Annotated in this window: 38 protein-coding genes, 1 rRNA gene, 1 pseudogene and 1 riboswitch; of the genes and pseudogenes, 12 read left to right on the top strand and 28 right to left on the bottom strand. The window is 70.2% G+C overall.

Going from position 1 to position 40,447, the window contains the following annotated elements:
- Positions 1-616: 616 nt before the first annotated feature.
- Positions 617-991 (bottom strand): MerR family transcriptional regulator, encoded by a 375-nt coding sequence (locus ACIRPU_RS04730; protein ID WP_214964288.1) that lies wholly within the window; start codon positions 989-991, stop codon positions 617-619.
- Positions 992-1,146: 155 nt separating this feature from the next.
- Between ACIRPU_RS04730 and ACIRPU_RS04725 the strand changes: the two genes are divergently transcribed.
- Complete coding sequence (locus tag ACIRPU_RS04725; RefSeq protein ID WP_403861709.1) at positions 1,147-1,497, top strand: putative quinol monooxygenase; 351 nt, start codon at positions 1,147-1,149, stop codon at positions 1,495-1,497.
- Positions 1,498-1,526: 29 nt separating this feature from the next.
- On the opposite strand, the pseudogene ACIRPU_RS04720 reads toward ACIRPU_RS04725, so the two are convergent.
- Positions 1,527-1,715: pseudogene (locus ACIRPU_RS04720) on the bottom strand (AMP-binding protein); the annotation flags it as partial.
- Positions 1,716-2,079: 364 nt separating this feature from the next.
- Here ACIRPU_RS04720 and ACIRPU_RS04715 point away from each other — a divergent pair.
- Complete coding sequence (locus tag ACIRPU_RS04715) at positions 2,080-2,652, top strand: TetR/AcrR family transcriptional regulator (protein ID WP_403861706.1); 573 nt, start codon at positions 2,080-2,082, stop codon at positions 2,650-2,652.
- 403 nt (positions 2,653-3,055) lie between these two features.
- Here ACIRPU_RS04715 and ACIRPU_RS04710 read toward each other — a convergent pair whose 3' ends face one another.
- Positions 3,056-3,925 carry an alpha/beta fold hydrolase gene (locus ACIRPU_RS04710; RefSeq protein ID WP_403861703.1) on the bottom strand — a complete coding sequence of 290 codons (870 nt, stop codon included), beginning with the start codon at positions 3,923-3,925 and terminating at the stop codon, positions 3,056-3,058.
- Positions 3,926-4,338: 413 nt separating this feature from the next.
- On the opposite strand from ACIRPU_RS04710, the gene ACIRPU_RS04705 reads away from it, so the two are divergent.
- Positions 4,339-5,142 (top strand): SDR family NAD(P)-dependent oxidoreductase, encoded by an 804-nt coding sequence (locus ACIRPU_RS04705; RefSeq protein ID WP_403861700.1) that lies wholly within the window; start codon positions 4,339-4,341, stop codon positions 5,140-5,142.
- A gap of 70 nt (positions 5,143-5,212) precedes the next feature.
- Here ACIRPU_RS04705 and ACIRPU_RS04700 read toward each other — a convergent pair whose 3' ends face one another.
- The 6 genes from ACIRPU_RS04700 to ACIRPU_RS04675 form a co-directional block, all read right to left on the bottom strand.
- Complete coding sequence (locus ACIRPU_RS04700) at positions 5,213-6,052, bottom strand: class II glutamine amidotransferase (RefSeq protein WP_355704720.1); 840 nt, start codon at positions 6,050-6,052, stop codon at positions 5,213-5,215.
- Between the two features lie 46 nt (positions 6,053-6,098).
- On the bottom strand, positions 6,099-6,533 hold the full coding sequence (locus ACIRPU_RS04695) for a hypothetical protein (protein ID WP_403861696.1): 435 nt from the start codon (positions 6,531-6,533) through the stop codon (positions 6,099-6,101).
- Between the two features lie 35 nt (positions 6,534-6,568).
- The gene (locus tag ACIRPU_RS04690; protein ID WP_403861693.1) at positions 6,569-7,000 is read right to left on the bottom strand and encodes an SHOCT domain-containing protein; all 432 of its coding nucleotides are present in this window, start codon (positions 6,998-7,000) and stop codon (positions 6,569-6,571) included.
- A gap of 110 nt (positions 7,001-7,110) precedes the next feature.
- On the bottom strand, positions 7,111-7,797 hold the full coding sequence (locus ACIRPU_RS04685; protein WP_403861690.1) for an HdeD family acid-resistance protein: 687 nt from the start codon (positions 7,795-7,797) through the stop codon (positions 7,111-7,113).
- Between the two features lie 42 nt (positions 7,798-7,839).
- The gene (locus tag ACIRPU_RS04680) at positions 7,840-8,037 is read right to left on the bottom strand and encodes a hypothetical protein (RefSeq protein WP_355704724.1); all 198 of its coding nucleotides are present in this window, start codon (positions 8,035-8,037) and stop codon (positions 7,840-7,842) included.
- A 124-nt stretch (positions 8,038-8,161) separates the two neighbouring features.
- Complete coding sequence (locus ACIRPU_RS04675) at positions 8,162-10,882, bottom strand: LuxR C-terminal-related transcriptional regulator (RefSeq protein WP_403861687.1); 2,721 nt, start codon at positions 10,880-10,882, stop codon at positions 8,162-8,164.
- 438 nt (positions 10,883-11,320) lie between these two features.
- On the opposite strand from ACIRPU_RS04675, the gene ACIRPU_RS04670 reads away from it, so the two are divergent.
- Positions 11,321-12,130 carry a PhzF family phenazine biosynthesis protein gene (locus tag ACIRPU_RS04670; RefSeq protein ID WP_403861684.1) on the top strand — a complete coding sequence of 270 codons (810 nt, stop codon included), beginning with the start codon at positions 11,321-11,323 and terminating at the stop codon, positions 12,128-12,130.
- A gap of 61 nt (positions 12,131-12,191) precedes the next feature.
- Here ACIRPU_RS04670 and ACIRPU_RS04665 read toward each other — a convergent pair whose 3' ends face one another.
- Positions 12,192-12,971: a CPBP family intramembrane glutamic endopeptidase gene (locus ACIRPU_RS04665; protein WP_403861681.1), complete on the bottom strand. Its 780-nt coding sequence runs from the start codon at positions 12,969-12,971 to the stop codon at positions 12,192-12,194.
- Positions 12,972-13,178: 207 nt separating this feature from the next.
- Between ACIRPU_RS04665 and ACIRPU_RS04660 the strand changes: the two genes are divergently transcribed.
- Positions 13,179-13,706 (top strand): hypothetical protein, encoded by a 528-nt coding sequence (locus ACIRPU_RS04660; protein WP_403861678.1) that lies wholly within the window; start codon positions 13,179-13,181, stop codon positions 13,704-13,706.
- Positions 13,703-13,876: a hypothetical protein gene (locus ACIRPU_RS04655; protein WP_403861675.1), complete on the top strand. Its 174-nt coding sequence runs from the start codon at positions 13,703-13,705 to the stop codon at positions 13,874-13,876. The genes ACIRPU_RS04660 and ACIRPU_RS04655 overlap by 4 nt, the downstream gene beginning before the upstream one ends.
- 138 nt (positions 13,877-14,014) lie before the next feature.
- On the opposite strand, the gene ACIRPU_RS04650 is transcribed toward ACIRPU_RS04655, so the two are convergent.
- Positions 14,015-15,532, bottom strand: a complete 1,518-nt coding sequence (locus tag ACIRPU_RS04650; RefSeq protein ID WP_403861672.1) for a glutamate--cysteine ligase — start codon at positions 15,530-15,532, stop codon at positions 14,015-14,017.
- Positions 15,533-16,104: 572 nt separating this feature from the next.
- Here ACIRPU_RS04650 and ACIRPU_RS04645 point away from each other — a divergent pair.
- From ACIRPU_RS04645 to ACIRPU_RS04635, 3 genes are all read left to right on the top strand, one after another.
- Positions 16,105-16,695, top strand: coding sequence for a hypothetical protein (locus ACIRPU_RS04645; RefSeq protein ID WP_384118211.1), 591 nt, complete (start codon positions 16,105-16,107; stop codon positions 16,693-16,695).
- A 397-nt stretch (positions 16,696-17,092) separates the two neighbouring features.
- Positions 17,093-17,281, top strand: coding sequence for a DUF5999 family protein (locus ACIRPU_RS04640; protein WP_171396006.1), 189 nt, complete (start codon positions 17,093-17,095; stop codon positions 17,279-17,281).
- A gap of 222 nt (positions 17,282-17,503) precedes the next feature.
- Positions 17,504-18,544 (top strand): LacI family DNA-binding transcriptional regulator, encoded by a 1,041-nt coding sequence (locus ACIRPU_RS04635; protein ID WP_384118212.1) that lies wholly within the window; start codon positions 17,504-17,506, stop codon positions 18,542-18,544.
- Here the strand turns inward: ACIRPU_RS04635 and ACIRPU_RS04630 are convergent.
- The 4 genes from ACIRPU_RS04630 to ACIRPU_RS04615 all read right to left on the bottom strand — a co-directional run bounded on the left by ACIRPU_RS04630 (position 18,537) and on the right by ACIRPU_RS04615 (position 22,806).
- Entirely contained in the window at positions 18,537-19,610 is a 1,074-nt protein-coding gene (locus tag ACIRPU_RS04630; RefSeq protein ID WP_403861668.1) for an endo-1,4-beta-xylanase, read from the bottom strand. The two genes, ACIRPU_RS04635 and ACIRPU_RS04630, sit on opposite strands and share 8 nt — an antisense overlap.
- A 50-nt stretch (positions 19,611-19,660) precedes the next feature.
- On the bottom strand, positions 19,661-20,425 hold the full coding sequence (locus tag ACIRPU_RS04625) for a carbohydrate ABC transporter permease (RefSeq protein WP_355704755.1): 765 nt from the start codon (positions 20,423-20,425) through the stop codon (positions 19,661-19,663).
- Between the two features lie 83 nt (positions 20,426-20,508).
- Complete coding sequence (locus ACIRPU_RS04620) at positions 20,509-21,507, bottom strand: carbohydrate ABC transporter permease (protein ID WP_403861665.1); 999 nt, start codon at positions 21,505-21,507, stop codon at positions 20,509-20,511.
- A 6-nt stretch (positions 21,508-21,513) separates the two neighbouring features.
- On the bottom strand, positions 21,514-22,806 hold the full coding sequence (locus ACIRPU_RS04615) for an extracellular solute-binding protein (RefSeq protein ID WP_403861662.1): 1,293 nt from the start codon (positions 22,804-22,806) through the stop codon (positions 21,514-21,516).
- A gap of 397 nt (positions 22,807-23,203) precedes the next feature.
- Here ACIRPU_RS04615 and ACIRPU_RS04610 point away from each other — a divergent pair, with 397 nt between their 5' ends.
- Positions 23,204-25,159, top strand: coding sequence for an amino acid transporter (locus ACIRPU_RS04610; protein ID WP_403861659.1), 1,956 nt, complete (start codon positions 23,204-23,206; stop codon positions 25,157-25,159).
- A 98-nt stretch (positions 25,160-25,257) separates the two neighbouring features.
- Positions 25,258-25,677, top strand: coding sequence for a molybdopterin-binding protein (locus ACIRPU_RS04605; protein WP_385555450.1), 420 nt, complete (start codon positions 25,258-25,260; stop codon positions 25,675-25,677).
- A gap of 50 nt (positions 25,678-25,727) precedes the next feature.
- Here the strand turns inward: ACIRPU_RS04605 and gcvP are convergent, their stop codons facing one another.
- Complete coding sequence (gcvP, locus tag ACIRPU_RS04600; RefSeq protein WP_403861655.1) at positions 25,728-28,613, bottom strand: aminomethyl-transferring glycine dehydrogenase; 2,886 nt, start codon at positions 28,611-28,613, stop codon at positions 25,728-25,730.
- A 183-nt stretch (positions 28,614-28,796) separates the two neighbouring features.
- Positions 28,797-28,892, bottom strand: a riboswitch (glycine riboswitch).
- Positions 28,893-29,004: 112 nt separating this feature from the next.
- On the opposite strand from gcvP, the gene ACIRPU_RS04595 reads away from it, so the two are divergent.
- The gene (locus ACIRPU_RS04595; RefSeq protein ID WP_403861652.1) at positions 29,005-29,376 is read left to right on the top strand and encodes a PRC-barrel domain-containing protein; all 372 of its coding nucleotides are present in this window, start codon (positions 29,005-29,007) and stop codon (positions 29,374-29,376) included.
- A 6-nt stretch (positions 29,377-29,382) separates the two neighbouring features.
- Here the strand turns inward: ACIRPU_RS04595 and ACIRPU_RS04590 are convergent, their stop codons facing one another.
- The 12 genes from ACIRPU_RS04590 to rrf form a co-directional block, all read right to left on the bottom strand.
- Positions 29,383-29,844, bottom strand: coding sequence for a nucleotidyltransferase domain-containing protein (locus ACIRPU_RS04590; RefSeq protein ID WP_403861649.1), 462 nt, complete (start codon positions 29,842-29,844; stop codon positions 29,383-29,385).
- 100 nt (positions 29,845-29,944) lie between these two features.
- Complete coding sequence (locus ACIRPU_RS04585) at positions 29,945-31,360, bottom strand: DNA polymerase IV (protein WP_403861646.1); 1,416 nt, start codon at positions 31,358-31,360, stop codon at positions 29,945-29,947.
- Between the two features lie 68 nt (positions 31,361-31,428).
- Entirely contained in the window at positions 31,429-32,112 is a 684-nt protein-coding gene (locus ACIRPU_RS04580; protein WP_403861643.1) for a MerR family transcriptional regulator, read from the bottom strand.
- Positions 32,113-32,357: 245 nt separating this feature from the next.
- The gene (locus ACIRPU_RS04575) at positions 32,358-32,831 is read right to left on the bottom strand and encodes a bifunctional nuclease family protein (RefSeq protein WP_004934251.1); all 474 of its coding nucleotides are present in this window, start codon (positions 32,829-32,831) and stop codon (positions 32,358-32,360) included.
- An 84-nt stretch (positions 32,832-32,915) separates the two neighbouring features.
- Entirely contained in the window at positions 32,916-33,656 is a 741-nt protein-coding gene (locus ACIRPU_RS04570) for a MerR family transcriptional regulator (protein ID WP_403861640.1), read from the bottom strand.
- Positions 33,657-33,700: 44 nt separating this feature from the next.
- On the bottom strand, positions 33,701-34,585 hold the full coding sequence (locus ACIRPU_RS04565) for an FHA domain-containing protein (protein WP_355704756.1): 885 nt from the start codon (positions 34,583-34,585) through the stop codon (positions 33,701-33,703).
- 82 nt (positions 34,586-34,667) lie between these two features.
- The gene (locus ACIRPU_RS04560; protein ID WP_355704742.1) at positions 34,668-35,501 is read right to left on the bottom strand and encodes a DUF881 domain-containing protein; all 834 of its coding nucleotides are present in this window, start codon (positions 35,499-35,501) and stop codon (positions 34,668-34,670) included.
- 5 nt (positions 35,502-35,506) lie between these two features.
- Positions 35,507-35,839, bottom strand: a complete 333-nt coding sequence (locus tag ACIRPU_RS04555; RefSeq protein ID WP_020133151.1) for a small basic family protein — start codon at positions 35,837-35,839, stop codon at positions 35,507-35,509.
- Complete coding sequence (locus ACIRPU_RS04550; RefSeq protein WP_403863497.1) at positions 35,836-36,672, bottom strand: DUF881 domain-containing protein; 837 nt, start codon at positions 36,670-36,672, stop codon at positions 35,836-35,838. The genes ACIRPU_RS04555 and ACIRPU_RS04550 overlap by 4 nt, the downstream gene beginning before the upstream one ends.
- Positions 36,673-36,838: 166 nt before the next feature.
- Entirely contained in the window at positions 36,839-39,334 is a 2,496-nt protein-coding gene (locus ACIRPU_RS04545; RefSeq protein WP_355704744.1) for a mannose-1-phosphate guanyltransferase, read from the bottom strand.
- A 114-nt stretch (positions 39,335-39,448) separates the two neighbouring features.
- Complete coding sequence (locus ACIRPU_RS04540; protein ID WP_355704745.1) at positions 39,449-40,057, bottom strand: CDP-alcohol phosphatidyltransferase family protein; 609 nt, start codon at positions 40,055-40,057, stop codon at positions 39,449-39,451.
- Between the two features lie 109 nt (positions 40,058-40,166).
- A 5S ribosomal RNA gene (rrf, locus tag ACIRPU_RS04535) occupies positions 40,167-40,283 on the bottom strand.
- Positions 40,284-40,447: the final 164 nt, after the last annotated feature.

Genomic DNA, 40,447 nt, shown 5'->3' with positions numbered 1-40,447 from the left:
GTGGTAAACACCCCCGGGGGCTTGCCCCCCGCCCCCGCCCCCACTGCCGGGGGCCCCCAACGGGGCCGCTTGTTCGACCTGCTCTTGGCCGCGGTCCCCCCCCCCCCCCCCCCCCCGACCCGAACGCCCCCCGCCCGGCGCGCCCATGACTCCCTCCGGGTCGGAAGCCCCCTGACACGCTTCCCCCCCGGCCGACCACTCCGGGGCAGTGACTGCCCACCCCCGGCCGTCCGCCACCAATGACCTGAGAAATCGCGCATGTCGAGGCCCTGGACCTGTTCCAGGTCCTCTGCTCGACGATCCAGGGCAGCACCGCGCAGGAGAGCAGGGCCCAGTCGCTGTAGCGGCACAGGTCCCAGTCGCGGACCGGGAAGTGGAACTCGGAGACCGTGAACTGCTCCAAGGGGCCGGTCTGCGTCAACGCCGCCCTCGAACCGGCCAGCGTGCGCATCAGATGCACCTCGGTGTCGAACTCCGCCCAGCTGAAGTTCGAGAACAGCCACTCCTCGGCGTCCTCGGCACGGATGTGGGCGTCGGCTACCGCGAGGGCAAGGAGGACCAGCTCGGCGTCCTCGGCCTGGGCGCCGGGCCAAGGCGTGCGCGTGCTGGTCGAGCCTCAGACCCCCGCGGCCTCGCCGGCCGGCCGTGTCGCGCCGAACTCGGCGGCGGCGAGGACGGAGTCCAGTCGGGCTCGCGTGGCGGCAAGGTCCCGCATGTGATCGTCGAGGCGGTCCCGCTCCGCGCGAAGCCGGGCGATCATCTCCGGGCCGGCGATACCAGTGTGCACGCACGGCAGGAACTCCACGATCGTCCGGCTGCTCAGCCCGGCAGCGTAAAGGAGCTGGATCCACCGCACTCGCTCGACCGTGTCCGGGGTGTAGAGGCGCTGCCCGCCTGTGCTGCGGCTCGATGCGATGAGCTGCTGCTGCTCGTAGTAGCGCAGCGCCCGCGTGCTCACTCCCGCGGCCGATGCCACCTCGCCGATACGCATCCCGTCGCTCCCTCTGCTCCACATGCCGCTGGGTCCCGGTCGCTGCCGGGCCGTCCCGGGGTCACCCGACTTGCCTTTGACGTCAACGTCAACTTTTACGCTCCGGTAGCCGGCCATCAGCACCGGCGGAACCGACCATGACGGAGTAGGACCTCATGAGCACTGACGACACGACACCCGACGGCCTCATCCCCGCCGCCATCCTCGCCTCGGACACGCCAGTCGCGGTATACGGATACGCCCGGGCCAAGGCGGGCGGGGAGAGCCGGATGCTGGGCGAGATCCAGGCGATCATCGGCCTCACCCGCAAGGAGGACGGATGCGAGCAGTACGTGGTGCACACCACGCCGGACCAGCCGGGCGCCTTCGCCTTCTACGAGCGCTGGTCCTCCGGCGCCCACCTGCTGGCGCACGTTTCGCAGCCGTTCATGCAGACGTACTTCGCCGCCATCGCGGGCCTGGTCGAGGGAGAACTGGAGGCCCACTGGCTGCACCCCCTCTCCTGACCCACTACACACGGCTGGCCCCGGTTGGGACAGGACAGTGCGCCCTTGTCGCCCGGCTGGATCCCGCGCGAGACGAGCAGTTTCGCGACCCGGTCGGCGGCGGCGTCGAGGGCGGCGTACGTGAAGTGGTCGTCACCGAAGACGATCGCGGTGCGCTCCGGGTGTCGGGACGCAGTGTCCGTCACCAGTCGTGACACGTTGCGGCACGGGCTGAGCATCATCGCTCTCCTGGTTCTCCGGGTGCGGGCGGTCGACCGGGCGAAGAGCTGAGGCGGTGCGAAGCCCTCCGCTTCCCGGGCCGGCGGGCGGTGGACTCGGCGGTGGTGAGATCGTCTCCGCTCGGCCCCATGACGTGCCGTCCGGTGGGCGGTCCACTCCCCTGCGTTGCGCCGAACGCCGCGTGGTGTCCGCGGTGGCGACGGTGCCGCTGCGGCGCACCCGCCCGGGGTCGAGGTGCGGTGGTGTCCCGGGCGCGGCGGATCTGCCGCAAAGTCGTCTGTCGGTCGTAATATTACATGCGTCAGACCATGGATTAGGATGAGATGCGAGGCAATGGCCCGGCGGAACTGATGGAGGAACCCTGTGGCGCGCTACACCAAGGAGCACAAGCAGGTGACGCGGCAACGGATCATCGAACGGGCCGGTCATCGGTTCAAGCAGGACGGCATAGACGGCTCCGGCATCTCCACGCTGATGTCGGACGCCGGGCTCACCAACGGAGCCTTCTACGCCCACTTCGAGTCCAAGGACGACCTCGTCGCCAACGTCGTCGCCGAGCAGCTGCGCACGCAGGTGGAGCAGTACGGCACGCTGCGGGCCGGCCGCGAGGGACTTGAGGATTTCATTCGCGAGTATCTGTCACCTGAGCACCGGGACAACCCCGGCGACGGATGCCCGTCCGCCGCCCTGCTCGACGAGATCGGCCGCTGCGGGGACGGGGCCAAGGGGGCCTACACCGACGGTGCCAGGGGCATCGTGGAAGAGCTCGCCGCCCGCCTGGCACCCGAGGATCCGCAGGCCGCCCGCGGTAAGGCCATCGGGCTCTTCACCATGGCGGTGGGAACGTTGCAGCTGTCCCGCGCCCTCTCCGACCATGAGTTCTCCGACGAGGTCCTTGAGCAGGGAATCGAGAACGCCCTCACCTTCATCCGCTGAGGGGAACGGTCATTCCCCCGGGCGGGTGACCGCCTGTTCCTGCCGCGCCCTGCGTGATGAGGTTGCCTCCGCACGCGAAAGCGATTCCATGCACGCCGACAATGCGGCCGGCGGGACGGCTCCAGGCCGCCTCACCACTCAGCGGGAGCCCGCCCGACCCCACCTCGCACCGAGCAGCCGGCTCCGGCTCAGCCCCCTGGGAGGCTCCCGCCGCGTCACTGACGGGGCGTCCACCGCGCCGTTCTCCGCATCGCCGTCCCGCACGACGACCACCTCGCCGGCGCCGCACGGCCGGGAAACGGCCAGGTCGGTGATGCCGGACAGACGCCTCGAGTCGCCCGCCCACCGGGCGTCACGACTCTGAGGCAACGTCCTCGGTTCGAGCGCCGACCGGACCGCGGACCTACGGCCGTTCGAGGAACTCGAGAGCGGTCGGCACGAACTGCTCATGGAACTGGAAGATGCCGCCGTGGCCGGCGTCGGGGTAGATCACCAGCTCGGCGTTCGGCAGTCGCCGGGCCAGGTCGACCGAGTTCGGCGTCGGAACCATCCTGTCGTCGTCACCGTTGGCGACGAGCACGGGCTGCTGGATCACGGAGAGATCCTGCGGACGTGCCAGCCCCCAGCGGTGGATGGCCTTGAGCTGAGAGAGGTAGGAGACGGGGGAGATCGCCTTGTCCCGGTCCTTCGTGCGCTCCTTCAGACGAGCCAGGAACTCCTTGCCGGCCCGACGCCCGTTCGCGGTGCGGGTGAAGAAGAGGAACTGCTTCGGATCCTGAAGGGTGAGCAGCGCTCGGAGCGTGTCGAAGTGGGAGATCCGGGTCACGTTCTTGATGCCCTCACCGCCGGCAGGACCGGTGCCCGCAAGGATCAGTCTGCGGATGAGTCGAGGGTCGGTCTGTGCGATCACCTGGGCGATCATGGCGCCCATCGAGAAACCGAGGATGTCCACCTGCTCGAGTCCGAGCGCCCGGATGAAGGTGACGGCGTCCTTGGCCATCTCCTCGATGGTCTTCGGCGTCGAACCGGTGGAGGCGCCGACGCCCCTGCTGTCGAACGTGATCACCCGGTGCCTGGCGGCGATGCCGTCGACGACCCGGGGGTCCCAGTTGTCGAGCACCGCGGCGAGGTGCGTGAGGAAGACCACCGGGACACCGGACCGGGGACCGAGCTCACGGTAGGCGAAGGTCACTCCGCCGGCGGTGACGGTGCGGGTCGGTGCGTTCTTGTACGACGTCACCACGTCGCCTCGTACTTCATGTGCGTCGTTCATGGTCGCGTCCTTCGATGTGAGGGTTGGCGCCAGTGTGCGCCGCCCCCTTCTTCCTTGCAGGGTGGGCGCAGGGCGGTAACCCGGTCTCCCGACTGCGGCTGCAGTCGGCGGCCAGAGGCCTCGGGCGCGGGGCCGCTCCGGATCAGGTTCCTGAGGTTCCCGCGACCTTTAAAGTATGACCGTAATTTCATGAGGGGGCAAGAGGGGAAGCGGCAAGAGGGGAAGCGGAACGAGATGAGACAGCGACAGGGTCGCGGGTTCCACCGAAGGTCGGGATGCAGGCCATGCCCTGCCGATCGGTGCCAGCTACTACTGAAAAATCCCGACAGGTTCCCAGCTCACAGGCGTTCTGAGTGACAACTTCCGCTGAAAGTCTCAGGATGCGTACGGCGGACGCCGTCTAGGGTGCGGACATGACATCCCGCAGCCCCTCGCACGGCACCCCGGACACCTACCTCTCCGAACTGTTCTCGCTGGAGGGACGGGTCGCCGTGGTGACCGGCGGCAGTTCCGGCATCGGCCGGGCCATCGCCGGCGCTCTCGCCCGGGCGGGGGCGGGCGTGGTGATCGTGGCGCGCAAGGAGGCGGAGCTGGCCGCCACGGTCGACGAGCTGACGGCGGACGGCTGTCGGGCGGCCTGGGTGAGCGCCGACCTGAGCACCCGGGACGGGGTGCGCGCCGCCGCGGAGCAGGCGGCCGCGGTGTACGGCGAGCCCGACATCCTCGTCAACTGCGCCGGGATCAACCTGCGACCGCCGATGGGCGAGCTGGGCGAGGAGGTGTGGGACGCCACGATGGCGGTGAACCTGGAGGCGCCCTATCTGCTGGGCCTGCGGTTCGGGCCCGGCATGGCCGAGCGCGGCTTCGGACGGATCATCCACATCAGCTCGCAGCAGGCACACCGCGCGTTCGTGCAGAGCGGCGCCTACGGCGTCTCCAAGGGGGCCCTGGAGTCGCTGGCCCGCTCACAGGCCGAGGCGTGGTCGCCGTACGGCGTCACCTGCAACACGCTGGTGCCCGGCTTCGTCCTGACCCCGCTCAACGCCCGGTTGCAGTCCGACCCGGAGAAGGTGGCGGCGCTGGCCGCGCGCACGATGGTCGGGCGCAACGGCCTGGCCGAGGACTTCGCCGGCGCCGCCGTGTTCCTGGCCGGCCGCTCCTCCGGTTATGTGACCGGGCAGGCACTCTTCGTCGACGGCGGCTTCTCCGTGCACTGATGTCCGCGGCTGTCCGTCGGCGCCCATGGACACCCGTGGATGCCCAGGGACGCCGAGGGAGCCGTGCGCGCTAAGCCGCCTGCGGGGCGAAGTGGATGATCTCGTCGCCTCCGGGCTGCACCACGCCGTAGGTGCTCTCGGGGACCTTGTTCCAGGCGCCGGGCATGTCACCCAGGGGCTCGGAGACGATGAGACGGGTCTCGTCGGACACCTCGCGCAGGAATCCCAGGTCCGGGTGGAGCGACCGGAGCGTCTCCACCCGGGTGCTGTAGAACAGCGAGCGTGAGTCTCCCTGGCTGGAGTAGCGGAAGGCCCACAGCCGTTCTCCGTCGGTCACGGCGACCGTCATCTGGACCGGGTACTCCACCCCGTGCGCGCGGCCGGTGCGTTCCACCAGGCCGACCATCCGGGCGACGGCGCCCGGCGGATCCTCTTCCAGGCCGAGGGTGAGGGCCAGGAAGAACATCATCTCGGAGTCCGTCGACCCCTCGATGTCGAGGAAGAGCTGCGGGTCCACGGAGAGGGCGAGATCCCGGCGCATCCGGTGGAAGTCGGCGATCGCGCCGTTGTGCATCCACATCCAGCGCCCGTGCCGGAACGGGTGGGAGTTGGTCTGCTGCACCGGCGAGCCGGTCGAGGCCCGGATGTGCGCGAAGAACAGCGGTGAGCGGACGTGACCGGCGATCTCCCGCAGATTGCGGTTGCTCCACGCCGGGCCGATCTCCCGGACCACCGCGGGGGTCCCGTCGCCCGCGTCGGGCCCGTACCAGCCGACGCCGAAGCCGTCACCGTTGGTCGTCTCCACACCCATCTTGGAGTGCAGGCTCTGGTCGATCAGCGAGTGCTCCGGCCGATAGAGAATCGTTTCGAGCAGGACAGGGGTTCCCGAGTAGGCGAGCCAACGGCACATCGTCCAGCGCCTTCCTGATGATGCGGACGGGGGAGTTCCCGCCCGGTCAGTCCGCGGACCTGTCCGGCTTCACCACGCACAGCGCCCAGATGACGAACCCGGAGAAGGCGATCATCACGACGGACCAGACCGGGTAGTACGGCAGGGAGAGGAAGTTGGCGATGATGATCAGCCCGGCGATGGCCACGCCGGCGACCCGTGCCCACGTCGCCGTCTGGAACAGTCCCAGGCTGACGATCACCGCGACCGCGCCCAGGGCGAGATGGATCCAGCCCCAGCCGGTGAGGTCGAACGCGAAGACGTAGTTGCGGGTGGTGAGGAAGACGTCGTCCTCGGCGATCCCCATGATGCCCCGGAAGATGTCGAGCAGTCCGGCGAGCATGAGGGTGACGGCGGCGAAGACCATCAGACCCTCGGCCCATTGCTGTCCGGCCGTGTGCCGCCCGCCCGACGGCGCGTGGGTGGGGTGCGTGGCTGTCATCACGAAGCCTCGATTCGTTCGCGTGCGGGGGGGGCTCAGCGGCCGGAGCCGCTCAGGACCAGCTTCTTCGCCTTGTCGAACTCCTCGTCCGTGATGTCCCCGCGGGCCCGGATCTCGGAGAGCCGGGCGAGTTCGTCGACGCTGCTGGAGGGACCGCCGGTGCCCTTGGCGGTCTCGCGGACGTAGCTGTCGAACGCCTGCTGCTGATCCCGCGCCTGCTTGATCTCCCGGCGTCCCATGTTCTTGCCCCGCGCGATCACGTAGACGAAGACGCCCAGGAAGGGCAGCACGATGCAGAACACCAGCCAGCCGGTCTTGGCCCAGCCGCTGAGCTCGTCGTCGCGGAAGATGTCCATGACGATCCGGAACAGCAGGACGAACCACATGATCCACAGGAAGAACACCAGCATGGTCCAGAAGGCGCTCAGCAGCGGATAGTCGTAGGCGAGGTATGTGTCCCCACTCATCTCTTCCTCCGTTCCGGGCCGGAGCCCGACCTGGCGTTGTGTGCCGTTCTCACCTTGCGCGAGCCGGCTCCCGGCCACCTCACCCGAGACGGGTGAGCGTGCCGGCCGTCTCAGACCCTCCCCCCGTGAACCCCCGGCTCCACCGGCCGCGCCCGGCGCACCGCGGCCCGCCAGGCGAAGGCCACCGCCGCCTCGACCAGGCCGAGCAGGACGAGCCACAGGCCGAGCAGCCGGGTCAGCGCCCGGGCCGACTCGGTGGGCAGGGCGAGCACCACGATGCCCGCGACGATGGCGAACACGGCGGCGCCGAGCACGACCCCCCGGTGGGGCAGGTCCTTGGTGGCGAGCGCCGTGTAGAGGGTGAGGAGGCCGGACACCAGCCAGAGGACCCCGACGATCAGTGAGAGCGTCGCGATGGTCTGCAACGGGTTCCTCAGGCACAGCACCCCGGCGACGACGTAGAGCACCGCCAGGAGCAGTCCGGTGAGGCGTTCGCCGTGGTCCTCCCTGGCGAAGGCCGCGACGAACCGGAAGCCGCCGGTCACCAGCAGGTACAGGCCGATGAGGACCGCCAGAACGTGCAGGGTCTCGTCGGGCCAGACCAGGATCAGGATGCCCGGCACGAGGGTGGCGACCGCCGAGCCGAGGATCCACGTCCAGGACCGCCCGAGGACGGCCAGCGCCTCGGCGGGATCGACGCCCACCGGCCCGGAAGCCGGTCCGCCGGGCGGTCGGTCCGGTCCCCCGAGCGGGGAGTCCGGTCCGGTGTGCGGTGCGGGACCAGGCGAAACGCTCATGACTCCTCCTCGCGCCGGGCCGGTGACGACGGCCCCGGCTCATCACTCCGGCAGTTGGCGCATCTCCAGGACCCGCAGCCCCAGGGACTGGCAGCGGGCCAGCAGCCCGTACAGGTGCGCCTCGTCGACGACGTACCCGAACAGGACGGTCTGACCGGACATGACCACATGGTCCAGTTCCGGGAACGCCCTGGTCAGCGCCTCCGACAGGTGCCCTTCGACGCGGATCTCGTAGCGCATGAGCTGCTCTCCCCGGGATGGCCTGGGATTGGCGGGCTGCGCACTCACCCCTGCGATCGTCCGTCCTCGCGGAGCGTCCGGCCTCACCCACCACGGGCGATCCGGGACTTCCCGGCCTCCTCGGTCACAACAGCTTGAGCTCACGGGCGCGGCGCACCGCGTCGTTGCGGCGGTTGACCGCCAGCTTCCGGTAGGCGCTCTTGAGGTGGGTCTTGACCGTGTTCACGGAGACGAACAGATCGGCGGCGATCTCCTCCGTCGACATCGTCAGGGCGAGCCGGCGCAGTACGTCGAGCTCGCGTCCGCTCAGCGCCTCCAGGACCGGGATCGGCGGCCCGTCGGACGCCGTCCCGCCGGGGGTGCGCCGGTCCCCGGCCGGCACCCGGGGGGACGCCGTGTCCAGGAACGGGCGGATCCATGGCCCGGCCTCCAGGAAGGGCCGTCGCAGCCCGTCCCGCCGCGCCTCGCTCAGGGCCTGGGCGACCAGTCTGCGCGAGGTGGCCGCGTCGCCCGCCTCGTCCGCCACCTGCGCCCGCACCAGGATGGCCCGGACCGTCACCGCGGGGCCCGCGCCGCCTTCGGACCGCACGCCGTCGAGGAGGTCGATCGCCACCTCCGGCCTGCCCGCCGCCAGTTGGGCCCGCGCAGCCCCGACCGCGTACGCCGACCGGTCGTCGGACACCGCCCGCCACACCTCGACAGCCGTCTCCGGGCGGCCTGCGGCCAGATGCGCGGCGGAGACGACGAGCGCCGTCTGGCCCTCCGCCCAGGGGGAGATCACGGCGGCCGGCACAGCGCGTTCCGCCGCCTCGAGGGCGGCCCGGGTGTCGCCGCGGGCCAGGTGCAGACGGGCGGTGGCGATGGCCCGGCCCGCCTCCATGACGGGATCCCGCAGCGCCGGGTCCGACTCGGCCGCCTCGTCGAGGAGCGTCCGCGCCAGGGTCAGGTCGTCGCGGTCCACGGCGACGGCGGCCAGCACCAGGCGTCCCATGCCGGAACCGGACGGCTTGGGCAGACCGTGCCGCTCCGTCTCGGTCACCGCCGCCCGGGCCTTGCGCTCCGCCCTGCCGAGCCAGCCGTTCAGGTAGTCGATCAGGGCGAGCCGACCCAGCGAGTCCTCGCGGGCGAGCGCGGTCGAAGCCTCCGCCGACGATCCGGCGACCCTCGACAGGGCGGCACACGCGTCCTCGAACCGCCCGGCCCACAGCCGCGCCGAGCCCAGATGGGCCAGCAGGAGCGCGGTGAGCTCGGGATGTCTCTCCAGCAGATGGGCCGGCGCCCGGTCGCACAGCGTCTCGGCGGCCGCCACGGCCCACTCCGCCCGGCCCGGCGCGCCGGTCAGCCGGGCGGCCAGCGCCTCGAGCAGGGCACAGCTCAGCCGGGCCGCCACGAGGCCGGGCGCCTCGCCGGGACTCCACTCGGCCGTCAGGGCCTGGTCCGCCGCATCGCCCGGTCCGGCCGTCAGACCCAGTTCGGCCGTCAGCCTCTGCTCCGCGTGCCGCAGGTGCGTCAGGCCCCGGTCGAGATCGCGCCGGGACAGGTCCCGGGCGGCGCGGACCAGGTCCGTCGCGAGGCTCGCGGCCTCCGGCCCCATGCGGGAGAACAGCTCGCCGAGTTCGTCCGAGCGCAGACCGGTGAAGAGCCAGCCGATGGCGAGATCGTCGATCAGGGCGCCGGCGGTGAACTCCCAGTCACCGGCGGCGGCGCCCTGGCCCAGCGTCTCCGTGAGCGACCCCGAGCCTCGCAGCCAGTGCGCGGCCCGCCGGTGCAGCTCGGGTTCCAGGCCGGGCGAGCGCATCCGCAGATGGGCCCGGAGGATCTCGCCGAACAGCGGGTGGAGGCGGTACCAGTCCTGCCCGAGGTGCTCCACGAACGCGTTCTCGCGGTGCAGCCCGGCCAGAATGGGCCCGGCGTCGGTGCGCTCCGTCAGCGCGTTCACCAGCTCGGGGCGGAACCGGTCCAGGACGCTGACCCGCAGCAGGAGATCCTGTGTCTCGGGGGGCTGCCGTCTGAGCACCTCCGCCAGCAGGAAGTCGGCGACGGTGGTGCGGTCGGCCTCGAACTCCTTGAGATACCTCTCCGGATCCGGGTTCTCCCGCGCGGCGAGGGCACACAGCCGCAGGCCTGCGGCCCAGCCCCCGGTGCGGTCCACGAGACCCTGTGTCGCGGGCGCCGGCAGTCGCAGCCCGTGCAGTTCCAGCAGCTCGGCCGCCTCCTCGGAGGTGAAGGCCAGCTCCGCGCCCCGGATCTCCGTCAGGTCACCGGCCGCCCGGTAGCGGTGCAGCGGCAGCAGCGGCTCGGTCCGGGAGACGAGGACCAGGCGCAGACCGTCGCCGGCGTGGTGCAGCACGAACTCCAGTTGCTCCGCGATCTCCGGGTCGATCACCCGGTCGTACTCGTCGAGCACCACGATCGCGGGCCGGTCCAGGGTGCTCAGTTCCGTGGCGAGCCGCGCCAGCAGCTGGGGGGTCACCCGGCTCGCGTCCGCGGGGCAGCCGATCTCGGGGGGCAGGGACGTGCCCGAGGCGCGCAGCGCTTGGAGCAGGTACGCCCAGAGCATCCCGGGGCCCTGCGCCGCCGCGTCGGTGGTGAGCCAGGCGACGGGCCGGTCGCGGGCCGCCGCCCAGTCGGCGACGAGCAGCGTCTTACCGGCCCCCGCGGCGCCGTTGACCATGGTCAACGGCGTGCGCAGCGCTTGGTCGAGGTGCCTGACCAGCCGCTCGCGCCGCAGGAACGTCACCGGCCGGGCCGGTACGGCGAACCGGGTGCGCAGGAACGGATCCCCCTGGGGATCCGCCGCCGACGCCACCGTCGGATCGGTATAGCTCTCCTCGAGCCCAGCCATGGCGCTCACCGCCACTGGTCGTCAGGTCATGGGTAGCGCTCCTCCTCAGCATCCCAGGGATCAGCCCGGGGTGCCCTGCGAGAGATCCACCGGAGAGGGCGCGCCGCGCTCGCGGCGGGACGACAGAACCCGCCCGCAGCATGTGGGCGGCACGGCAGACACGGACCCGGCCCCGGCATGTGGGCGGCACGGCGGACACAGACCCGGCCCCGGCCTCTCCGACCGCGGGAGTCGGCGCGCAGGCCCGCCGTGGCCCGTTCGCCACGGGGCTCGGCGGCAGACCGGCCCCAGCGTGTTCACGGCAAAGGCAGCGCAACCCCGGCAGCGCACCCCCGGGCCCGCAAACATTCGTGGCTGGCCGGGGGCCGGGGAAAACCGGGCCAGGGCTCGTGGATTGGCCTTGGCCGACGGCTCCGGTCACCGCCTACCGTCACCGGCATGCGCATTCGAATCGTCGACGCCTTCGCCGACCGCCCCTTCACCGGCAACCCGGCCGGGGTCCTGCTCCTGGACGCCTTCCCGGACGACAACCGGCTCCAGAGCGTGGCCCTGGAGGTCAACCACGCCGAGACGGCGTTCGCCCACCCGCTCCCCGAGGGCGGCGAGGCGGACTGGGCCCTGCGCTGGTTCACCCCCGCCACCGAGGTCGACATGTGCGGCCACGCCACCCTCGCCACGGCCCACGTCCTGCACACCACGGGCGCCCACCAGGGCCCGGTGCGCTTCGCCACCCGCAGCGGTGTCCTCCTCGCGACGCCCGCCGAGGACGGCTCGATCACCCTGGACTTCCCGACCGCCCCGCTGACCAGGGTCGAGATCCCGGCCGGGGTGGCCGAGGCCCTGGGCGCCGAGCCGCTCGCCTGTCTCGACACCGGCCCGCACGTCGGCGACCTGCTGGTCGAGCTGGCCGACGAGAAGACCGTGCACGCCCTGAGGCCCGACCACAAGGCCCTGGCCGCCCACTCCCGCCGCGGCATCATCGCGACCGCCCGCGCCGAGAACGCGGACCTGGGATACGACTTCGTCTCCCGCTGTTTCTTCCCGAACGTCGGCATCGACGAGGACCCGGTGACGGGCAGCGCCCACACCGCCCTGGCGCCCTACTGGGCCGAGCGGCTCGGCCGCACCGCCCTGACCGGCCTCCAGGCCTCGCCCCGCACCGGCCGGGTCCGTACCGAACTGTGCGGCGAACGCACCCTGCTGAGCGGCCGCGCGATCACGGTCATCGAGGGCGAACTGCTCGCCTGAGCGCTGTCCCGGCGGGGAGGTGCGGGGCGAGGGGCGGGGGCGGGGCGGAGCGCGGGCCGGCTCACGCCGTCGGCAGCCACTCCACCTTTCCCGCCAGCAGCGCGTATCCCACGAAGGCCCCGATGTCGAGCAGGGAGTGCGCCACCACCAGGGGGCCCACCCGGCCCCAGCGCCGGTAGAGACAGACGAACACCACGCCCATCACCATGTTGCCGATGAAGCCGCCGATACCCTGGTACAGGTGGTACGAGCCGCGCAGCACGGAGCTGGCGACGAGCGCGGTGCCCGGCGTCCAGCCCAACTGCCCGAGCCGGCGCAGCAGATAGCCGACGACGATGACCTCTTCGAGGATCGCGTTCTGCATCGCGGACATGATCAGCACCGGGTACTTCCACCACACGTCCGGCAGCGCCTCCGGGACCACGGTGAGGTTGAAGCCGAGGCCGCGGGCCGCCAGATAGAAGGCGATGCCGGTGCTGCCGATCACCGCCGCGATCGCCGCCCCGCGACCGAGGTCCGGCCAGGGCCGGGTGCGGTCGAAGCCCAGGGTCCGCAACCCCTGCCCCTCGCGCAGCAGGAAGTGCGCGACGAGGGCCACCGGGACGAGCGCCGAGGCGATCCCGAACAGCTGCCAGGCGAGATCGAGCCAGGGACGGCCGGGCGCGGCCGAGGCGTTGAGGGTCGCCGCCTGGTCCTTCAGCCCGCCCGGTTTGGTGACCGATCCGACAAAACTGATCAGGGCGGACACACCGCTCGCACCGAGCGAAACCCCCAGAACGAGCAGTGTCTCGTCGCGGAAGATCCGTCGCGAGAGCCGCTCCTGCGGAAATGAATCAGCCACCTACCCTGCCTCCACCTGCACATGTGCCTCCGGTTGCGTAATCCCGCCGCATCCCCACCCCTGCCTCGCCAGGGTCTCGAAAGACGTTACGAAGATCGTGCGTGACAGGCCGTCGGGGGGACGGGCGCCGTACGGGGCGTACCTCCCCTTCGCAGGCCGTGCGGCGGGAATCCGCCACGGGGCCCGACAGGGAGGGGCACCACCGTCATGGGACGTCACAGCTTGCCCGATCAGTACGGGGCGGGCGGCAGCGACCCCCGTCCTCGTCTCCGCCGCCGGACCGTGGCCGTCGCGACCGCGCTCGTGCTCACGGTCGCCGGGGGCGCCGCCGTCGCCGTGCGCAGCGGACTGCTCTCCTTCGGCTCGTCCTGCCGCGACCACCCCGGACGGCTGACGGTGGCCGCCTCCCCGGACATGGCCCCGGCGCTCACGGTCGCGGCGAAGCAGGCCGAGGACAGCGGCCTCACCTCCGACGGGCAGTGCCTCGCGGTGAGCGTCACGGCACGCGAGTCGTCCGAGGTCGCCGAGACACTGGCGGCGGGCAAGGACCCGGACGCGCAGGTGTGGGTCGCCGACTCGGACCTGTGGGTCCAGCGGATCACCGCCGACCACAGGGCGACCCGGGTGACCCCGGTGGGCAACGCGGCCTCCGCCCGGGGAGCATCTCCCGCACCACGCTCCTCACCGAACTCCGGAAACTCGCGAGCCCGGAACGTCCCGTCCGCCTCATCATGATCGCGGTCGGCCCCGACGCGGACCGCGAGGAGGCCGAGGAGGCCGAGGAGGCCGAGGAGATGGCCGGGGCCACGGGCGGCTCGGGCCAGTCGGTGACCGACCCCTCCCAGATCCACACGGTGATCCTGAAGGCGATCGTGGCCGCAGGAACACAGTCCGGCAACGGCTGAGCCCACCGAGGCCGCGATCCGACCCGAACCGGACCCCACCTCGCCCTCACCCGCCAAAGGGGCGCGGGGAACTGCGCGACCGGCCTCCACCGCCCCGCGGCGGGCAACCCGCCGAAAGCACCCGCGCCTGATCCCGCCTCACCCCGAGCGCACGGGCTCCGGCAGCCCCACAGGCCAGGTGTGCACAGGCTCCCCCGCGTGCATCAGCTCCGCGTACCGCCGCGTCGTCGCCGCCAGCGCCGCGTCCCGCGACAACCCGGCCTCCACCGCCCGGTGGAACGTCGCCACCTGCCAGGTCGCTCCGTTGGTCCGCCGTCGGCACCGTTCCTCGATGACCCCCAGATAGAAATCGCGGTCGGCCGGCTCCACCCCCCACCCGTCCAGCCCGGCCTCCGCCAGCGGCAGCAACTCGTCCCGTACGAGGCTCACCGCGTCCACCTCGGCCACGCCGCCCAGCCGCCCCCGCCGCGGCCACTGGAGCCGCGCCTCGATCCCGTACCGGCAGGCCGCGTCGAAGTTGGCCTCGGCCGCCTCGAACGGCAGCCGGGACCACACCGGCCGGGACTCCTCCGCCAGGGCCCGGACCACGCCGTAGTAGAAGGCCGCGTTGGCGACGACGTCGGTCACGGTCGGCCCGGCGGGCAGGACACGGTTCTCCACCCGCAGGTGCGGAACGCCGTCGGCGATGCCGTAGACGGGCCGGTTCCAGCGGTAGACCGTACCGTTGTGCAGGACGAGTTCGGCGAGCGAGGGCACCCCGCCCGCCTCCAGGACCTCCAGCGGGTCCTCCTCGTCGCAGATGGGCAGGAGCGGCGGGAAGAACCGCAGGTTCTCCTCGAACAGCTCGTACGCCGAGCAGATCCACCGCTCCCCGAACCACGTCCGCGGCCGTACGCCCTGCGCCTGGAGTTCCGGCGGCCGGGTGTCCGTGGCCTGCTGGAACAGCGGGGGCCGCGACTCGCGCCACAGCTCGTGGCCGAACAGGAAGGGCGAGTTGGCGCCGACGGCGATCTGCGCGGCGGTGACCGCCTGCGCGGCGTTCCACACCGCGGCGAAGCGAGCCGGCGTGACCTGGAGGTGCAGCTGCACGGAGGTGCAGGCCGCCTCCGGCACGATCGACTTCGAGGTGCACGACAGCCGCTCGACCCCGTCGATCTCAAGAGTGAAGTCCTCTCCCCTGGCGGCCACGATCTGGTCGTTGAGGAGGGTGTAGCGGTCGACGTCGGAAAGGTTCGACGAGACCAGGTCGTCCCGGTCGAGCGTGGGCAGAATACCGATCATCACGATACCCGCGTCGACCTCGCCCGCCTTTCGATGGGCATATGCCAGTGACGTACGGAGTTCTTCCGCGAGCCGGTCGAATACCCGGCCGCCCAGCCGGTGTGGGGCTATGTTCACTTCCAGATTGAACATGGCGAGTTCTGTTTGGAAATCTCGGCTCGCGATCCTCTCCAGGACTTGCCCATTCAGCATTTTGGGCTGGCCGTCGGCGCCCGCGAGATTCAGTTCGATCTCGAGCCCCATGAGGTTCTTGGGGCGGTCGAAGCGCTTCTGGGCCAGGAGCCGCTCGAGCCCCGTCAGACACCGCCGGAGCTTGTCCCGGTAGTGCTGACGGTCGGACAGGTCGAACGCGCCTGCCACGACCTTTTCCCCCATCGAAGCGTCCCTCCTCGCGTGGGCGGGCCGGGGATCCCGGCCGCCGGATGATCCGGGTCAGGGGGGATGATGCCCAGCCGGGCCGATCGATAACGTCCCCCGTGCGGCCCGGCACCCGCTACGCTGACCGAAAGCCGGCGACGGTGACCGCTGGCACATTCACGAGGCATGCGGCCGAGGGCCCTTTCACGAAATGAGGAACTCGTGAAAAACGCCGACGAGAATAGGCCGACCGTTACGGGCGCATAAGCCGAGGTCACCGCCGCGCGACCCACTTTGAATCGGGATTTTTCACCCCTTCCGTCGACCGGATGAACCCTTGCCGAGTGTCCCGGGATCGACTAGACGAAACACAGTCTGAACACATGTCGTATAAACTCCGCGGACAAGGCAGAGAAGGTTGGCGCCCACGGTCGAAGGAGCCTGTCGTCGAGGTGACGGCGGGCCGCTCGCGCACCCCCGCACCCCTAGACTCCGGCCCCCGCCTCTCCGACCTGTTCGAGAGCTAGCTGACAGCGCCGTCCGCCCACGCCCTCGCGCCACCGTGCCTGTCGAATGAGAGGCGACCCACCATGCCTTTGCATGTCCCCCCGGCTCCCGCGCCCGCCCTTCGCTCCGTCCTCACGGCACTCGGTTCCCCCACCGCGGTCCGCGAGGCTCGTACCCCCTCCCTGCGCACCGCTCAGGGCGACGTCACTCCCGAACTCCCGCTGCCCCTGCACGTCCTGGACCGGATCGCCCCCGAAGGCGTGGCCGCGACCCGGCTGGCCGGCTGGCGCTTCCTGATCCGCTGCGGCGACCGCGCCGTGGCCGCGGCCGACACCCGGCTCACCCCGGACGGCTGGGCGTTCTCGCACTTCTTCGAAGGCCCGTACATCGCCTCCACCGAACGCGCCCTGCGCCAGGCCGAGTCGACCGCCCAGACGTTCCAGGCGCGACTGCTGTCGGTGCCCGGGCTCTACATGCTCACCCTCTGGCTGCACGGGGACAGCGCCTCGGACGGCACCACGGGCCAGCCCGCCCCGACCGACCTCCTGGTGCCGCTGGCCCCGGCGCCGCCCGGGATCGCCGCCCACCGCGCCCACCGCGTCGCCGAGTTGCTCCCGCTGCTGACCCTGCGGGTGACACCGGCCGCGCCACCGCTGCTCGGTTCACCGGCCTGACCCCTCGACCGGCCTGCCCCTCGACCGGCCGGCCACTCACCCCGTACCCCGTCACCGCGGCCCCGGTGGCGGGGTGCGGCGCGGTCCGGCGCGCTCCGGCGCGGTCCGGCGCGGTCCGGCGCCCGAGATCCTCCCGGGCGCCGATCGGACTAGCCCCATCCGGCCACCGGAAACCACCCGAAATGACAGTGCGGTGGAGATGAACCGCCCGCGTGGGTGACGCGTCATGAACCTGTGAGAAGCGGTGCCGCGAAATCCCTGCGGATCGACCTCCGTGGGGCAACACTGGGTTCCGACGGACTTATCACAACGGGGGGCGGCCATGAACGAGGTTTCACGCCGCGGAACAGACACCACAGCCATCTCAGATCTCACGCCAGAGCGGAAGTTCCCATCCATGTGCCAGCACCAGCCACCGTGCCCGACAGCGACCTCAGCCGACCGGGAATCCGCGCGCCTCATGGCGCACCACCCGGAACAGGGCTGGAGCCTGCTGTGCAACGGCGTCCTGCTCTTCGAGGACACCGGTGAGCTCCTGCCGGACGGCCGGGTCATCGCCCCCCACCGGGTCGTGACCGCCGCCTGAGCACCAGCCGGACGGCGTGGGACCGCCGTCCGCAGACATGAGGGGCCGGCCCGCGGACACACCGCGAACCGGCCCCGACGCGCGTTCACGGCCGCTCACTCACCGTAGCCGTCCGCTCTCGGCGCGGTGCGTCCTCCTGTACGTCTTCCCACGGCAGCGCATGTTCCGGAAGACTTCTGGAAGTTTCGGCGCAGTGCCCGGAACACGCGACGGAGGTGGCAAGTGACAGCGGACGACACCGTGCCCGCGTCCCGGGGCAGAATCACGATCACGGAGATCGCCCGTCAGGCCGGCGTCTCGGTGCCCACCGTGTCCCGGGTCGTCAACGGCCGCTCCGACGTCTCGCCGGGAACCCGGGCCCGGGTCGAGGACCTGCTGCGGCTGCACGGCTACCGCAAGCGCCCCGCCGCCTCCCGCACCCGGGCCGCGCTGCTCGACCTGGTCTTCAACGACCTCGACAGCCCCTGGGCGGTGGAGATCATCCGGGGGGTCGAGGAGGTCGCCCACGGCGCCGGGGTGGGCACCGTGGTGTCGGCGATCCACGGCCGCTCGGGCGACGCCCGCGAGTGGATGCGCAATCTGCGCGCCCGCGCCTCCGACGGCGTCATCCTCGTCACCTCGGCCCTCGAACCCACCCTGCACGAGCAGTTGCGCATCCTGGGCGTCCCCCTGGTCGTCGTCGACCCGATGGGCTCCCCCGGCATCGACACCCCGACCATCGGCGCCGCCAACTGGGCGGGCGGCCTGGCGGCCACCGAGCACCTGCTGTCGCTGGGGCACCGGAGGATCGGTCTGATCGCCGGCCCGCCCCGGCTGCTGTGCTCCCGCGCCCGCTACGACGGCTACCGGGCCGCTCTGGAGGCGGCGGGTCTCGCCGTCGACGACACCCTCGTCGTCCCCGGCGACTTCCGCCCCGAGTCGGGCTTCACCGGCTGCACCGCCCTGCTCGGTCTGCCCGAGCCGCCGACCGCCGTGTTCGCGGCCAGCGACCAGATGGCGCTCGGCGCGATCGAGGCGCTGCGCCGGCGCGGACTGCGGGCCCCGGAGGACATGAGCGTGGTCGGCTTCGACGACCTTCCGGAAGTCCGCTGGTCCGCGCCGCCGTTGACCACCGTCCGCCAGCCCCTCGCCGACATGGGCAAACTCGCCGCCCGCACCGTGCTGAGCCTGGCCCGCGGCGAGCGCCCCGACTCGCCGCGGGTGGAACTGGGCACGGAGCTGGTGGTCCGCTCGAGCACCGCGCCGCCTCGCGGCGCTAGCTGAGCGCCTCCCGGATCGCCCCATAGGCCGGCTTCGGCGCGAGCTGCTCGTCCCAGGGCAGGGCCGCGCCCTGGCCGGGGAAGAACGCCGGGATCCACGAGTACTTGTCGGTGTAGTCCCACACGGTGATGCCGACGCACCGCCGCACCGCGAGGCACGCCTCGGTCATGTCCCGGTACCAGTCGGCCTGTTGGGCCAGCTTCTCGTCGGTCGCGGGCAGCAGCATCCGTACGTCGACCTCGGTGAGCGCGGTGTCCAGGCCGAGCCGGGAGAAGCGGCGGAGGTTGTCCTCCAGCGTCGTCGGATAGCCGTACTGGAGGGCGAGGTGGGCCTGGAGGCCGATGCCGTCGAGCGGCACCCGCTGGGCTTTCAGCTCCTTGGCGAGGGTGTGGTAGGCGTCGCTCTTCGGGCCGACGGCCTCGATGTTGTAGTCGTTGAGGTACAGCTTCGCCTTCGGGTCGGCCTGGTGGGCCCATCGCAGGGCGTCGGCGATGTAACCGGGGCCGAGCGTCTTGTAGAAGACCGTCTCGCGGTAGGTGCCGTCCTCGTTGAACGCCTCGTTGACGACGTCCCAGGCGTAGACCTTGCCCCGGTAGTGGCGTACCTCGGTCTGGATGTGGTTCTTCAGGACGGCCCGCAGCTCGTCCGCCGTCCACTCCTTGCCGGTCAGCCAGCCGGGCAGCTGGCTGTGCCAGACGAGGGTGTGGGCGCGGACCTTCTGGTGGTGGTCGCGCGCGAGGTCGACGATCTCGTCGCCGGCGGTCCAGTCGAAGACGCCCTGCTGCGGCTCGGTGGCGTACCACTTCATGCCGTTGCCCGGGGTGATCATGTCGAACTCCTCGCCCAGGGTCTTCGTATAGGCGGTGTCGGTGAGTTCGGGGTTGTCGGTGGCGCTGCCGAAGTAGCGGCCGTGGCGCTGCGCGAGGTCGGCGAGGGTCGTACGCGGCTTTCCGTGCGCCGGGCCCTCGTGCGCCTGCGCGGCCGGTCCGGTGGCGACACCGGAGGCGACGAGGACGGCTGCGAGGGCGCCGGCGAGTCTGAGCCGGGTGCGGGCGGCGGTGCTGGGCATGGTGCGACTCCTCACGGTAGGGGTGAGCCGTACGGGTCCGCGGGCGCGCGTCATCCCTTGGTGGCGCCGGCGGCGAGGCCGCCGACGAGCTGGCGCTCGGCGACGGAGTAGAACGCCAGGGCGGGCACCATGGCGAGCACGAGATAGGCGAAGACGCGCGCGTACTCCGCGGAGTACTGGCCCTGGAACTGCTGGACGCCGATCGGGATGGTCCACCAGGTGGGCTCGTTGAAGACCAGCAGCGGCAGCAGGAAGTTGTTCCAGCTGCCGACCACGGCGAGCACGGAGACCGTGCCGAGGGCGGGCCTGGCCATGGGCAGCAGGATCCGCCAGAAGAACGTGAGGGGCCCGCAGCCGTCGAGGGTGGCCGCCTCCTCCAGTTCGGCGGGGATCTCCCGGAAGAACCCGCGCAGGACGACGATGGTCATCGGCAGCCCGAAGGCGGCCTGCGGCAGGATCACGCCCAGCGGGTTGTCCAGCAGGCCCATCGAGCGCAGCAGCAGGAACAGGGGAAGCGCCGCCACCGCGAAGGGGAACATCAGCCCCATCGTGAACAGGGTGAACAGCATCTCCCGGCCGCGGAAGGCGAACCGGGCGAAGGAGAACGCGGCCAGCGCGGACACCGCGACGACCACCACGGTCGTACCGGCCGCGATGAGCGTGCTGCTGCCGACGAGCTGCCAGAAGGAACGGGACCCCAGGATGTCCGTGTAGTTGGAGGTGACCCAGGGATCGGGCAGGCCGATGGGGTTGCGGGAGAGCTGGTCGGTGGACTTGAAGCCGGACAGCACGGCGTAGCCGAGCGGTACGGCCATCACCGCGCCGACGATCCCGAGGACGAGGTGCAGGGGGAGCGTCCGCCCGGTCCCGCGGGTGCTCCGGCCGGTCTCGCGGGTTTTCACGCGCCGCCTCCTCGCATGGTCGTGGTGGCGCCCTGAAGGTCCCGGCGGAGCACGAACCGCTGGTAGGCGAGGGCGAAGACGAGACTGATGCCGAACATGGCCACGCTGATCGCGCTGGCGTAGCCGACCTGGTAGCGCTTGAAGCCGTACTGGAACATGGTCACGGCCATCGTCTCGGAGTGATGGTCGGGGCCGCCCGCGGTGACCACCCACACCAGGTCGAAGAGCTGGATCGAGCCGATGACCGACAGGAAGACGCTGATCCGCAGGGTCGGCGCGAGCAGCGGCAGGGTGACGTTGCGGAAGCGCTGCCAGGGACCCGCCCCGTCGATCAGGGCGGCCTCCGTCAACTCGGCCGGGATGGACTGGAGTCCGGCCAGGTAGAGCATCATGTGGAAGCCGAAGTACTTCCACGTCATGACCAGGAAGAGGGTGGCCATGACGGTGGAGGGGTCGGCGAACCACTCGCCGCCCACGCCGCCCAGGCCGATCGCTCCCAGGACGTGGTCGGCGAGACCGTCGTCCGGGGCGAAGATCATGCTGAACAGCACGCCGGTGATCGCCTCGGAGAGGATGTACGGCGCGAAGAACAGCATCCGGTACACGGCCCGGCCGCGGATCTTCTGGTTGAGCGCGACCGCGAGGGCGAGCGCGAACGGCAGCTGGAGGACGAGCGAGAGCCCGACCAGGAGCAGACAGCGCCACAGGTCGCCCAGGAACACCGGGTCCTGGAAGAGGCGGCTGAAGTTGTCGCCGCCGATGTAGTCGTCGGGCATGCCGAAGCCGCCCCAGCGGAAGAATGAGGCGTACAGCGCGAACAGCATCGGCAGCAGCACGAGCGTGCCGAACAGGACCAGCGCGGGCACCTGGAAGCCGACGGCGGTGAGCCAGTGGCGCGTCCGCCGCCGCGCCCGGCCCCGGCCCGGGCCTGGCGACGGAGGCGGCGGGCCGGCGTCCGGGCCGCTGCGCTTGTCCGGAAGGAAGGTGGAGGTCATCGCCTGCTACTGCTCTTCCTTCGCGACCTTGGTGATCGACTCGGTGACCTGCTGAGGCGACTTGGACCCGGCGATGAGGGCGGCGACGCTGTCGTTGACCTCCTGGCCGAGGGCCGGCGCGTAGGCCTGGTCGAGGTAGAGCTGGAAGCCGGTGGCGGCCTTCAACTGGGTCTGGACGGCCTTGATGTTGGGGTCGGTGATGGCGCTCTCGGCGGCCGGCACGACGGGCAGCACCCCGGTCTTCTTGACCAGTTCGGTGTCCGTGGCGGCGGTGGCGAAGAACTTCAGGAAGTCGAGGGCCGCCTGCGGGGCGTCCTTGCGCAGGGCGTGCCCGCCGCCTCCGCCGAACACCTCGGTGATCACGCCCTTGCCGCCGTCGACCGCCGGGAACGGGAAGAAGCCGAGGTTCGCCCCGAGCCCCTTGCCCGCGTCCGCCTCCACCACCGGCGCCCACTGGCCCATGAGTTCCATCGCCGCCTTGCCGTTGCCGACGGCGGCGGCCTGCCCGGTGGGGCTGGAGTACGCGGCGCCGAGGAAGCCCTTCTGGAACGGCTGGAGGTCGACGAGGTCCTGGAGGTGCTGCCCGGCCTGGACGAACCCCTCCCCGGTGAAGTCCTTGTCGTCCCCGGCCTTGCGCAGGGCGTCGACCCCGGCGGTGCGCATCGCGAGATACGCCCAGTAGTACATGCCGGGCCACTTCTCCTTGCCGGCCAGCGCGAGCGGGGTGATCTTGGCGGCCTTCAGCTTGCGCACCGCGTCGAGGAAGGCGCTCCAGGTGGTGGGGGGCCCGCTGATCCCGGCCTGCTGGAAGAGCGCCTTGTTGTACCAGAACCCGATCATGCCGATGTCGAACGGGACGCCGTACGCCTTCTTGTCGAGCAGGTACGGCTCGCGGGCGACGGGAAGCAGGCTGTCGCTCCACTCCCGCGTCTTCTCCGTGAGGTCCTCGACGAGTCCGGCGTCGACCTGCTGCTTCAGGACGCCGCCGCCCCAGGTGTGGAAGATGTCGGGCAGTTTCCCGGAGGCGGTCAGCGCCGTCATCTTCGACTTGTAGGCGTCGTTCTCCAACTGCACGATCTTGATCTTCACCTTGGGGTTCTGGGCCTCGAACTGCTTGGCGAGACCGGCCCAGACGTCCTTGGTCGGCTGGGTGGTGGAGATGTTCCACCACTCGATGGTGGTCGTCCCCGACGACCCTCCGTCCGAGTCGCCGCCGCAGGCGCTCAGTGCCGTCATGCTCAGACCGGCCGCGGCGGAAACCGCCAGGAAGCCGCGGCGGGAGAGTGCCGGGTCGCCCATCTTGCGCTCCTTGATAGATCGAAAGTTTCGAACCAGATCCAGAAAGCTTCGCTGCTGCCGCACCCTAGAGACACCCTCCGACGGGTGGCAACCCCTTGAACACAGGGAATCCGGGGGTCTGTTCACAAAAGAAGGCGCAGCGAGGCGCCAGGAAGCGTCGAAACATTCGGATCATTCCGCGAACATTACGAAGGACACGGGAGCGACGATCCGGCGACCGGAAGCGAACCCGGTGGCACGTCACGCTGCGTGTCCGCCCCGCGACCAGTCTTAACGGAAGCTTGACGCCGTTCGGCCCATGATCCAGGGGCCCGGGCGTCACTCTCCGCTTACGCTGATTCCGCCGTCCGCGTGATGGCCGAAACCACACGCCGACCCGCACTTCAGGAGCACGCCGATGGCCACCACCGAGCACCCTCCACCCGGTCGCCTGCGCGCCTGGATGCTGGAGGGCCTGTCCGACATGGGCAAGGGTCACGCTCAGCAGGCGGCCCCGAAGACCGGAGCCGCGCCCGAGCACGAGGGCCAGCGCTGGTACCGGGTGATGTGCCTGACCGGTGTCGACTACTTCTCGACCCTCGGCTACCAGCCGGGGATCGCCGCCCTCGCGGCCGGCCTGCTCTCCCCGGTGGCGACGATCGTGCTGGTGATCGTCACCCTGCTGGGCGCCCTGCCGGTCTACCGGCGCGTCGCCGAGGAGAGTCCGCACGGCGAGGGCTCGATCGCGATGCTGGAACGCCTGCTGTCCTTCTGGAAGGGCAAGCTGTTCGTCCTGACCCTGCTCGGGTTCGCCGCCACCGACTTCCTGATCACGATCACCCTGTCCGCGGCGGACGCCTCCACCCACCTGGTCGAGAACCCGCATCTGACCAGCACCCTGCACGACCGGCAGATGGTGATCACGCTCGTCCTCGTCGCCCTGCTCGGCGCGGTGTTCCTCAAGGGCTTCCTGGAGGCCATCGGCGTCGCGGTCGCGCTGGTCGTCGTCTATCTCGCCCTGAACGTCGTCGTCGTGATCGTCGGCCTGGGGCATGTGCTCACCGAGGGCCATGTCGTCACCGACTGGGCCGACGCCCTGACCGCCGAGCACGGCAACGTGTTCGCGATGATCGGCGTCTCCCTGCTGGTCTTCCCCAAGCTGGCGCTGGGCCTGTCCGGCTTCGAGACCGGCGTCGCGGTCATGCCGCACGTCCAGGGCGACCCGGACGACACCGCGGAGAACCCCAAGGGCCGCATCCGGGACACGAAGAAGCTGCTGACGACCGCCGCCCTGATCATGAGCGTCTTCCTCATCGCCACCAGCTTCATCACCACGGTGCTGATCCCGGAGAAGGAGTTCGAGTCCGGCGGCCAGGCCAACGGACGCGCCCTCGCCTACCTCGCCCACGAGTACCTGGGCAACGCCTTCGGCACGGTGTACGACGTGTCGACGATCGCCATCCTGTGGTTCGCCGGCGCCTCCGCGATGGCTGGACTGCTCAACCTGATGCCCCGCTACCTCCCCCGCTACGGCATGGCCCCACACTGGGCCCGCGCCGTCCGCCCCATGGTCATCGTCTTCACCCTCGTGGCCTTCCTGGTCACCTGGATCTTCGACGCCGACGTCGACGCCCAGGGCGGCGCCTACGCCACCGGCGTCCTGGTCCTGATGTCCTCGGCGGCGATCGCGGTGACCATCGCCGCCCGCCGCGCCCGGCAGCGTGGCTGGACGATCGGCTTCGTCGTGGTCTCGGCGGTCCTCCTCTACGTGACCGTCGTGAACGTCATCGAGCGCCCCGACGGCGTGAAGATCGGCGCCTGCTTCATCGCCGGAATCATCCTGGTCTCGCTGCTGTCCCGGCTGGCCCGAGCCTTCGAGCTCCGCGTGACCAGCGTGACGCTGGACGCCATGGCGGAACGTTTCATCAGGGACATGGCCAGCCGCAAGATACGGTTCATCGCCAACGAGCCCGACCAGCGCGACAAGGCCGAGTACCGCGACAAGATCGAACAGATCCGGCAGGACAACGACATCCCCGGGGAGGACTTCGTCTTCGTCGAGGTCACCGTCGTCGACCCCTCCGAGTTCGAGTCGGGCCTGACCGTACGCGGCGAGGTCCTGCACAAGCGCTACCGCATCCTGACCCTGGAGTCCTCCTCCGTCTCCAACGCCCTGGCCGCGCTGCTGCTGCACACCCGTGACTCCACCGGCTGCATCCCGCACATCTACTTCGAGTGGACCGAGGGCAACCCCTTCGCCAACTTCCTGCGCTTCTTCCTCTTCGGCCAGGGCGAGGTCGCTCCGGTCACCCGGGAAGTCCTGCGCGAGGCCGAACCGGACCGCGACCGCCGCCCCCGCGTCCACACGGGCTGACCCGCTCCCGGGCCGCCGTCCCGACGCGCGACGCCGTCAGGCGACGCATACCCGCACATACCCCGCACAGGGCGCCCGGCGGCCTACCGTTGGCGCTCATGAGCCTGAGCATCCGCAACCAACTCCCCGGCACCGTCACCGCCGTCCATCCCGGCGAGGTGATGGCCACCGTCAAGATCCGTCTGGACGGCGGCCAGGACCTCACGGCGGCCATCACGCTGGAGGCCGTGAACCAGCTCGCCCTCACCGCCGGCACCGCCGTCCGCGCTCTGGTGAAGTCGACGGAGGTCTCCCTGGCCACCGGCCGGGTCGACGGCCTCTCGATCCGCAACCAGCTCACCGGCACGATCACCGGCCTCGTACCGGGCGGGGTCATGGCCTCGGTGAAGGTCTCCATGGACGGAGCCGAACTCACCTCCGTGATCACCAAGGAAGCAGCCACCGACCTCGGCCTCTTCGTCGGCTCCGACGTCGTCGCGCTCATCAAGGCGACCGAGGTGTCCCTGGCGACGGCGTAGCGCGCGGGAGGGCCCCCGCCCGGAACGGACGGGGGCCCTCACCCACTCGCTCAGTCCTCGTACGCGTCCAGCGGCGGGCACGAGCAGACCAGGTTCCGGTCGCCGAAGGCCTGGTCGATCCGGCGCACCGGCGGCCAGTACTTGTCGGCGGCGGACACACCGGCCGGGAAGACGGCCTCCTCACGCGTGTACGCGTGCTCCCACTCCCCGCCCAGCGCGGCCGCGGTGTGCGGGGCGCCGCTCAGCGGGTTGTCGTCGGCCGACCACCCGCCCGTCCCGACCTTCTCGATCTCCGCGCGGATGGCGATCATCGCCTCGCAGAAACGGTCGATCTCGATCAGGTCCTCGGACTCGGTCGGCTCGATCATCAGCGTCCCGGCCACCGGGAACGACATCGTCGGCGCATGGAAGCCGTAGTCGATGAGCCGCTTGGCGACGTCGTCGACGCTCACGCCGGTCGCCTTGGTCAGCGGCCGCAGGTCGATGATGCACTCGTGCGCGACCAGCCCGCCCGGCCCGTTGTAGAGCACCGGGTAGTGCGGCTCGAGCCGCTTGGCGATGTAGTTGGCGCTCAGCACGGCGACCTGCGTGGCCCGCTTGAGCCCCTCGCCGCCCATGAGCCGCACATACGCCCACGAGATCGGCAGTATCCCGGCGGAGCCCCAGGGAGCCGCGGAGATCGGCCCCACCCCGGTGTCCGGCCCGGCGGCGGGCTGGAGCGGGTGGTTCGGCAGATACGGCGCCAGGTGCGACCGTACGGCGACGGGCCCGACGCCCGGGCCGCCGCCCCCGTGCGGGATGCAGAACGTCTTGTGCAGGTTCAGGTGCGACACGTCACCGCCGAAGTGCCCCGGCTTGGCGAGACCGACGAGCGCGTTGAGGTTGGCGCCGTCGACGTACACCTGCCCGCCCGCCTCGTGCACCTGGGCGCAGATGTCGGCGACATGCTCCTCGAACACCCCGTGCGTCGAGGGGTAGGTGATCATCAGCACCGACAGCTCGTCCCGGTGCCGCTCGATCTTCGCCCGCAGGTCCTCGACGTCGATCTCGCCGTCCTCGGCGGTCTTCACGACGACGACCTTCATGCCCGCCATGACGGCACTGGCCGCGTTCGTGCCGTGCGCGGAGGACGGGATGAGGCACACGGTCCGCTGCTCGTCCCCGTTGCCCCGGTGGTACCCGCGGACGGCGAGCAGCCCGGCCAGCTCGCCCTGCGACCCGGCGTTCGGCTGGAGCGACACCTTGTCGTACCCGGTGACCTCGGCGAGCCGCTCCTCCAGCTCGCGGATGAGCGTCAGATAGCCCTCCGCCTGCTCGGCCGGCGCGAAGGGGTGCAACTGCCCGAACTCGGGCCAGGTGACCGGCTCCATCTCGGTGGTCGCGTTGAGCTTCATGGTGCAGGAGCCCAGCGGGATCATGCCCCGGTCCAGCGCGTAGTCCCGGTCGGCGAGCCGACGCAGGTAGCGCAGCATCGCGGTCTCGGAACGGTGCTGGTGGAAGACCGGGTGCGTGAGGATCTCGTCGGACCGCAGCAGCCCTGCGGGCAGGGTGTCCTCGGTGGCCACGTCGAGCGACTCGATGTCGCCGGCCACCCCGAAGGCTGCCCAGACGGCGGTCACCTGCGCCCGCGCGGTCGTCTCGTCGCAGGCGATCGACACCTGGTCGGCGTCGACGAGGTGCAGGTTGACCCCGAGCTCCCGCGCGGCGGCGACGACCTCGGAGGCCTTCCCCGGCACCCGGACGGTCAGCGTGTCGAAGTACGACCCGTGCACGACCTCGACGCCGCCGGCCTCGAGCCCGGCGGCGAGGATCGAGGCGTACCGGTGCGTGCGCCGGGCGATCGCCCGCAGCCCGTCGGGACCGTGGTAGACGGCGTACATCCCCGCCATGACCGCCAGCAGCACCTGCGCCGTGCAGATGTTGCTGGTGGCCTTCTCACGCCGGATGTGCTGCTCACGCGTCTGGAGCGCGAGCCGGTAGGCCTTGTGCCCGTCGGCGTCCACCGAGACGCCCACCAGCCGCCCGGGCAGGCTGCGCGCGAACTGCTCACGGACGGCCATGTAACCGGCGTGCGGCCCGCCGAAGCCCATCGGCACGCCGAACCGCTGCGTCGTACCGACGGCGATGTCCGCGCCCAGCTCGCCCGGCGACTTCAGCAGCGTCAGCGCGAGCAGATCCGCGGCGACGGTGACGAGCGCGCCGAGCCCGTGCGCCTGGTCGACGAGCGTCTTGAGGTCACGTACGACACCGGAGGCGCCGGGGTACTGGACGAGCACGCCGTTGATCTCCCGCGCGGCGATCTCCGCCGGGATCCCGTCGCTCAGGTCGGCGACGACGATCTCCACGCCCGTCGGCTCGGCGCGGGTCTCGATCACGGCGATGGTCTGCGGCAGCGCGTCCGCGTCGATGAGGAAGAGGCCCTTCTTGTTCTTCCCCATGCGCCGGGACAGCGCCATCGCCTCGGCGGCGGCCGTGCCCTCGTCGAGCAGTGACGCGCCGGAGGTCGGCAGCCCGGTGAGGTCGGCGACCACGGTCTGGAAGTTCAGCAGCGCCTCGAGCCGGCCCTGGGAGATCTCCGGCTGGTACGGCGTGTAGGCCGTGTACCAGGCCGGGTTCTCCATGACGTTGCGCAGGATGACGGGCGGCGTGAACGTGCCGTAGTAGCCGAGTCCGATCATCGGGTCGAGGACCTGGTTGCGGTCGGCCAGCGAACGCAGCTCGGCCAGCACCTCGGCCTCGGTGCGCGCGCCCGGCAGGTCCAGCGCGTCGGCGTTCTTGATCACATCCGGGACCGCCGCGGCGGTGAGCTCGTCGAGCGAGCCGTAGCCGACCTGTGCGAGCATCTTGGCCCGCGCCTCTGGGTCGGGCCCGATGTGGCGCTGTTCGAAGGGAATTCCCTGCTCGAGCTCTGCGAGCGGAATGCGATGGGCGGTCATTACGGAGGCCTCCTGGTCTGACACGACCTTCGAGGGTCACCACGGTGGGTACCCGGACGGCCTCCCCCTCTGTCATCTCAACCTGAGAGCTTCACCGGGTCGCCCGAGGGCACCCGGCTTTCACCGTCGGTGAGAGCGGGAGCCGTCGACGCCGTCGGCACCCGCCCTGCTTTCCAGAGTGACCTCGTCCGTGCGGTACGTGAGCCTGAGAGATTCCGGGGAGGATTTGCTCCTTCGGCGCCTCCGGTGATGTCCGGAGGACTCTCCCGCGCGGTGTCAGCAGCCGTTGTCAGACTACCAGCGGGGTCAACGAGACTCGCTCGAGTGGCCGCTCGTCCCAATGTGCTCTTTTGTAGTGCTTACGGATGAGTTGCGAGCAAGTGGAGGGCCCGTGCAGACCGACATCGATCCGCGCAACCTGATCGGCCGCAAGGCGTTCGACCGCAACGGCACCAAGATCGGCACGATCGACGAGGTCTACCTCGACGACGCGACCGGAGTACCGGAGTGGGCGGCCATACGCACGGGTCTGTTCTCCCGCGACGCCTTCGTCCCCCTGGAGCCCAGCCAGCTGGTCGAGGGCACCCTGCGCATCCCCTTCGACCGGGCCCTGATCAAGGACGCACCGGACTTCGGCGTGGGCCGCCATCTCTCCCCGGAGCAGGAACTCCAGCTCTACCACCACTACGGCCTCGACGTGGGCGCCCCGCCCCCGATCCCCGACCGCGACTTCGGCCGGCTGGCCGGCACGGACGACGGCTGAGCCCCCTCAGCCGCAGGCCTGTATCAGCGCTCCGAGAATCCCGGCGGGGTCGTACAGCGGCCGGGCGCCGTCCGTGACGACTCTCCGCGTGCCGGCGTCGACCGGATCGGTCCGCGCCCAGTGGGCGGAGCCGACGCACACCTCGACCTCCAGACCGGACGCGGTCACATACCGCCATTCGGTGACGGGCCCCCGTTCCTGGACCCGGACCACCTCCCCCAGGGCCGGCTCACGCGCCCACCCGTGGTCCTCGGCGTACCGGGCAGGCGCCGTCGACAACACCACGAGGTCCACATCCGAGTCGGGACCCGCGGCGCCCCGCGCAGCGGACCCGACGAGCAGCAGCCCCACCACGTCGCTCCGGTTCCCGGCCCACCGGGTGACCCGGTCCACCACCCGGCGCATCTCGGCTTCCCGCTCCGGCGACACCCCGGCCGGGTCCGCGAACTGGCCTCCGTGCAGCTTCATGCAGCTCCTCATCCCTCACCGGTGCCACCTCGCGGGACACCGCCACCGCTCCGACCCACCCCACATCGCGTACCGCTTCACTCTGGGTAACTGATCCGCCTCACGCAGAGTTCCCGGTCTCCACCGTCGGCGACTTCGTCTCCGGATGCGGCGCTCCCGCCGCCTGCCCGCCCTCCTCATCAGGTCTTCGTCGCACCAGCGGCAACGGATCCGCCGGCTCCAGTCCCGGATCGTCGGTCCTGAAAGTGCGGACCCTGCCGGGCTCCGACTCGGGCGTCTCGAACCGCACGGTGACCCGGCCCAACCCGCTGCCCTGCACCCATCCGTGTCCGAGCTCGGCATGCCGCACGTCGTGTCCTGGGCGCCACTGATGCTCGACCGGCGCCGACATCTCGCCGACGGGCTCGTCCGCCGGTTCCTCCTCGGACCCGCCCACCCGGTCCTCAGCCGCCTGCGCGAACAGATCCTCCTGCGTGAAGTCCGCCAGCCCGCTCACGCCCACCCCGAGAAGCCGGACCCCGCCCGTCGTGTCCACCGAGTCCAGCAACCGGGCGGCCGCCTCCCGGACCACGCCCGGATCATCGGTGGGCCCCCGCAGGGTCTCGGACCGGGTGAGCGTGGAGAAGTCGTACCGCCGCACCTTCAGCACGATGGTCCGCCCCGACAGACCGGCCCCCCGCAGCCTGCGCACACAGCGGTCCGCGAGCCGCTGCACCTCCAGCTCCACCCGGACCCGGTCATGGATGTCCACGTCGTAGGTGTCCTCGACCGACACCGACTTGGCCTCCCGCTCCGCCACCACGGGCCGGTCGTCGCGGGCCAGCGCCATCGCGTACAGCGCGTGCCCGTGCGCCTTGCCCAGCAGCCGCACCAGCTCGTCCTCACCGGCCTCGGCGATCTCGTCGATCGTGGTGATCCCGGCCCGCCGCAGATGGTCCCCCGTCGCAGGCCCGACCCCCGGCAGGGTCCGCACCGACAGCGGGCCGAGCAGGGCCCGCTCGGTCCCCGGCTCGATGAGGACCAGCCCGTCCGGCTTCGCCTGCTCCGAGGCGATCTTGGCCAGCATCTTGCAGGAGGCCAGGCCCACCGACCCCGTGAGCCCGGTGACGGCCCGTATGTCCGCGCGCAGCCTGATCCCCGCCAGCCGCGCCGACTCGCTGTCCCAGGCCGCTCCCCCGGCATCCAGGTCCACGAAGGCCTCGTCCAGACTCAGCGGCTCCACCAGCGGCGACAGCGCCCGCAGCAGCCCCATGACCTGGTCGCTGATCGACCGGTAGAACGCGAAGCGCGGAACCAGATACGCGGCGTTCGGAGCCCGCCGACGCGCCTGGGCCATGGGCATCGCCGAGTTCACTCCGAAGACCCGCGCCTCGTAGGAGGCGGTGGCGACCACTCCGCGGGGCCCCAGACCGCCCACGACCACGGCTTTCCCGCGCAGGCTCGGCTTGGACGCCTGCTCCGCCTGCGCGAAGAAGGCATCCATGTCGAGATGCAGGATCGTGGGCGCGTTTCTCACATGTCCGATGCTGCACCACGCCACTGACAATCACGTCGTGCAGCCGCCCCGCGCCCCCGGAGGAGGCTTCAGACCGCCCGGTTGCGCCGACGTGCCAGTTCGTCCGCCGGGTTGTGCCCGACGAGCGTCTCGCCGGTGTCGACACGCTCCCCGTGCAACTGCGACAGCGCGCCCTCGACGTCCCGCCACACCACGCCCACGGCGATCCCGAAGATGCCCTGACCGCCCTGGAGCAGCGCGTGGACCTCGTCCGGCGAGGTGCACTCGTAGACGGTGGCGCCGTCGCTCATCAGCGTCATGCGCTCCAGATCACTGAACCCTCGCTCCCGCAGATGCTGCACGGCGGTGCGGATGTTCTGGAGCGACACCCCGGTGTCGAGGAACCGCTTGACGATCTTCAGGACGACGACGTCCCGGAAGCTGTACAGACGTTGGGTGCCGGACCCGTGGGCGGGCCGCACGCTCGGCTCGACCAGCCCGGTGCGGGCCCAGTAGTCCAGTTGCCGATAGGTGATGCCCGCGGCCGCGCACGCCGTCGGACCGCGATAGCCGATCTGCTCGGACGCCATGGACGTCGCCCCTCCGCTGCTCGGCACGGCCGTTGGTCGCTGCGGAGCGTGATCGGCCGCGCTGCTCTGCTGGGGGTACCCCCTGCTCGAGCGCGCTGGAGAGCCCGGGGAAGGGTACGGACCGCTCCCCCCGACACCGAGTCCGGGGGCACCCCCAGCCGTACCGTCGCCGCTGCTTCTCACGCCGACCTCCGTCCTTGACCTGCCTTGTCGACGGTAGGCAGTCACCAGGGGTGCGTCAACGATCGCCACACTCGGCACGCCGAGTGATAATCACCCTGAGAGTGGTTTCCCGCACCCCGTCGCGGGGAAAGGCTAGCCGAATGCGCTGAGAAGTAGCCGTAGGACGCTCTCACTCGCCGTTGGCATTTGCCGAGAACCGGGCGGGCGTCCTCGTGCAGGACGCCCGCGTTCCGCGCATGTGCCGGCTACTGGTTGCTGGTGCCGAAGTCCTCGGGCGAGATCTGGTCGAGGAACTCGCGGAACTTCTCCACCTCGTCCTCCTGCTCGTCCGGGATGGCGATCCCCGCGTCGTCCAGCACCGTGTCACTGCCATAGATCGGTGTCCCCGTGCGCAGCGCCAGCGCTATGGCGTCCGAAGGACGCGCGCTCACCTCGACCCCGCTGGCGAAGACCAGCTCCGCGTAGAAGACGCCCTCCCGCAGGTCCGTGATGCGCACCTCGGTGAGCTCCTGGCCGACGGCTTCCAGCACGTCCTTGAACAGGTCGTGGGTCAGCGGTCGCGCGGGAGCCATGCCCTGCTGGGCGAAGGCGATCGCCGTCGCCTCCCCCGGTCCGATCCAGATGGGAAGGTAACGGTCGCCTCCCACTTCACGCAGCAGCACGATCGGTTGGTTGGAGGGCATCTCGACCCGGACACCTACGACATCGAGCTCGTTCACACAGCAACCCTAGGCCGTGCCCGGGACGTTTGGGTAGTCGGGCCGGGAACGGGTGACCGATCCGCCCAGGGCGAAACAGCCCGCTCAGGGCAGCCGCACCCCGAGCGCCGTCTGCACCAACGCCGCGTGCAGCCGCACCGTGAGCCCCGCCAGTTCCTTCGTACGGGCCTGCGCGTGGGCCCTGGTCTGCGGATTGCGGTGGCGCTTGAGCGGGGCCACCACCTGGTCCACGAGCCCGGCCTCACGATCGGCCGCGGCCTTCATCACCCGCAGATGCCGGGGCTCGATCCCGAACCTGCCCAGCTCGGAGACCAGCGCTGCCACCGTGGCCGCCTCGGCGTCGTAGACCCCGTCCTCCAACGGCACGACGAGACCGTACGACTCCCACTCCTCGAGCTCCGGCTCACCGATTCCCGCGGCCGCCAGCAGCTCGGACCGACCGATCCTGGCGACGGTGGGCGCCTCCGACGCCTCCACCAGAACGGCCTCACCGTCCCGCTGCCGGCCCACGGTCGGCAACGGCGCGGCCTCACCGCGCTCCATGGCGTCCAGATGCTCGCGGATGACCTTGAGGGGCAGATAGTGGTCCCGCTGCATCCGCAGGACGTGGCCGAGGCGCTCGACGTCCCGCACACTGAACTTCCGGTACCCCGAAGGGGTCCGCTGCGGCTCGATGAGCCCTTCCGACTCCAGGAAACGGATCTTGGAGATGGTGACTTCGGGAAACTCGTCGCGCAGCGCGTTCAGCACGGTGCCGATGCTCATCGAGCCACCGTCCTCGGCGGCGGTGCCGTGTCCGACACCGCCCCTCGGTGTTTGAAGCATGGACCTTCCCTGGGGATTCCCCCCGGACGGCGCCCGGGGGCCGGTCAGTAGCCTCGCTGGCTCGCGTAGAAGACCAGCCGGTACTTGCCGATCTGCACCTCGTCACCGTTCGACAGAGGGACCTCGTCGATCCGCTCCCGGTTGACGTACGTGCCGTTCAGACTGCCGACGTCCGCCACCTTGAACGTGCCGTCCGGGTTGCGCCGGAACTCCACGTGGCGACGCGAGACCGTCACGTCGTCCAGGAAGATGTCGCTCTGCGGGTGACGACCGGCCGTCGTCAGGTCCCCGTCCAGAAGGAAACGGCTGCCCGAGTTCGGGCCGCGCCGCACGACCAGCAGGGCGGAACCCAGCGGCAGCGCGTCGACGGCGGCCTGCGCCTCGGGCGAGAGCGCGGGCAGCTGCGTCTGACCGGTGACCTCGGCGTCGTAGGCCTCGAGACCGGAGATGGAAATGGTGGAGGTCGTCTCCGACGGCCGCTCGGGCGTCAGCCCGGGACGCAGCGGCGCGCCGCAGTTGGAGCAGAACCGACTGTTCTCCGCGTTGCGGTTACCGCACCTCGTACACACCAGGGCCGACATAGGGGAAAACCCTCCACCCGTACTTGAGGTTGACGGTTGGCCGAAACCTATGCCGCCGGACTGCGCAGGGTCAACAGACGCCGCGCCCTGGCCTCCGGAAATGTCGCCGCCCTGACCAGCCAGCTGATCCCTGAACAGCGGCCGCTGACCCTCGGCGTCAGGCTGTGCGCGATGGCGAGCGGTCGCGTTGTCGCTACCCTCTCGCGCGCTCTTGCCGAACAACTTCGCAAACAACTTCACGGGCGATTCCCCTTGACCGAAACAGACCCGCCCGTGGGGCAGGACGAACCCTGACTGAATACACCGGCCGACCCGGACATCTTCACAACGTCCGTGTCCACCAGACAGTTTCCACCACGCACCACCCGATCGGTGCGTCGACCCCCCGCAACCTCATGCCCCTGCCGGATGCGCCCCATGCACCCCCGGTTCACTGGCCCGACGACCGAGCGTAGTCAGGCTGCTTCGCCGCTCGCAAGGCATCCACGACGATCTTGTCCGACCGCTCGACCGTCACCGTGGCCTGCTCCTTCTCAAGAGTCTGCACCACTCCGCCAGGGATGTTCAGCGCCGGCTCGAGGTCCTGCGGGTTACCGATGACCTTGAAACGAAAGGGCGTGTTGATCTTGTTCCCGTCGACGCTCACGCTCTTGCCCGAATCCGTCAGAAAGGTGCCGGCGACGACCCGCACCCCGTTCACCTGGATCGCCTCGGCCCCGGCCGCGCGCAGCTCCTGGATCGCGTCGAGCAACATGTCCGCCTCGACCGTCCCCTTCGTGTCCTCGATGGTCATCGTGATGCCCGGGCCCTGCGCAGCCACCGTTCCCGCCAGAATGCCGAGTTGTTTCTCCTTCTCGACCGTCTGCTTCCGGGCCTCCTCGGCCTGGTCGGAGCTGTTCTCCAGCTCCTGCTGCTGCTTCTCGAGCCCCTGCTTCTCGTCCTCAAGACGCTGACTGCGGTCATCGAGTTCATCGAGGATGCGTACGAGATCTTCCTGACGCGCACCGCGCAGCGCGTTTCCGCTGTCGCTGTTGGAGGCGACCTGCACGGCCAGGCCGAAGCCCAGGCCGAACAGCAACAGGGCGACGATGAGTTGGGCCCTCGACACCCGCGGCGGCCAGAGTCCCTGCACCAGCCGCTGCCGGCCGGTCACCACCGGCTCGGCCGGCTTCTCGGCCGCCGCGTCCGCGGACGACGTCACCGGGACCTCGTCGGGCAGCTCCTTGCGGAGCCTGTACTCGGGCGTCTCGTCCTGGTTGCTCATCGACCTCACGCCCGGAAGACATGCCGGCGGATCGCCGCGGCATTGGAGAAGATCCGGATGCCGAGGACGACCACGACCCCGGTGGACAGCTGCGATCCCACACCCAACTCGTCGCCCAGGAAGACGATCAGCGCGGCCACCACCACGTTCGACAGGAAAGACACCACGAACACCTTGTCGTCGAAGATGCCGTCGAGCATGGCCCGAAGCCCACCGAACACGGCGTCCAGCGCCGCCACCACGGCGATCGGCAGATAAGGCACGACGGCCGCCGGCACCTCGGGCTGGACCAACAGGCCGGCCACGACTCCCACGACGAGGCCCAGTACGGCGATCACGATGTGCCCTTCTCAGTCTTCGGCTGCGCTGTACGTACGATCACACTCGGTGCGGCGGGCAGCCGGACGTCGTCCGCCACGGAGATGGCCGTCCTGATGCCGTAGTTCTCCTGCAAGGCGTTCAGATACAGACCGTCGGCGCTGTCCTGGAACCTGGTGCTGAGGTTCTTCCCGTCCCCCACCGCGAGCACGGTGTACGGCGGGACCAGCGGTTTGTTGTCGACCAGTATCGCTTCGCCCGCGGCCCTGATCGCCGACAGCGCCGTCAGCCGCTGCCCGTTGATGGAGACGGCCTCGGCGCCCGACGCCCACAGCCCGTTGACCACGCGCTGCATGTCCCGGTCCCGGACCCGCCCGGTGTCGGAGAAGCCAGAGGTCTCGCGCGGGTCACCGTCACCGCCCGTGGTGGCTTCCTTGGCGTCGTCCACGACCAGCTTCACGCCGGGGCCGTGCACCTCGACGGCGCCCGACAGGATGCTCACCAGATCCGCCTGGTCACTCCCGCCGCTCTGCTTGAGCGCCTCCTGTTGCCGACCGCTCACATCGTCGCGCAGCTTGTCGACGGTACTTTCGAGATCGTCGGCCGCATCGGTCTCACGATCGATACGGTCGATGAGCTCCTCGCGCTCTTTGGCGACGACCGGCGCCGCGACCCGCGCCTGCGCCGCACCGACGGTGACCACGAGGGCCGCGAGCACCAGGCCCACGGCGAGACCCAGCTTCGCCCGCACCGTCCTGGGCAGGCCACCGGCGCCCTCGGCCTGCTTACGGGCGGCGGCCTCGGCGTAACCGTCGTCGAGGCTGTGGTCCATGACGTTGGTGAGCAGCGACATGGACGCGTCCGGGCGCGACACGCGCGCGGGTGTGCTCCGAACGGGGGGCTGCTGCGGCATGCCGCACATCGTCGCACGTCGCGCCCAGTACCTCCGAATGGCCCCACCCGCGTGCCGGACGGGCCCCCTTGGGGACACTTGTCCGGCACGCGCGCGTGCGCGTGATTCAGCGTCCGGCGCTGTCCACGACCGCCGACCACTCGTCGAGCAGGGCCTGCGCGGACGCGTCGTCCGGCCCCTCGGCCCACAGGTGGGTGACAGCCTCGGCCGGGTCCGGCAGCACCATCACCCAGCGCCCGTCCGTCTCCACCACCCGGACACCGTCGGTGGTGTCCACGAAGCGGTCTCCGGCCACCTCCACGACCCGCCGCATCACCAGGCCCTTGACCGCCCACGGGGTCGCCAGATCCCGCTTCAGGACGTGCGCCCGCGGAATCCGCGCGTCGATCTGGCTGAGGGTGAGCTGCGTCCGCGCCACCAGCCCGATCAGCCGCACGAAGGCCGCCGTACCGTCGAAGACGCTGCTGAACTCCGGGACGATGAATCCGCCCTTGCCGTCGCCGCCGAAGATGGCCGTCTCGTCCCGGCCGACCCGCGTGAGGTCGTCCGGCGACGTCGTCGTCCACTCGACCTGCGTGCCGTGATACGCCGCCACCTGCTCGGCGATCCTCGTCGTGGTCACCGGCAGGGCGACCCGCCCGCTGCGCCGCTCCGCGGCCACCAGGTCGAGCAGCACCAGGAGCGCCCGGTCGTCCTCGATGATCCGGCCCTTCTCGTCGACGAGGGAGAGCCGCTCGCCCACAGGGTCGAACCGCACACCGAACGCGGCCCGCGAGGAAGCCACGATCTCTCCGAGCCGGACCAGCCCGGAGCGCCGCTGATCGCCCGTCTCCGTGGGCCTGGCCTCGTTCAGACCGGGATTGACGGTCAGCGAGTCCACCCCGAGCTTGCCCAGGAGACTCGGCAACACCAGACCGGCGCTGCCGTTCGAGGCGTCCACCACGACCTTCAGCCCGGCCTCGGAGATCCCTGTCGTGTCCACGTTCCGCAGCAGCGACCCGGTGTACGAGTCGAAGACACTGGCCGGGAAATGCAGGTCTCCGATCTCTCCCGGGAACGCCCGCCGGTACTCCTGCCGCGCGAACACCCGGTCCAGCTTGCGCTGACTGCCTTGCGACAGGTCCGCGCCCTGCCCGTCGAAGAACATGATGTCGACGGAATCCGGCACCCCGGGCGAGGTCCGGATCATGATCCCGCCGGCGCTCCCCCGCGCCGTCTGCTGCCGCGCCACGGGCAACGGCACGTTCTCCAGGTCCCGAACGTCGATGGCACTGGCCTGGAGCGCGGAGATGACCGCCCGCTTCAGCGCACGGGCACCACGCGAGTGGTCCCGGGCCGTGGTGACCGTGGACCCCTTCTTGAGAGTCGTGGCGTACGCGCCGGCGAGGCGCACGGCCAGCTCGGGCGTGATCTCGACGTTCAGGATCCCGGACACCCCACGGGCGCCGAACAGGTGCGCCTGCCCACGCGACTCCCAGATCACCGACGTGTTGACGAATGCGCCGGCTTCGATCGTCTTGAACGGATAGACCCGCACATTGCCCTGCACGATCGATTCTTCACCGATCAGGCACTCGTCGCCGATGACGGCGCCGTCCTCGATCCGGGCCGCCCGCATGATGTCGGTGTTCTTACCCACGACACAGCCACGAAGGTTGCTGTGCTGACCGATGTACACGTTGTCGTGCACGACGGCCTTGTGCAGGAAGGCCCCGCTCTTCACGACGACGTTGGACCCGATGACCGTGTGCTCGCGGATTTCGGCGCCGGCCTCGACCTTCGCGTAGTCCCCGATGTAGAGAGGGCCGCGAAGTATGGCGTCGGGATGCACCTCAGCGCCTTCGGCCACCCACACGCCGGGCGAGATCTCGAACCCGTCGATCTCGACGTCGACCTTGCCTTCGAGCACGTCGGCCTGAGCCTTCACGTAGCTCTCGTGCGTGCCCACGTCCTCCCAGTAGCCCTCGGCGATGAAGCCGTAGACCGGCTTGCCCTCCTTCATCAGCTGCGGGAAGACATCTCCGGACCAGTCGACGGGCACATCGGCCTCGACGTAGTCGAAGACCTCGGGCTCCATGACGTAGATGCCAGTGTTCACGGTGTCCGAGAAGACCTGGCCCCAGGTCGGCTTCTCAAGGAACCGCTCGACCTTGCCCTCTTCGTCGACGATGGTGATACCGAATTCCAGCGGATTGGGCACACGCGTCAGACAGACGGTGACCAGCGCACCCTTTTCCTTGTGGAAGGAGATCAGTTCGGTGAGGTCGAAGTCAGTGAGGGCATCACCGGAAATGACGACGAAGGCGTCGTCCTTCAACGCCTCCTCTGCGTTCTTGACGCTTCCGGCGGTACCGAGTGGCTTCTCCTCGTTGGCATAGGTGAGCTCCATTCCGAGCTCTTCGCCGTCACCGAAGTAGTTCTTGACCAGCGACGCCAGGAACTGAACAGTAACGACGGTCTCGTTGAGCCCATGCCTTTTGAGCAGCCTCAGAACGTGCTCCATGATCGGCCGGTTGGCCACCGGCAGGAGCGGCTTGGGCATGCTCGAGGTCATAGGGCGAAGGCGTGTGCCTTCGCCTCCGGCCATCACGACGGCCTTCATGTCGGAAGCGTCCTCCTAAAGAGATGACTGTCTAGCCGACTTCACCCGTCCAAATTGTCCCGCACTTTTCGTCCGCGGGCCATCGAGCCACTACGCAGCTGCCAAGCGGCGAGGTCAGTCGGCCATGGCGTCCGCACGAACCACGCGGCGGACCTGTACCACGTAGAGGACTCCTGCCCACCAATAGAGCGTTGTACCCCATCCGGCGAACGCCCATCCGAAAATAGCAGCGAGTGACGCCAGCCAGCCACTTCCGTCACTGAGCAGAAGCAGCGGGAAGGCGTACATCAGGTTGAACGTGGCCGCCTTCCCCAGGAAGTTCACCTGCGGCGGCGGATAGCCGTGCCGCCTGAGGATGCCGACCATCACCAGCAGAACCAGCTCGCGGGCCAGAAGTGCAGCGGTCAACCAAACGGGCAGAATCTCCCGCCAGGTGAGACCGACCAACGTCGAGAGAATGTAGAGCCGGTCCGCAGCGGGGTCGAGGAGCCGGCCGAGGCTGCTGATCTGGTTCCAGCGCCGCGCGAGCTTGCCGTCCAGATAGTCGGTGATCCCGCTGAAGGCCAGCACGAGGAGAGCCCAGCCGTCGCTCTGCGGGCCTCCGAACTCGGGCCGGAGGATCAGCCACAGGAACACTGGCACGCCGACGAGACGCGCCATGCTGAGGATGTTCGGGATGGTGAGGACCCGATCTGTCTGGACACGGGTCTCCTGGACCTCCACCCGGGGGCCTCCAGTAGAAAATGAGCCAACGATGCCCCCTGACCCTACCCCAACGCAAAAAAGCTCTGGCTCTCGGGCTGTTTGCCCAAGAGCCAGAGCTCTAAAAGGAGTTCGGCGGTGTCCTACTCTCCCACAGGGTCCCCCCTGCAGTACCATCGGCGCTGTAAGGCTTAGCTTCCGGGTTCGGAATGTAACCGGGCGTTTCCCTCACGCTATGACCACCGAAACACTATGAAACACATGCAGCCGCACCATACCGTGACCATGGCATGGGGCCGTTCGTGGTTTCAGAACCAACACAGTGGACGCGAGCAACTGAGGACAAGCCCTCGGCCTATTAGTACCAGTCAGCTTCACCCATTACTGGGCTTCCACATCCGGCCTATCAAC

Origin of the sequence: Streptomyces sp. NPDC102259, from assembly GCF_044766465.1 — a bacterium.
Taxonomy (GTDB): domain Bacteria; phylum Actinomycetota; class Actinomycetes; order Streptomycetales; family Streptomycetaceae; genus Streptomyces.
Note: the sequence above shows the minus strand (reverse complement) of the source record. Positions and strands in the feature narration are given on the sequence as shown.

Bases quoted from the DNA above. Each gene is read 5' to 3' on its own strand.
- ACIRPU_RS04625 (WP_355704755.1), bottom strand. From the start codon at position 20,425: ATGGCCGTACCGCTCGGCTACGCCGTGCTGTCCGGCTTCAAGTCCACC.
- ACIRPU_RS04650 (WP_403861672.1), bottom strand. From the start codon at position 15,532: ATGGGGGAAAAGGTCGTGGCAGGCGCGTTCGACCTGTCCGACCGTCAG.
- ACIRPU_RS04605 (WP_385555450.1), top strand. From the start codon at position 25,258: ATGAGCCTGAGCATCCGCAACCAACTCCCCGGCACCGTCACCGCCGTC.
- gcvP (WP_403861655.1), bottom strand. From the start codon at position 28,613: ATGACCGCCCATCGCATTCCGCTCGCAGAGCTCGAGCAGGGAATTCCC.
- ACIRPU_RS04655 (WP_403861675.1), top strand. From the start codon at position 13,703: ATGATCGCGGTCGGCCCCGACGCGGACCGCGAGGAGGCCGAGGAGGCC.
- ACIRPU_RS04620 (WP_403861665.1), bottom strand. From the start codon at position 21,507: ATGACCTCCACCTTCCTTCCGGACAAGCGCAGCGGCCCGGACGCCGGC.
- ACIRPU_RS04560 (WP_355704742.1), bottom strand. From the start codon at position 35,501: ATGAGCAACCAGGACGAGACGCCCGAGTACAGGCTCCGCAAGGAGCTG.
- ACIRPU_RS04675 (WP_403861687.1), bottom strand. From the start codon at position 10,882: ATGGCTGGGCTCGAGGAGAGCTATACCGATCCGACGGTGGCGTCGGCG.
- ACIRPU_RS04630 (WP_403861668.1), bottom strand. From the start codon at position 19,610: ATGCCCAGCACCGCCGCCCGCACCCGGCTCAGACTCGCCGGCGCCCTC.
- ACIRPU_RS04660 (WP_403861678.1), top strand. From the start codon at position 13,179: ATGGGACGTCACAGCTTGCCCGATCAGTACGGGGCGGGCGGCAGCGAC.
- ACIRPU_RS04705 (WP_403861700.1), top strand. From the start codon at position 4,339: ATGACATCCCGCAGCCCCTCGCACGGCACCCCGGACACCTACCTCTCC.
- ACIRPU_RS04730 (WP_214964288.1), bottom strand. From the start codon at position 991: ATGCGTATCGGCGAGGTGGCATCGGCCGCGGGAGTGAGCACGCGGGCG.
- ACIRPU_RS04690 (WP_403861693.1), bottom strand. From the start codon at position 7,000: ATGAGTGGGGACACATACCTCGCCTACGACTATCCGCTGCTGAGCGCC.
- ACIRPU_RS04700 (WP_355704720.1), bottom strand. From the start codon at position 6,052: ATGTGCCGTTGGCTCGCCTACTCGGGAACCCCTGTCCTGCTCGAAACG.
- ACIRPU_RS04695 (WP_403861696.1), bottom strand. From the start codon at position 6,533: ATGACAGCCACGCACCCCACCCACGCGCCGTCGGGCGGGCGGCACACG.
- ACIRPU_RS04725 (WP_403861709.1), top strand. From the start codon at position 1,147: ATGAGCACTGACGACACGACACCCGACGGCCTCATCCCCGCCGCCATC.
- ACIRPU_RS04590 (WP_403861649.1), bottom strand. From the start codon at position 29,844: ATGAAGCTGCACGGAGGCCAGTTCGCGGACCCGGCCGGGGTGTCGCCG.
- ACIRPU_RS04610 (WP_403861659.1), top strand. From the start codon at position 23,204: ATGGCCACCACCGAGCACCCTCCACCCGGTCGCCTGCGCGCCTGGATG.
- ACIRPU_RS04645 (WP_384118211.1), top strand. From the start codon at position 16,105: ATGCCTTTGCATGTCCCCCCGGCTCCCGCGCCCGCCCTTCGCTCCGTC.
- ACIRPU_RS04685 (WP_403861690.1), bottom strand. From the start codon at position 7,797: ATGAGCGTTTCGCCTGGTCCCGCACCGCACACCGGACCGGACTCCCCG.
- ACIRPU_RS04680 (WP_355704724.1), bottom strand. From the start codon at position 8,037: ATGCGCTACGAGATCCGCGTCGAAGGGCACCTGTCGGAGGCGCTGACC.
- ACIRPU_RS04615 (WP_403861662.1), bottom strand. From the start codon at position 22,806: ATGGGCGACCCGGCACTCTCCCGCCGCGGCTTCCTGGCGGTTTCCGCC.
- ACIRPU_RS04710 (WP_403861703.1), bottom strand. From the start codon at position 3,925: ATGAACGACGCACATGAAGTACGAGGCGACGTGGTGACGTCGTACAAG.
- ACIRPU_RS04640 (WP_171396006.1), top strand. From the start codon at position 17,093: ATGTGCCAGCACCAGCCACCGTGCCCGACAGCGACCTCAGCCGACCGG.
- ACIRPU_RS04570 (WP_403861640.1), bottom strand. From the start codon at position 33,656: ATGCTTCAAACACCGAGGGGCGGTGTCGGACACGGCACCGCCGCCGAG.
- ACIRPU_RS04545 (WP_355704744.1), bottom strand. From the start codon at position 39,334: ATGAAGGCCGTCGTGATGGCCGGAGGCGAAGGCACACGCCTTCGCCCT.
- ACIRPU_RS04670 (WP_403861684.1), top strand. From the start codon at position 11,321: ATGCGCATTCGAATCGTCGACGCCTTCGCCGACCGCCCCTTCACCGGC.
- ACIRPU_RS04550 (WP_403863497.1), bottom strand. From the start codon at position 36,672: ATGTCGCTGCTCACCAACGTCATGGACCACAGCCTCGACGACGGTTAC.